A 40810-nucleotide genomic window follows, 5' to 3' on the forward strand; every position below is an offset into this window, starting at 1 on the left:
GCATGCCGACCGGGCTGGCGTTGACGATGCCGTCGGTGGTGGCCACGAGCTCGGGCAGGCGTTCCGGACCGGCGAAGGCGAGGCGTTCCGGGCCGGCGAAGGCGAGGCGTTCCGGGCCGGCGAAGGGCGCCGCCGCGAGGGACGAGAGCCGGTCAGGGTCCGGGTCGACGACGGTGAGCCGGCCGGCGCCCAGGCCGAGGAGAGCGTACGCACAGGCGGCCCCCGCTCCGCCCGCGCCCAGCTGCACGACGTGACCGGTCGCGGCGTCCGGCAACTGCGTGCGGAAGGACTCGGTGAACCCGTACGCGTCGGTGTTGTAGCCGTACCGCCGCCCGGCGCGGAAGACCACCGTGTTGACCGCGCCGATCGCCCGGGCCTGCGGGGACAGCTGATCGAGCAGCGGGATCACCTGCTGCTTGAACGGATGGGTGACGTTGACCCCGGCGAAGCCGCCGCGCTGGGCCTGATCCAGCGCGGCGCCGGGCGCCCGGTCCCGGTCGAACAGCGTGTAGCTCAGGTCGAGCCCCTGGTGAGCCGCCTCGGTCTGGTGCAGGGCCGGCGACAACGACGCCCCGATCCCCGCACCGATCAGGCCACACCTCACCATGAGATCTACCTCTCTCAATGTACGAACTGGTACGTTAGTTATCAGCTGTGGCGCAGGTCACTGTCAAGAGGCGTGGAGGGAACGATGCTCCTGAGCGTGGAGAGGCAACGTGACGCCGACCGGACGCGGGCGGACATCCTGGACGTGGCCACCGGCGAGTTCGCCGAGCGCGGCTACGGCGGCGCCCGGGTCGACGAGATCGCGGCGCGGACCCGCACGACCAAGCGGATGATCTACTACTACTTCGGCGGCAAGGAGCAGCTCTACCAGGCGGTGCTGGAGCGGGCGTACGCGCAGATCCGCGCCGCCGAACGCGCCGTCGACGTCGACCACCTCGACCCCGTCGCCGCCGTGCGCCGCATCGCCGAGGTGACCTTCGAGCACCACGAGGCCCATCCCGCCTTCGTCAAACTGGTCGGCGCGGAGAACGCCCAGCACGCCGCGCACGTGACCCGCCTCGCCGGGGCGAACAGCTCCGCCGTCGACCTGCTGCGCGGCGTCCTCGAGCGCGGCCGCCGCGAGGGGGTCTTCCGCTCCGGTGTGGACGCCCTCGACGTGCACATGCTGATCAGCTCGTTCTGCTTCTTCCGGGTCGCCAACCGGCACACCTTCGGCGCCCTGTTCGGCCGCGACCTGCTCGACCCGGCCCGCCGCGCGCACTACCGCGAGATGCTCGGGGACCTGCTCACCCGGTACCTGCGGCCATGACCCGCGGCATCGCGACGGTGTGCCTCTCCGGCACGCTCGACGACAAGCTCGCCGCCGCGGCGGCCGCCGGCTTCGACGGCATCGAGCTCTTCGAGAACGACCTCGTCGTGTCGCCCCGCTCGCCCGCCGAGATCCGCGCCCGCTGCGCCGATCTGGGCCTGACGATCGACCTCTACCAGCCGTTCCGCGACTTCGAGGCCGTACCACCCGCGCTCCTGCGCGCGAACCTGGCCCGCGCCGAGCGCAAGTTCGCCGTCATGGCCGGGCTCGGCGCGGACACCCTGCTCGTCTGCTCCTCGGTGTCCCCGGACACCCGCGCCGACGACGACCTGGCGGCCGAGCAGCTCGCCCTGCTGGCCGACCGGGCGGCGGAGCACGGGATCCGCGTCGCCTACGAGGCGCTCGCCTGGGGCCGGCACGTCTCCACGTGGGACCACTCGTGGCGCATCGTGCAGCGGGCCGGGCACCCCGCGCTCGGGCTCTGCCTCGACTCCTTCCACGTGCTCTCCCGCGACTCCGACCCGGCGGGCATCGCGGGCATCACGCCCGGCAAGATCTTCCACGTCCAGCTCGCCGACGCCCCGCGCCTGCGCATGGACGTGCTGCAGTGGAGCCGGCACCACCGGCTGTTCCCCGGGCAGGGCGCCTTCGACCTGCCCCGGTTCGTGGCCCTGGCCCGGGCGGCGGGCTACGGCGGGCCGCTGTCGCTCGAGGTGTTCAACGACGTGTTCCGGCAGGCGGACCCGTACCGGACCGCGGTCGACGCCATGCGCTCGCTGATCGCGCTGGAGGAGGAGCGGCTCCCGCCGGCCCCCGAGCTGGCCGGGCACGCCTTCACCGAGCTCGCCGTCGACCACCGCACCGGCCCCGAGCTGCGGGACACGCTGCGCCGCCTCGGCTTCGCGCACACCGGCCGGCACCGCACCAAACCGGTCGAGCTCTGGGAGCAACAGGCCTGCCGGATCGTGCTCAACAGCGCGGTCACCACGCCGGGTCCGGCTCGCGTCAGCGCGTTCGCGGTGACGTCGGCGGAGCCCCGCCATTCCCTCGTACGCGCGGAGGCCCTGCTCGCCCCGGCCCACCCGAACGTCCGCGGCCCCGGCGAGGCGGAACTGGCCGCGATCACGGCGCCCGACGGGGCGAGCGTTTTCGTGACCGGCCCCGGCGACGTGTGGCGCCGGGACTTCCTGGCGACCGGCGAGCCGGCGGCGCCCGGGGCGGGGCTGCTCGCCACCGATCACCTCGGGCTGTCGCAGCCGTTCGACCACTTCGACGAGGCGCGGCTGTTCTACCGCTCGGTGCTGGGCCTGTCCGACCTCACCTCTTTCCTCGGCGAGGAGTTCGCGGCCCCGTACGGGATGATGCGCACCCACGACGTCGCCAACGCCGCGCGTACGGTGCGCATCGCCCTCACCGTCGCCCTCCTGCACCGCGGCGGCTGGGCGCCCGCCGTCACCGACCCGCAGCACGTCGCCTTCCGCACCGCCGACATCAAGGCCACCGCCGCGGCGATCGGCGCCCCCGTCCTCCCGGTGCCGGACAACTACTACGCCGACCTCGACGCCCGCTTCGCCCTGCCCGCCGGGCAGCTGGCCACCCTGCGCCGGTACGGCCTGCTCTACGACCGCGACCCCCACGGCGGCGAACTGCTGCACCTCTACACCCCGGTCCTCGGCGGCCGCGTCTTCTTCGAGATCGTCGAGCGCCGCGGCGGCCACGACGGCTCGGGCGCCGCCAACGCCCCGGTCCGGATGGCCGCCCAGCGCCACCACCGGCTGCTGACTTCATCCCGGCAGGACGCCGGCTGAGCCCGGGCCGGCTGATCAGAACGTGCCGTGAACCGTGGCCTTCCTCGTGCCGGCGGTCGTGGTCACCTTCCAGGTGTCGCCGGAGGTCGGGCGGTCCTTCTCGTGGTTGTACTGCGACGCGAAGGTGTACTCGCCCGGGGAGACCGTGTAGCCGTCCTTGAGCAGGAAGTGGTAGACGATCGTGTCGCCCTGCTCGGTGTAGGTCTTGTCGGCCAGGTGGTCGTCCGGCAGGGTCGTCCAGATGCCCGGGGTGGTGGCGCCGCCGGTCCGCTTCACGGTGACCGTCACCTCGAGGGCGCTGACCTCCTTGGTCAGCGTCATGATCAGGTCGGCCTGCGACCACACCGGGTTGGGGTTCGGGTTGATGCCGGCCGCGACGGTCAGGTGGCCGTCCTTCTCGGTCGAGCTCGGCGTGCCCGTCCCGGTCGAGGCGGGGGTCTGCGGGCTGCGGCCGCTGCCCTTGGTGGAGGACTGCTTGGTCGAGGGGGCCGCCCGGGTCCCCGACGACACGCCCGGTTCCGGCTTCCGGTCCGGGGTCCGGCTCGCCGGCGCGGGCGTGACCGGCGCCGTGGCGGCGGTGGTCGGCGCGGCGACCTCGCCGTCCGGGGTGTTGTCGCTGGCCGCGAGGCGGATCCCGGCGAAGCTGGCCACGACCACCACGGCGACGCCGGCCGCGGCCGCCACCGGGTTCAGGCGGGGGCGGACGAGGCGGCGGTTCTCCGCCCGGCCGCGGATCATCCGGTCGAACATGGCGTCGCGGTCCGGCTGGTGCCGCTCCGCCTCCTGGCGCAACGCGGCCCGGAGGCGGCGCTCGTCGTGCTCACGCATGTCGGCCTCCCAAGCCCAGTTCGATCGGTGAGTCCTGCAGGAACGTGCTCAGTTGCGCGGCGCCGCGCGAGGTCTGGCTCTTCACGGCGCCGACCGAGATGCCCAGGATCTCGGCCACCTCGCGCTCCGGGACGTCGAAGGCGTAGCGCAGCACCACGCACTCCCGGCGCCGGACCGGCAGCTTGCTCAGCGCCGCCCGCACGTCCAGCACCGCCGGGGTGTCCGGCTCGCTCCGGTCCCGGCGCAGCAGCCCCAGGCGGAGCATCCCGTGCCGCTCCCGGGTCTGCTTCTTGATCCACTGCCGGGCCAGGTTGGTGACGATGCCCCGGGCGTACGCGAGCGGGCTGTCCGCCGCCCGCACCCGCGCCCAGTGCCGCCACACCTCGGTGAACGCGTCCGCGGCCAGGTCGTCGGCGATCCCGGACTCGCCCGTGACGAGGTACGCGAGCCGCGACAGGTCCGCGTGGTGGGAGTCGAAGAAGCGCCGGAAGGCACGTTCGGCGTCGAGATCGGTCACTCAGGCCTTCCTGGGTCTTGCCGGCCCGGTGCGGCGGGCGGGGCCGGGTCGTGCGGGTGGAGCGGGGGCCGGCTGCCCCGGCGCGTGGGGGCACTGGGGTCCGGGACAGCCGGAGTATGTCAGCCGATCGGGGTGCCGGTCCCACGCGGGGAGGCCGGGAGGTCCGGGACCGGCCTCTCCGCGCGCGACCAACCCTCTAGTGGCTCATGGGCGCGGAAAGGTTGCCCGGCCCGGAGAAAAAATCCGGCCGCCTCCCGGGTGCGGGAGACGGCCGGACATATGGTGCGTCAGGCGCGGCGCAGGACGGTCACGCCGCGGGGTTCGAGCAACTCGGCCGAGCCGTGGACGGCCTCGCCCTCGAGCCCGGTCAGCTCGACCGGCTCCGCGGTGCGGTTGACCACGAAGGCGTACTCGCCGCGGACGGCCAGCTCGACCTTGCCGCGCAGGCCGGCGGGCAGCTCGCTGCCGATCCCGGCCTGCTCGAGAAGGTCGCCGAGGACCGGCGCGATGCCGTCCGGGCCGAGCCGGGTCGACACGTACGCCGCCGAGCCCGTCCCGACGGCGCGCCGGGTGATCGCCGGCTCGCCGTCCTTGTACGTGGCGAGCACCTCGGCGTCCCCCGTGACCTGGATCTTGTCGGTCCAGAGCGTGCCCACGGTCCCGTTGGACAGGGGCGCGGTCTCGCCGTCGAGCAGCGGCGCGAACTCCTCGATCCGGATGCCGAGCAGGTCGCGCAGCGCCCCCGGGTAGCCCCCGAGGTAGACGTGATCGTCCTGGTCGACGATGCCCGAGAAGTACGTCGCCACGAGGTGGCCCCCGCCCGACACGTACGCGTCCAGCCGCTCACGCAGCTGCTGCGGCACCACGTGCAGGATCGGCGCCACGACGAGCCCGTAGCCGGACAGGTCGGCGGCGGCCGGAACGACGTCGGCCCGCACGCCCAGCTTCAGGAGCGCGGAGTACCAGTCGAGGGCCTCCTGCTTGTAGCGCAGGCGGTCCGTCGGATGCGAGTCCTGCTCCGACGCCCACCAGGAGTCCCAGTCGAAGAGGATCGCGACGCGAGCCGGCGTACGCCCGGTGCCTTGCAGGGGTGCGAGGCGCTTGAGCGTCTCCCCCAGCTCGGCCACCGACCGGAAGACGGCGCTGTCGGTCCCGGCGTGCGGCAGCATGCCGGAGTGGTACTTCTCGGCCCCGGCCCGCGACTGCCGCCACTGGAAGTAGCAGACCGCGTCCGCCCCGTGCGCGACGTGCGTGAGGGCGTCGCGGGACAGCTCGCCCGGCAGCTTGGCCAGGTTCACCGGCTGCCAGTTGACCGCGCTGGTCGAGTGCTCCATGAGGAACCACGGGTTCCCGCCGGCGATGTTGCCGGTCAGGTTGGCCGAGAACGACAGCTCGTCGAGTGTCTGCTCGCCGGGCAGCCGGTAGTGGTCGTTGCTGACGAAGTCCACGTCCTCCGCCCACGCGGCGTAGTCCATGGCCTTCGTCTCGCCCATCACCATGAAGTTCGTGGTGACCGGCACATCCGGCGTGATCTCGTGCAGGATGTCCCGCTCGGCGCGCAGGTACTCGCGCAGGGCGTCCGACGAGAAGCGCTTGAAGTCGAGCTGCTGCGTCGGGTTGGGGTGCGTCGCCGCGAGCCGGGGCGGGAGGATCTGCGCCCAGTCGCTGTAGTGCTGCGACCAGAACGACGTGCCCCACGCCTCGTTGAGCGCGTCGAGCGTGCCGTAGCGCTTCTCCAGCCACGTCCGGAAGGCCGCCGCCGCGTCGTCCGAGAAGTCGTAGACGTTGTGGCAGCCCAGCTCGTTGGAGACGTGCCAGGCGGTCACCGCGGGGTGGTGGCCGTAGCGCTCGGCCATGGCCCGGACCAGCCCGAGGGCGTACCGGCGGAAGATCGGCGAGGTGGGGCGCCACTGCTGACGCCCGCCCGGCCAGATGGTGCGGCCCTCGCGGTCGACCGGCAGGATCTCCGGGTGCTTGGTGGTCAGCCACGGCGGCGGGGAGGCCGTCGCCGTCGCCAGGTCCACCGCGATGCCCCCGGCGTGCAGCAGCTCGATGATCTCGTCGAGCCACGACCAGTCGTACCGGCCCTCGGTGGGCTCGAGCCGGGCCCACGAGAAGATGGCGAGCGACACCACGGTCACGCCGGCTTCCCGCATGGCGCGGATGTCCTCGTCCCACACCTCCCGCGGCCACTGCTCGGGGTTGTAGTCGGCGCCGTACTCCAGCCGGGGCGACTGCCCCGGCCGGGTCGGGCGCAACCAGCGCGCAGTCGTCACTTGACCGTGAACCCCTGGTCCTTGGCGTAGTTGAGGGTCTGGTCCTGCCACGCCTTGAGGCCGTCGGTCAGGGTCGTGTTCGACACGTACGCCTTGCCGACGGTGTCGTTGAAGACGCTGTTCGAGTAGACCTGCACCGGCAGGTAGGTCCAGCCGCTGACCACGCCCTGGGCCGACTTGGCGAAGACCTCGTTGGCCTTCTGGCCGCCGAAGTAGTCGAACTCGGTGTTGAGCCAGTTGGGGTCGTTCAGCGTGGCGCTGGTGGCCGGGAAGGCGCCGTTGTCCACGCGGATCTTGACGCCGTCGCCCTGGTTGGCGTACTTGAGGAAGCCGTAGGCCAGGGTCGACGCCGCGGCCTTCTCGGTGATGGCGAGCGAGGAGCCGCCGTTCTCGGCCGACGCCGTGCCGCCCGCGGTGTACTGGGGCAGCTCAGCCGCGCGCCACTTGCCGGAGCCGCTGGCCGCGCTGGTGACGAAGTTGGCGGGCATCCAGGCGCCGGTGGCCAGCGAGGCGATGCTGCCGTTGGCCAGGCCCTGGAACCACTGGTCGCTCCAGGAGGTGATCGGGGCGAGCAGCTTCTCGCTGATCAGCGTCTGCCAGACCTTGACGAACTCCTGGGTGCCGGCGTCGGCGAAGTTGATGCCCACGTTCTCGCCGTCGACGGTGTACGGCTTGCCGCCCGCCTGCCAGATCATGCTGGTGACGAAGCCGGCGTCGCCGGTGTCGTTGGCGATGTAGACCTTCGGGTCCGCCTTGTGGATGGTGCGGGCGGCCTCGAGGAACTCGGTCCAGGTCTTGGGGACCTCGACCTTGTACTTGTCGAAGACCTCCTTGTTGTAGAACAGGGCCATGGGGCCGGAGTCCATCGGCAGGCCGTAGATGCCGCCGCCGCTGTTCACCGAGTTCCACGGGCCGGTGTTGTACTGGTCCTTCAGCGACGCGGCGCCGAAGGCGTTGAGGTCCTTCAGGTTCTTCTGCAGGGCGAACTGCGGCAGCGCGTAGTACTCGATCTGCGCCACGTCCGGAATGCCCGAGCCGGCCTGGAAGGCGTTCTGCAGCGCGGTGTACTGGTCGGCGCTGGTGCCCACGTTGGCCAGGTTGACCTTGACCTTCGGGTACTTCTTCTGGAACTCCGCGACGACCTTGGTCAGCGTGGGCTCCCAGGCCCACACCGTCAGGTTGCCGCCGGCCTGCAGCGCGGCCTCGACGTCGGCGTCCGAGACGGACTGCGCCGCCGCGGTGCCGCCACCGGTCGAGCTGTCGTCGTCACTGCCACAGGCGGCGAGGCCGATGGTCACAGCGGAGGCGAGGGCCGCACCGAGCAGCCGACGCCGGGTAAGAGCGGACATCTTTGACCCTTCTTATACCTTTGAGGAGCGCTTCATTCCTTGACGGAGCCGGCGGCGAGGCCGGACTGCCAGTAACGCTGCAGGAGCAGGAACGCGGCGAGCAGCGGGATGATCGTGAGCAGCGACCCGGTGATGACCAGGTTGAAGATGGCCTCGCCGCCGGCGGTCGCGGCCTGGGCGTTCCAGGCGTTGAGGCCGAGGGTCAGCGGATACCAGTCGGGGTCGCGCAGCATGATCAGCGGCAGGAAGTAGTTGTTCCAGGTCGCGACCATGCTGAACAGCAGGACGGTGACGATGCCGGGGGCCAGCAGCGGGAGCACGATCCGGAAGAACGTGCGGAACTCGCCGGACCCGTCGACCCGGGCGGCCTCGAGGATCTCCGTGGGCACCGCCTCGGCGGCGAAGGTCCACATCAGGTAGAGCCCGAACGGGGTGATCAGCGACGGGATGATGACCGCCCACGGGGTGTTGGTCAGCCCCAGCTTGGCGAACATGAGGAAGGTCGGGACGGCGAGCGCCGTGCCGGGCACCGCGACCGCGCCGATGACGATCGCGAAGACCGCCTTCTTGCCGACGAAGTCGAACTTCGCCAGGCCGTAGCCGGCCAGGACGGCCAGGAACGTCGCGCCGCCGGCCCCGATGACCACGTACAGCAGGGTGTTGCCCAGCCAGCGGAGGAAGATCCCGTCGTTGTACGTCAACGTGTCCGCGATGTTGCTGAAGAAGGCGAACGGGCCGTCGTCGAACCAGAGGCCGAACGACGTGAACAGCCCGTCCTGGGTCTTCGTCGAGTTGATCAGGAGCCAGACGAGCGGCAGCAGGCTGTAGATCAGCACGATGCCGGTGAGCAGGGTGAGGACGATGCTCTTCTTCGTCCGCGGGTTCTTGCCGCGACGGGTGGGCGCCTCGTCCGTCTCCGGGGCCTGCGCCGCAGTGACCATGGTCGTCATCTCAGCGCTCCTTCGTGCCGCGCAGCTGGACGACGTAGGCGATCACCATCGTGATGATGCCCATGACGATCGCCACGGTCGCGGAGTAGTTGTACTGCTGACCCGAGAAGGACAGGTTGTACGCGTACAGGTTGGGGGTGAAGTCGGTGGTGATCGCGTTGGGCGCCAGCTGCTGCAGGATGCTGGGCTCGTTGAAGAGCTGGAAGCTGCCGATGATCGAGAAGATCGTGGCCACCACCAGGGCGCCCCGGATCGCGGGGAGCTTGATGGCGGTGATCTTCCGGAACTCCCCCGCGCCGTCGATCTCGGCCGACTCGTAGAGCGAGCCGGGGATCGTCCGCAGCGCGGAGTAGAAGATCAGCATGTTGTAGCCGGTGAACTCCCAGGTGTTGATGTTGCCGATCGACGCGAGGATCCAGCTCGGCGACAGCAGGTCCGGCAGGCTCCAGCCGAACTGGTCGTTGATGCTGGCCAGCAGGCCGAACTGCGACCCGTACATGAAGCCCCACATCAGGGCGGCGACCACGGCCGGGACGGCGTACGGCAGGAAGATCGTGACCCGGAAGAACGACGAGCCGTGCAGCCGGCCGGAGTCGATCGCCAGCGCCACGAGCAGCGCGATGAACAGCATGATCGGGACCTGGACGACCAGGAAGAGCGAGACCCGGCCCAGCGAGCTCCAGAAGCTCGGGTCGGTCAGCGCCTGCTGGTAGTTGTCCAGCCCGACGAACGAAGTGCCGCCGATCAGGCGGGTCTTGAACAGGCTCAGATAGATCGAGTACGCGATCGGTGCCAGGAAGACCAGCGCGAAGACGACCATGAAGGGGCCGACGAAGCGCCAGCCCGTCCAGGATCGGCGCCGGCGTACGGCTAGCTCGGCCATGGGGTGTCGTCCCTCTCTCTCACCAGCTATGTTTACGTAAACATCCTGGGCAAGGGCGCTGGTCAGGACGCTCTGTTACACACGGATGACGGATGTGATGTTTACGTTAACATCGTGGTGATAGTTGCACCACACTTCCATGATCGTCAAGAGGAGACACGCAGGTCATGCCGACGAATCGCCGCGCCGCACGCGGGGTGTCCATGGCCGACGTGGCGCGCCTGGCCGGGGTGTCGGCTCAGACCGTCTCCCGCGTCAGCAACGGCCACCCCTCGGTCGTCGAGTCCACCCGCCGCCAGGTGCTCGACGCCATGCAGGAGCTCGGCTACCGCCCCAACAGCGCGGCCCGGGCCCTCAAGCGCGGCGAGTTCCGCACCCTCGGCATCATCCTCTTCACCCTGGCCACCACCGGCAACAGCCGCACCGTGGAGGCCATCGCGACCCACGCCGCCCGCGAGGGCTACGCCATCACGCTCATCCCGGTCGCCGTCCCCACCCAGGACGGCGTGCTCGGCGCCTTCACCCGCCTCGGCGAGCTCGCGGTCGACGGCATCATCGTCATCATGGAGGTCCACCTCCTCGACGCCGCCGACCTCACCCTGCCCCCCAACGTCCCGGTCGTCGTGGTCGACTCCGACGCCGGCGACCGCTACCCCGTCGTCGACACCGACCAGGCCGACGGCGCCCGCCAGGCCACCCGCCACCTGCTCGACCTCGGCCACCCGACCGTCCACCACGTCGCCGGCCCGGTCGAGTCCTTCGCCGCCGGCCGCCGCCTGCAGGCCTGGAGCGACACGCTGCGCTCCTCCGGCCGGCCGGTGCCGGAGGTGCAACGCGGCGACTGGTCGGCCGAGAGCGGCTACCGCGCCGGCCTCGCCCTGGCCGCCGACCCCGGCTGCACCGCCGTCTTCGCCGCCAACGACCAGATGGCCCTCGGCGTCATGCGCGCCCTGCACGAGGCCGGCCGCGCCATCCCGGGCGACGTCAGCGTGGTCGGCTTCGACGACCTGCCCGACTCCCCCGCCTACCTGCCCCCGCTCACCACGGTCCACCAGGACTTCGCCGAGATGGGGCGGCGCTGCGTCGACACCTTGCTGCGCCAGCTGCGGCGCGAGCCGGGGCGGCCGGGCACCGACCTCGTGCCCACGCGCCTGGTCCTGCGCGACAGCACGGCTCCTCACGCCCGGGCCTGATCCGCTCGCGGCCGGCTTTCCCTCGCCTCGCACGGCCGTGCGCTCCTCGCGGCCGGCTTTCCCTCGCTCTCGCACGGCCGCGCGCTCCTCGCGGCCGGCTCCATCGACGGAGCCTTGTGCTCTGGACACGAGGGGCAGTGACTGTCTTCCATGGAGTGATGGACTCCGCAGACCTGACCCGCATGGACGCCATCGAGCGCAACTGGAACGCCCGCACCCCGATCCACGCCGCCAGCGAGTTCTACGCCGGCGCCTTCCGCGACCCCGACGCCTGGTTCGCCGATCATGAATGGGACGACATCGGCGACGTCAAGGACCGCGACGTGCTCCACCTCCAGTGTCACCTGGGCACGGACACCGCCGCCTTCGCCCGGCGCGGCGCCCGGGCGGTCGGGCTCGACCTCTCCGGCGCGGCCATCGCCGAGGCGCGCCGCCGCTACCCGGACATCGAGTTCGTGCACGCCAACGTGTACGACGCCGGGGCCGCCCTGGCCGGCCGCCGGTTCGACGTGGTCTACACCGGCCGGGGCGCGCTGCTCTACCTGCCCGATCTCACCCGCTGGGCCCAGATCGTGGCGAGCCTGCTCAAGCCCGGCGGCCGGCTGTCCGTGCTCGACTTCCATCCGCTGCTCATGGCGCTCGGCGTCATCCCCGAGGAGGGCGAACCCGACACCCTCACCCTCCGGTACGACTACCTGCCCGGCCGCGGTCCGGAAGAGCGTGACTGGGCGCACACGTACACCGACGGGCCGCTCCTCGCCGGCGACACCCGCAGCTACGAATGGCCGCACAGCCTCGGCGAGCTCGTGACCGCCGTCGCCGCCGCCGGCCTGCGTGTGACGACGCTGCGCGAGGACCCCAGCGGCCCGTACCCCCGCTTCGCCCGCATGGTTCCCGCCGACCGGCCCGGCTTCTTCCGCCTCCCGGACGACGACCCGCTGATCCCGCTGTTCTTCGCCCTCCGCGCCGTCAGCCCGTCGCCCGGCGCGGAGTGACGAGCAACGAGGTCGTAGCCGGATTCGAACCGGCGTGCACCGCTTTGCAGGCGGCTCCCTGACCACTCGGGCATACGACCGTGCGTGCCCCGGCGGGCCGGCGCGGCGGCCTCCCGCCCGGCGGACGCCTCGTGCCGTGCCCGGCCTGACGGGCGCGGCGCTCCGAGCCGTGCCGTGCTTGCGGGTGCGGCGTTCCGTGCCGTGCCCAGCTTGCGGGAGCGGCGTTCCGTGCCGTGCCCAGCTTGCGGGAGCGGCGTTCCGTGCCAAGCCTGGCCTGCGGGTGCGGCGCTTCGTGCCGTGCTTGTGGACGCGGCGCTTCGTGCCGTGCCCGCCGGGGCGTGCGTGGACCCGGCCGGAGTCGAACCGGCCACCTCCGCTGTGCGAGAGCGGCGCTCTACCGGATGAGCTACGAGCCCGGGTTGTTGCCACTTTCCGGCCGTCGTCGCCGCGGCGGGACGGTGACGGCGTGAAGCTGCGGGCGGAGGATTCGAACCCCCACTTCCCGGTCCAGAGCCGGGCGTGCTGCCGGGTTGCACCAGCCCGCATGGACGGCCGGCGAGGCTCTCACCTCGCCGGCCGATCAGCCACTCAGACGGCCGCCGCGATCACGGCCGGGCGCGCTCGCACGAGCTCTGGTCACCCTGGCGCTGCCGACAGCCGGCGGCGGTCCTGTGTGGTCCGGCCCAGCGCATGGCGGCCTCGCCGCGCGGCGCCGGACGCCGCTGTGCGAACGGGGCATGCCATGACATCTGCTTCTCCTGACGTGGCGATGGACCGAGGCGATGGACCGAGGCGATCGACCGAGGCGATCGACCGAGGCGATCGACCATGAAGATCGACCGTCGTGATCGACCGTGGCGATCGGTGCTGCGCTCAACGGTAGGGACCGTCCACGACCGGAGCAACGCCTTTTACCCCGCCCCGACGATCAGGGGCGCCGGGCGACGACGGTCGTGTTCACCGGGCCGGTACGAGCGGTCGCGTCGACGAAGCCGGCGGCCTCCAGCTCGGCGACCAGGCCGGCCGCCGTCCGCACCGGAACGTCCCACGCGCTCACCATCAGCGCGTTCAGGGCCGCGTCCGGCGCCGCCAGCTGGTCGCCGTCGACGATCAGGGCCGGGGCGGCGAGCCAGCCGCCGGGGCGCAGGCGGGCGTACGCGTTGGCCAGCGTGCGTTCCCGCCACCTGGCCGGATAGAAGAACTGGCTCCAGAAGGCGAGGTCGAACGGCTCGTCGTCGGTGAACTCGGCCGCGTCGCCGACCTCGAAGCGGACCCGATCGGACACGCCGAGCGCCTCGGACTGTGCCCGGGCGCGCGCCACGAGATCGGCGGCCAGATCGACGGCCACCGCGGTGAGCTTCGGATAGAGCTGCAGCAGAGACAGCAGCGCCCCGCTGAGACCACAACCCAGTTCGAGATAGCGGGCATCACCGTGCACCAGGTCGCGTACCTCGGGAATGGCCTCGATCGTCGCGGCCATGGCGCCGCGCCCGAAGTCCGTGGCCGGGTCGACTGTGACGGACGCGGCGAGGGCCGCGCGGTCGGCGTCGGTCACCTCCCAGTAGCTGCCGCTGCCGGCCGCGGAGAAGTGGCTCTCCACCAGCCTCTCGCGCACCGCAACCCCCTGCAGCGCCCGCAACGCGAAGCTGTCGGCACCGGCGGTGAACAGCCCGGCGTAGTCGTCACTGACCCGGTACGCGTCGTCACCCGCGGCGGTGAGAACACCGGCGGCCACCAGCGCCGTGCACAGGGCGGGAACGTGCGGCAGCCCGGTCTGCGCCGTCAGCTCGGCGGCGGTGACGGACGTGCGACAGCGGGCCAGAAAGCCCGAAGCCAGGGCGCCGCGAATCAGGGCCGCCTGCTCGGCGGCCAGCCCCAGCCCGCCGATCGCGGTGAGGGCCGGAGTGGGATCTGCGTCGGACATGTCAAGCCTCCTCGGTGGGTGGTCGCCGCCGGACTTACCCCCGAAGATCAAACCGCAAAGAAATTTCGTCGGCAGTGTCGATCCGGAAGGAGGGCCGTTCGACCTGAGAGTGTGAGGGCCGGCGGACGGCCCGGTGAGGGAGAGCGGAACCATGGCGAAGTACATGCTGATCATGCGGAACACCGACGCGTCGCTGAAGGCGATGATGGAGACGCCGTTCGAGGAGATGCTGGAGAAGGTCGGGCGGTTCAACGACGAGCTCATCAAGGCGGGGGTGCTGATCGCCGCGGAGGGGCTGGAGGACCCGGCCGAGGGCGTCGTCGTGGACTACAGCGGGGAGACGCCGGTGGTCACCGACGGGCCCTACGGGGAGACCAAGGAGCTGTTCGGCGGCTTCTACATCCTCGAGGTGGCGTCGCGGGACGAGGCCGTGGAGTGGGCGAAGAAGATGCCCGCGATCCCCGGGTCGAAGTCGGAGATCCGGCGGGTGCCGGGCATCGACGAGTTCCCGCAGGACAACGAGTACGTCAAGAGCGAGCGGGCCTGGCGCGAGCGCACCGGCCAGCTGTGAGCCCGCAGCCCCTCGAGGCGGTCTGGCGGATCGAGTCGGCGCGGATCGTCGCGGCGCTCGCCCGCTGGACCGGGGACTTCGCGCTGGCCGAGGACGTCGCGCAGGAGGCGCTGGCCGAGGCGCTCGTCTCGTGGGAGCGCGACGGCACGCCCGCGAACCCGGCCGGGTGGCTGCTGGCGACCGCGCGGCGCCGGGCGATCGACGCCTTCCGGCGCCGGGAGACCCTGGAGCGCAAGTACGCCCTGCTGGCGCGCGAGCCGGAGATCACCGACGAGTACGCGGACTACGGCGACGACGTGCTCGCGCTCATGTTCATCGCGTGCCATCCGGTGCTCGCGCCCGAGGCGAAGGTCGCGCTGACTTTGCGTACGGTCGGCGGCCTCACCAGCGAGGAGATCGCCCGCGCGTTCCTCGTGCCGGTGCCGACCGTGCAGGCCCGGATCACGCGCGCGAAGAAGACGATCGCCGCGGCGGGCGTTCGGTTCGAGCTGCCGCCGGAGGAGCAGCGCAAGGAGCGGCTCGGGGCGGTGCTCAGTGTGCTCTACGTCATCTTCACCGAGGGGTCGACGGCGACGACGGGTGACCGGCTCGTGCGCACCGATCTGGCGGCCGAGGCGATCCGGCTGACCCGGGTTCTCGCCGCGCTGGTGCCGGACGAGCCGGAGGTTTCCGGGTTGCTGGCCCTGTGCGAGCTGACCGCGGCGCGCTTCCCGGCCCGCACCGGCCCGGACGGCGAGGCCGTGCTGCTCGAGGATCAGGACCGCCGATTGTGGGACCGGGCGGCGATCCGGCGCGGGCTGGCTGCCCTGGCCCGGCCCACCACCGGCCCGTACGGGCTCCAGGCCGCGATCGCCGCCTGCCACGCCCGCGCCGCCTCCGTGGCGGAGACGGACTGGGAGCGGATCGTGCTGCTCTACGAGGCCCTGGGCCGGGTGGCGCCCTCGCCGATCGTCGAGCTGAACCGGGCCGTGGCCGTCGCCATGGCCCACGGTCCGGCGGCCGCGCTGCTCCTCGTGGACAAGCTCGGGGAGAAGCTGGCCGGCTCCCATCTCGTGCCGACCGTGCGCGGCGAGCTGCTCACCCGGCTCGGCCGGCCCGCGGAGGCCCGGGCGGAGCTGGAGACCGCCGCCGCCCTGTGCCGCAACGAGCGGGAGCGTGCAGTGCTGCTCCGGAAGGCAGCAGCACTGCACTGAGACCCGTCAGAGCGCGAGACGCTGACCCGGGAAGATCAGGTTCGGGTCGTTCAGGATGCCGGTGTTCAGGCTGTAGAGCGCCCGCCACCCGCCCTTCACGTGCTGCGCGGCCGCGATCTTGGCCAGCGTGTCGCCGGACTTCACGACGTAGTGCTTGCCGGTCGCCTGAGCGCTGACCGTGGTGCGCGAGGTCGTCTTCTTGGAGGAGGAGGACTTCGTGGAAGAAGACTTGGAGGACGAGTGCGACGACGTCGACTTCTTGGCGGACGACTTCTTCGACGACGAGGACGACGACTTGGAGGACGACGCGCCCGACGTGTTCTTGCCGGAGTAGGACTTCGACGAGCCGGCCTTCTTGCCGCAGACCGGCCAGGCGCCGATGCCCTGCCCGTCGAGCACCTTCTCCGCGATGCGGATCTGCTCCGAGCGGCTGGCCTTGTTGGCCGTCGACGCGTACTTGCCGCCGCCGTACGCCTTCCACGTGCTGCGGCTGAACTGCAGGCCACCGTAGTAGCCGTTGCCCGTGTTGATGGCCCAGTTGCCACCGGACTCGCACTGCGCGACGGCGTCCCAGTTGACGCTGGACTTCGCCTGCGCGGCCCCGCCGGAGCCGAGCAGGACGGCACCGCCGGCGGCACCGGCGACCATCAGGCCGAGGGCGCGCAGGGACGAGCTCTTGCGGATGTGCTTAGCCATGAAATACGAACCTCCACGCCTGCGAGGTCAGCTGTCGGGTTCGGGCCGAGGAGCCCGGCCACCGGGCAGGGTCACACCGAACGTGACGCCTGAGGGGTGGCTTCACCCCGAGGCGCGCTGCGATCCAGCGCGCCGGAGGAACGTGTGGGTCCCCCGCTCCTTGCCATATCGGTTGAGGTCCCGGCCCGGTCGGCGGCAAGGACTCGGCGTTACCGACCGCGGGGCCCGCGTCAGCGGACCGGCCGACGTTAACCACCGGCCAAGGGCCCGGAGCAAACTTTCAGGGCCGAAGGTGAGCTTGTTTACATTGTGCGGAGGGGCCCGCGAAACGCCCGGGGCCGGACAAAAAGCCCTGGCTGACGAGCGAAAATCAAGGAGCGGACCAGCGCGGACACGCCCCTAGCAGAAGCGGCCGGGTCGCGGGGCGCCGCCGGCGGGTTCCTCACCACACCGCCGACGACGCCGCGCCACCCGGCCGCTCGTCACCGAAGCCGCGGCACGCGCGCTCTCCCGGCGTACGGGAAAATCAAGCGGGCAGCGTCGGCAGCAGCGCGACCCGCAGCCCGAGCCGCAGCGCCGCGAGCGTCAGCGCGGTCGAGTCGGCCCCCGTGTCCAGGTCCGACGCGTGCGCCGGCTCGCGCAGCCCGAAGGCGTACCAGCCGCCGTCGGTCGTCGCCCCGATCACGACGTCGAAGTTGCGCAGCAGGTCATAGGCGTCCCGGACCAGCTGGGGGGTCAGATCCGGGGTCTCCATGGTGATCATGAGGTGGTCGGTGCGGCGGGGCACGGCGGCCGGCGCGGCGCAACGGAAGTACCGGGTCATGCCTCCCTGTGTCCACAGGGGCCGGAAAGGTTGCCCGCGATTACGCGGAAATCCATTCTGTGGCAACCGTCACATCATCCAGCACCGCCGGGAGCGGCGACACCCCCAGACCGGGACCCGGCGGTACGGCCAGAGCACCGTCCTCCAGCACGAACGGCTCGGTGAGATCGGTCGCGAAGTAGCGCCCCGACGCCGAGGTGTCCCCGGGCAGCGTGAACCCGGGAAGTGCGGCGAGCGCCACATTCGCCGCCCGGCCCAGCCCGGTCTCCAGCATGCCGCCGCACCACACCGGGACGCCGTGCGCCGCGCACAGGTCGTGGATGCGCCGCGCCTCCAGATAGCCGCCGACCCGGCCCGGCTTGATGTTGACCACCGAGCAGGCGCCGAGCGTGAGCGCCGCGGCGGCCGTACGGGCGGAAGTGATCGACTCGTCCAGGCAGACCGGCGTGCTGATCTGCTTCGCGAGGGTGGCGTGGCCCAGCACGTCCTCCTCGTCCAGCGGCTGCTCGATCAGCAGCAGATCGAAGGGGTCGAGGCGGGCGAGGTGCCGGGCGTCGGCCAGCGTGTACGCGGTGTTGGCGTCCACCTGCAGCAGCACGTCGTCGCCGAAGCGCTCGCGGACCGCCCGGACCGGCTCGACGTCCCAGCCCGGCTCGATCTTGAGCTTGATCCGCACGTAGCCCTCGGCCAGATAGCCGGCCACGGCGTCGAGCAGCTGCGGGATCGAGTCCATGATGCCGACCGACACGCCGCACGGCACGCGGTCGCGGACGGCGCCGAACTCCCGCGCGAAGGACCGGCCCGCGGCCCGCAGCTCGGCGTCGAGGACGGCGGTCTCCAGGGCGGCCTTGGCCATCCGGTGCCCCTTGATCGGGGCGAGGACCCCGGCGACCTGGTACGCGTCCAGGTGCGGCGCCGCGGCCAGCCTCGGTACGAGGAAGCGGCGCAGCACGTCGGCGGCCGCGTCCGTGTACTCGGGCGAGTAGAGCGGCTCGGCCATCGCCACGCACTCGCCCCAGCCCTCGGCGTCGCCGGTGTCGGCCCGGACGAGCAGCACGTCCCGGGTCGTCTCGGTGCCGAACGACGTCCGGAACGGCGCGACCAGCGGCATGGCGACGCGCCGCAACTCGACTCCACGGATCTTCACAGGCGGCCTCCCGGGCCTCGGTCGGTGGTGAGCACGTACCAGCCGGCGCGGTCGAAGCCGGTGAAGCGCGCGCCGGACGCCAGCAGCCCGGTCAGCACCTCACGCAGAGCACTGCGCCAGCGGGCCGCAGCGGCGGGATCGGCGACGCGCAGCCGCTCGATGTCGGGCGGCACGGCGACGAGCAACTTCTCCCCGTGTACGGGACCCCGCCGCCCGTTCTCGTCGAGCACGACCGTGCCCCCGGCCGGGTCGCACTCGAGCGGCTCGCCCCCGGCCACCTCCCAGCGCACCAGCAGCCGGTCGGAGGGATCGGCCCCGTTGAGGGTGTCGTGCATCGGACCGTAGAAGTCGGGCAGGTACTCGACCGGCACGGCACCCAGCTTCGCGAGGTTGAAGTAGGCGTTGCGAGCCACGAGCGGGTCGAAGGTCCACGTGATCGCCGTGGCGCCGCGCGACCGGGCCCAGCGGCGCTGGTGCTGCTTGAGGGCGTAGCCGACGCCCCGGCCGGCCGCCCCGGGCACCACCCCGGCGACATGGCTGTGCAGCTCGCGGACGTCCGGCGGGCCGAAGAAGCCGAAGCAGCCGCCGACCAGCTCGTCGCCCGCGTAGGCGGCGGCCACGTAGTTGCCGGCCTTGGCCAGCGCGCGCAGCATCTCGCCGCCGACCATCGGCCGGCCGGGACTCCAGATGCCGCCGAGCAGCGCGTCGAGCGCCGCCAGCTCCTCGGGCTGCGACACCACACGCACGTCCACGCCGGGCTCCATGCCGTCACTCTAACCACGTAAAGTGCCCCGCGTGAGTCGTCCATTGCTGGCCACCGATCCCCGGCGCCTGGGCGGGTACGAGCTGCTCTCGCGGCTCGGCGAGGGCGGCATGGGCGCCGTGTTCCTCGGCCGGGACGCCACCGGCCGGCTCGCCGCGGTCAAGGTCATCCGGGCCGAGTACGCCGCCGATCCCGAGTTCCGGGGCCGGTTCCGCAGCGAGGTCAACCGGGCCCGGCAGGTGCCGCCCTTCTGCACCGCCGAGGTGCTCGACGCCGACCCCGAGCACGAGACGCCGTACCTGGTCGTCGAGTACGTGGACGGACCGACCCTCACCCAGGTCGTCGGCGAGCAGGGCCCGTTGCGCGGCGGCGCCCTGCACAGCGTCGCCGTCGGGGTGGCCACCGCGATCGCCGCGATCCACGGCGCCGGCGTCATCCACCGCGACCTCAAGCCCGGCAACGTGCTGTTCTCGCTGGGCAGCCCGAAGGTCATCGACTTCGGCATCGCCCGGGCGGTCGAGGTCACCAGCGTGCACACCAGGACCGATCAGATGGTGGGCACGGTCGCGTACATGGCGCCGGAGCGCTTCGAGAACGACAGCAACCTGACCGGCCCGGCCGCCGACGTGTTCGCGTGGGGCGCCGTGGTCACGTACGCGGGAACCGGCCGCACCCCCTTCGCCGGCGACTCCCCCGCGGTCACCGCCGCCAAGATCCTCACCCAGCCGCCCGAGCTGTCCGGGCTGCCGGACCCGTTGCGCGGCATCGTGGCGCGCACGCTCGCCAAGGATCCGCGCGAACGGCCCACGGCCCACGAGCTGCTCGACCTGCTGCTGTCGTCGGGCGCCGAGGAAGAGACATTGGTACGGCAGCCGGAGCTGCGACGGGCGGCGGAGGCCGTACAGAAAGCGGGGCGCCCGGGTCGGCGCCGCCTGCTCGTCGCGGCAGCGGCCGCCGCCACCGCCGTGGCCGCGCTGATCGGCACCGGGCTGGGCCTGCACTACGCGAACGCGAGCAACGAGTCCGGCGCCGACGTGCTGACCGTGGCCGCGCCCGCCAGCCGTCAGGTGCGCGGCCTGTCCGTCGTCGACCCGCTCACCCGCCCCGGCCAGTGGCGCGAGGCGCGGCGCGACGGCCTGACGTGCCTGTTCGGCGACGACGGCCTGGAGATGACCGTCGACGCCTTCTCGCAGGACGAGTGCCCGGGGCCGGACGACACCTTCGAGGGCGACCAGACCATCGCCGCCGACATCGCCGTCCTCAACCCGGGCAGCTGCGCCACCGTGCGCTACCGCTGGGTCCGCGAGACCGGTTACCTGCTGTCGGTGTGCCGCGACAGGGTGCAGCTCGACTTCTTCAACGACGAGTCGCCGAGCACCTTGACCACGGTGCCCACGTCGGCCTTCGAGCGCGGCGCCGCCACCCGGGTGCGTCTGGAGCTGCGCGGCGCGGTCGCCACCGTCCTGATCGGGGACAAGGCCCTCTTCCAGGCGCCCCCGATCCCCGCCGGTCTCACCTCCGGCCGGGTCACGCTCGGCGTGACCAGCGAGTCCGAGACCGAGCCGGGCCAGGTCCGCTTCGCCGATGTGGAGATCTTGTCAGTATGAGAATCCTGCTCGCTCTGGCCGTCGTCGTCGGCGCGCTGACGGCGTGTTCCACCACGTCCCCGTCGGCCGCGCCGGCGTCGTCAGCGCCCGCGTCGCCGATCCCCACCTTTGCGGACGTGTCACGCGGCGACAGCAAGTCGGTCGTCAAGCTGATCTCGTTCGACCCGCAGGCCCGCTCCGCCGTCGCCGAGCCGACCATCTTCATGCAGGGCCCCGATTTCTGCGAGGCGTTCCAGCTGCCGGCTTCGGACCCGCGCTGCGAACGCGACTGGAGCACCGAGGACAGCAACACCCGCGTGACCGTCCCGATCGCGGCGGACGCCGAGCTGTTCACCATCCACGGTGGTGACCCTGAGTGCTTCAGCGGGGACTCTCTGGTCGTCGGCACGTGCGAGCTGACCCCGGCCAAGTTCGCCACGTTGTCCCAGGAGAGCGGCGAGATGCTGGTCCAACTGACCGTCGTGGACGGTACCGCCCGGAAAATCGCCGAAGTGTACACCCCGTAATGATCTTTTCTTGATCGATGCGCGTATGGTGCCGTACCGGAGAAACCTGGCTCGGCTGAAGGTGGAGCGATGACGGACAAGCGGGACTTGAGCGACCCCCCGGCGGATCCCGCCCTGGTCCGGCCGTACATCGCCCCCGTCTCCCCCGCCGTGCCGCCGCGCCTGGGCGAGAAGTGGCCCGCGCGCACCCCCGTCGGCGAGCCCACCGGCGAGCTGCCCGTCCAGCCCGCCCCCGCGCCCGCCGCCCGGCCCACCTCCTTCGGCCGCCAGCGCCTGCTCGTCCTCTCCGGCGTGACGGTGCTCGCCCTGGGCGTCCTCGGCACCGTCCTCGTCACGAGCAGCGGCGGCGACGACGAGGACACGGCGACCGTCCAGCCCACCTTCCCGCTGGCGTCGGCCACGGCCGACCTGGGCGCCGGCCCGTCCGGCCCCGCCCGCCAGTCGGCCGCCCCGGAGCAGGGCGTCTCCGGCTCCGCGCGCATCAGTCGCGGCCCCGGCCCCTCCGGCAGCGCCATCATCAGTACGGGCCCCAGCGGCGCCCCGGCCTCCCAGGCGCCCGCCGCCCCGGGCGCCCCCGCCGTCCCGCCCGGAACCACCTCCGCCCCCGCCGCCGGCCCCACGACTCCCGGCTCGACCCTGAGCCCGGCGCCGGGCACCGCGGTCACCGGCAAGGTCAAAGCCGCGTCGTCGGGCCGCTGCCTCGCCCTCGGCGGCCTCCTGGGCGTCGACGGCACGCCGATCGTGACCAACGGCTGCTCGAACATCAGCTACCAGTCGTTCACCTTCAACACCGACGGCACCCTGAGCGTCGCCGGCCACTGCGCCGAAGCCACCCCCTCCGGCGAGGTCAAATCCACCACCTGCGACGACGCCGCCACCTCCCAGTGGCGCGCCGGCCCCGCGGGCACCCTGGTCAACCTCGCCACCGGCGGCTGCCTCACCGACGGCGGAGGAACCGGCAAGACCGCCCGCGTCGAAGCCTGCACCGGCGCCGCCGCCCAGGGCTGGACCCTGCCCTAGGGAGCTCAGGCGGCGAGCAGCCGGGTGGTCCAGTCCGCCAGGGCCGAGACGGCGGTGCGGGACAGCGCCGCTCGCGGCACCATGCCGGTGAAGCCGTGGAAGCCGCCGGCCCAGACGTGCAGTTCGGCGTGGACACCGGCCGCCCACATCGTGCCGGCGAAGGCGACCGTCTCGTCGCGGAACACCTCGGCGCTCCCGCAGTCGATGCAGGTCGCGGGGAGGCCGGTCAGGTCGGTGGCGCGGGCCGGTGCGGCGTAGACACTCACGTCGTCCCCTCCGCGCCGGTCGCGGCCTCCGCCCCGCTGCTCGCGCGGGCCCGGGAGCTGGGCGCCGGCCTGCAGCGCACCCTGGCCGAGGAGCTCGACCGCGACCCCGGTTACGACGGCGACGGCACGCTGCTCGCCGCGTTCTTCGTCACCGGCTATGCCACCGTGCTGGTCGGCAACGCGAGCCGCCTCATCGCCGGGCACGCCCCGGAGACCGTGGCCCGGGATGCCCGCGCACGGGTCGAGCAGCTGTTCGACGCGCTCGCCCACGGGGTGCGCTGAACGCTCGCCGCCGGGCGAGCCGGCCGGCGCTCGTCCACGAAGCGCGCTGAGCGCTCACCATCGGGCGAGCCGGCCGGGTCAGGCGGTGCGGCCGTTGGCGTAGACGACGCGGAAGCCCAGGTGGTCGGCCAGGGCGGTCCAGCGGGACGAGCGGACCAGCCGCTCCACGCTGTCGATGCGGCCGCCGTTGACCAGGGCGTTGAGGACGACGGTCTCGAAGGCGGCGGACTCGACCCAGTCGACGGCCTTGGTGAAGCCGCACAGCATGGCGGCCTTGGTCTCGTGGAGGAACTCCTTGAGGACGCGGTCGGAGGCGCGGAGGATCGAGCAGCTGCCGAAGTAGAGGGTGCGGCCGGCGCAGCGGCCCGACATCCAGGCGGCGATCTCGTCCAGCTCGACCGTGTTCTTCTCGGTGAGGCAGAGCTGGGTGGGCTGGCCGTGGAGGGCGAAGAAGCCGACCTTGTAGTCCTGGTACTTCCGGGAGAGCCAGGTGTCCAGGTAGTAGTGCAGCTCCTCGACCGTGGCCGTGTCGCGGTGGATGAAGCGGATGCTGCCCAGCCGCTCGAGCAGCTCCAGGGTCGGCAGGACCGAGGTGCGCTCGATCAGGTCCTCCTCCCACTGCCCCTCGACGCAGAAGACTCCCCCCGGTTTCCGCACGGCCCCTCCCCCGATGACTGATCCACGACGACGCTAACCCACCCGCCGGGCCATTGCCGGGATGAGCGCGGGGGGAGGAACGTCACAGCAACCCGGATCGCCGCCAGAGGGCCAGGCCGGGGCCGCCGATCAGGTCGAGGTCGCGCAGGAACGTGACGACTTTCTCGCCGGCCCAGCGCAGCGTCGCCCGGTAGTGCGGGTTGGCCCAGGCCACTCGGGCACCGGCCCGGGGATCGATGCCGACCGAGCGGTAGACGTCCGGGGACACCAGGCGCCGCCCGGTCAGGTACGCCGCCCGGGCGATGATGATCCGGTCGTACGCGAGCCGGTGCCGCCCCGCCGCGCGGACGGCCGTGGCCAGCTCGTCGCGGGCGTAGCGGACGTGCCGGGCCTCCTCGATCACGTGGATGCGCGACACCATCCGGACCAGGGGCTGGACGGTCTCGTCGGCGGCCGCCTCGCGCTGGAGGGCGTCCAGGATCTCCTCGGCGATGAGGATGGCCGCGTACATGCGGGGCCCGGTCGCCGTGGCCGCGATGAACTGGCCGAGGCCCTGGTCGAAGGGGCCGGGCCGGTAGACCGGGCAGTCCAGCTTGGCGATCATCCGGCCGAACATGACCGAGTGGCGGCACTCGTCGGCGATCTCGGTCAGCGCGTACTGGGCGCGGGGGTCGGTCGGGTCCTGCTTGTAGTACTCGCGGACGAGCAGCTGCATGAGGATCGTCTCGAACCAGACGCCGAGACTGGCGATGCTCGCGACCTCGTGCCGGGTCAGCGTCTGCCGCTGATCGGCCGACAGCGTGTCCCACAACGGCGTGCCCCACAGCGAAGAGCGCTTCTCGGGCACGAACCACAAAGAAGAAGACAGCGGGGCGTCCCAGTCGATCTCGACATCGGGGTCGTACGAGTTGCGGGCGGAGGAGACGAGCAGCCGATCGGACAGCGAAGTCACGGAAGCCTCCGAGAACATTGACGTTACCGGAAGTAACAGGTACTTCTCGTACTATGAACGGCGACACCGACCCCGTCAAGAAAGCGGACGGCCGCAGCCAACGCTGGTCCGGTCATCGGGAGCAGCGGCGCGAGGAGCTGGTCGACGCGGTCATCGCCGCGATCCGCGAGCTCGGCCCCGAGCCGGGCATCGACGCCGTCGCCGCGCACGCCGGGGTCAGCAAGCCGGTGCTCTACCGCTACTTCACCGACAAGTCGGGGCTGTGGGAGGCGGTGGGACGCCGGGCCGCGACCGCGCTGGTCGAGGCGATCGCCCCGGCGGTGGCGGCCGTCCGCGAGGAGCGCCAGGTGGTGACGGCGGCGGTCGACGCGTACCTGGCCTTCATCGAGGCCGACCCGCACCTCTACCGGTTCGTGACGAAGCAGAACACGAACGACGTGGTCGGCGACGCGATCGACACCGTCGCCGGGGCGCTCGCGCGGATCGTCGGCGACCGGCTGCGCGCGCTCGGACTGGATTCCGGGGCGGCGCTGCCGTGGGCGTACGGCATCGTCGGGTTCGTCCAGACGGTGGGTGACTGGTGGCTGCGGCAGCGCCAGCCGATCAGCCGGGCCGCCCTGACGGAGTATCTGGCGGCGTTCCTGTGGAGCGGGGTCGCCGGCGTGGCACCGAGGGAGGAACCATGACGGACTACCGGGGACCGGCCACGATCGACGGCATCACCGTCGAGGTGCACCTGTCCGCCCGCTTCGAGCCGATCGAGGGGCAGTGTCGCTGGGCGGGCCGCGCCGCACCCAACGAGGCGCTCACCCGGAAGCAGAGAAGCGGACAGAACGCTCAGTTGGCCATCGGACAGAACGCCGCCGAGATCAAACTGAGCGAACCCGATCCCTGGGGCCGGGTCAGGATCAGCGGCCAAGGCCACCCGCCCTGGCCCGCAGCTCCCGGGGACTGACCCCGAACCACCGCCGCACCGCCCGGCTCAGCGCACTCTGCTCCGCCAGCCCCACCATCGCGGTGACCTGCGAGAACGGCAGATCGGTGGCGGTGACGAGCCGGTGCGCGGCGGCCCGGCGTACCCCGTCGAGCACCGCCTCGAAGGTCGTGCCCTCGGCAGCGAGCCGGCGCTGCAGGGTCCGCGGGTGCAGCCGCAGGCGGCGCGCCACGGCGGCCACGTCGGCGGGCGCGGTGCCGAGCGCCTGCCCCAGCACCACCCGGACCCGGTCGGCGACGCTGCGCTGCGGCTCGGGGAAATGCCCGGCCAGGTACTCGACGGCGAGGTCGCGCAGCACCTGGCTGCCGCCGGGCACGGGCATGGACCCCAGGCCGGCGGGGACGCGCAGCAGGGCGTCGGCCCGGCCGAAGCGGACCTCACACCCGAAGAACCCGGTGTACGCCACCACGGGCGCCAGCGCGTCGTGGGTCAGATGCACCGAGCGCAACCCGTACGGCCCGCCGTGCAGCAACGTGATGATCCGGTGCAGCAGCCCGAGCCCGAGATCCACCACCTGCGGCGGCAGGGGCACGGCGTCGGTGCCCGCGTAGCGCAGCCCCGCCACGCCCGGGTGCCCGGCCGGGTCCGGCACCTGCCCGACCGTGAGCGCCGGACTGTGCACGAAGAGGAAACGCCGGCTGATCTCCAGCGCCTCGCCGAAGGTCGCCGCGTTCTCGATGGCCAGCGCGAGCGGCCCCAGCACGGACGCGTTCTGCGTCCCGGCCAGCCGGAGCCCCAGGTCGGGGCAGCCCTGCTCGGCGGCGGCGGTCTCCAGGACCATGGCCGCCGTCCGCGCCGGGATGAGGGCGTCGTCGGAGTTCAGGTCCCCGGCCGACACCCCGAACCGGTCCAGGAACCCGCCGGGCAGCAACGCCGGCAGCCCGCGAAGTCCCGCCGCCCGCACCATGGCCTCCATGTCACCCGAGGGTAAATTCTTGTCGCGTCAGGACAAGTGCAACCGGGTGACGTGGCGAACACTGTCGGTATGGCCGACCACTTCGACGTGCTCATCATCGGCGCGGGGCTGTCCGGCATCGGCGCGGCGTGGCGCTTGCAGCAGCTGCGGCCCGGGACCACGTACGCGATCCTGGAGTCCCGGGACACGCTCGGCGGCACGTGGGACCTGTTCCGCTACCCCGGCGTGCGCTCCGACTCGGACATGTTCACGCTCAGCTACCCGTTCCGGCCGTGGAGCGGCGACCAGTCCCTCGCGTCCGGGCCGGCCATCCTCGCGTACCTGCGGGACACCGCCCGCGAGGGAGGCATCCTGCCGCACATCCGCTTCGGCACGCGGGTCGAGTCGGCGAGCTGGTCGGCGCCACGCTGGACGGTCCGCACCACCAAGGGCACCTTCACCTGCGATTTCCTGTACGCCTGCGCGGGCTACTACGACTACGCCCGCGGTTACCAGCCCGACTTCGCCGGGGCCGGCGACTTCCGCGGCCAGCTGGTGCACCCGCAGTTCTGGCCGGGTGACCTCGACCCGACCGGCAAGCGCATCGTCGTGATCGGCTCCGGGGCCACCGCCGTGACCCTGGTGCCCGCGCTCGCCCCGGAGGCGGCGCACGTGACGATGTTGCAGCGCTCTCCGACGTACATGACGGTGCTGCCGGAGCGCGACCCGCTCGCCGCGCGCCTGACCCGCTTGCCGCCCGCCCTCCGCCACCGCCTGGTGCGGGCCAAGAACTTGCTGGTCACACAGGCGTTCTACCAGGCCGCGCGGCGCCGGCCGGAGCGGGTGAAGCGCTTCCTGCGGCGCTTCCCGGCGCACTACTTCCCCGATCCCGCGTACGTCGACGAGCACTTCACCCCCGCGTACGACCCCTGGGACCAGCGGCTCTGCGTCGTCCCGCGGGGCGACCTCTTCAAGGCCGTGCGCCGCGGCGACGCGTCGGTGGTGACCGCGCACATCGACCGGTTCGTGCCCGAGGGCATCCGCCTCACCGACGGCCGGGTGCTCGAGGCGGACGTGGTGGTCAGCGCGACCGGCCTCGAGCTGCAGGCGATCGGCGGCGTCCGGCTGACCGTCGACGGGCAGGAGGTCAAGCCCGGCGACACGGTCTCCTATCGGGGCCTGATGCTCAGCGGGGTTCCGAACTTCGCGTACTGCATCGGCTACACGAACGCCTCGTGGACCTTGCGCGCGGATCTGTCGCATCGATACTTGTGCCGGTTGCTGACCTACATGGACAAGCACGGCTACGCCGTCGCCGAGCCCGCCGAGTGGACCGGCGCCCGGCTGCCGCTGCTCGGGCTGACCTCGGGCTACGTCCGGCGGGCCCTGGACCGTTTCCCGAGCCAGGGCGACCGTGACCCGTGGTCGGTCCGGCAGAACTACCTGGTCGACCTGGTCCGGTTCGGCCGGGGCGACGTGACGCGCGACATGCACTTTCAGGAGGCCGCATGAGCAAGCTGGAACCCTACCGATTCGCCGGGCGCACGGCGGTCGTCACCGGCGCGGCGAGCGGCATCGGCGCCCGGCTCGCGCACGGGCTCGCGCGCCGGGGCAGCGACCTGGTGCTGCTCGACCGCGACGCCGCGCGCCTCGACGAGGTGGCCGCCGCGGTGCGCGAGGAACACCCCGGCCGTACGGTCGAGGTGCTCGTCGCCGATCTCGCCGAGCGTGACGAGGTCCTCGCCGCCGCCGCGCGCGTCCGGGAGCGTCACTCGAACATCGGCCTCCTCGTCAACAACGCCGGCGTGGCCTTGGGCGGCCGCTTCGACCAGGTCAGCCTCGAGCAGTTCGAGCACGTCATGGCGGTCAACTTCACCGCGCCGCTGCTGCTCACCCATCACCTGCTCGGCGCGCTGTCCCCCGGCGGCCACCTGGTCAACGTGTCGAGCCTGTTCGGTCTGGTCGCGCCGCCCGGCCAGTCGGCGTACGCGGCGAGCAAGTTCGCGCTGCGCGGTTTGAGCGAATCGCTGCGCTGGGAGCTGCTCGAGAACGGCATCGGCGTCACCACCGTGCATCCGGGCGGTGTGCGAACGCGCATCGCGCTGAGCGCCCAGGTCGGCGCCGGTGTGCCGGCGGGCGACATCGAGCGGCACCGCAAGCTCTTCGCGGCGCTGCTCAGCTATCCCGCCGACAAGGCCGCCGAGGACATCCTGCGCGCCGTCCGCCGCCGCCAGGCCCGCCTGCTCATCGCCACCAGCGCCAAGGTGCCCGACGCCTTCGCGCGCCTCTTCCCCGCCTCGCACATGGGCCTGGTCGCGCGGCTCACCCGGGCCCGGACCAAATGATCAAGACATTGACGGTACGCGGGGCCGCCGTGCGCGTCCGCGACGAGGGCGACCCGGCGAACCCGCCGGTCCTGCTCCTGCACGGCATCGCGCGCAGCCTCGAGGACTGGGCGCCGGTCCAGGAGCGACTGCCGGCTCATTTCCGCACGATCGCCGCCGACCTCCCCGGCTACGGCCTGTCCGACCGGCTCCCCGGACCGGCCGACCTGCACTCCCTGGCCGACGGGGTGCTCGCGACCCTCGACGTGCTCGGCGAGACCCGCCCGCTGCACGTGATGGGCAACTCGCTCGGCGGCGCCGTGGCCATGCGCCTGCTCTGCGACGCGCCCGCCCGGATCGCCACGCTCACCCTGGTCGCGAGCGCCGGCTTCGGCCACGAGGTGATCATCAACCTGCGCGCCCTGGCCGTCCCGCTGCTCGGCCGGCGCCTGCTCCGCCGCTTCGACGAGCGCGCGGCCCGGCGCGTCGAGCGCAGCCTCTTCCACGACCGCGCCCATGCGACGCCCGAGCGGGTGGCCTTCGCCGTGCAGGCGTTCGGCCGGGCCGACTTCGTGGCGGTCTTCCTGGAGACGGCCAAGGCGCTGGGGACCGTACGCGGGGTCCGCCCGGCCTGGCGCCGCGACCTGCTCGCCGCCGTGGCCGCCCACCCCCGCCCGACGCTGCTGCTCTGGGGCGAGCGCGACCTGATCCTGCCGTCGGCGCACCTGGCCGCGGCCCGGACGGCCTTCCCGGACGCGCGGTGGCACCTCTTCCCCGAGACCGGTCACATGCCGCAGATCGAGCGCGCGGACGACTTCGCCCGGATCACGACGGACTTCCTGACGACGTCGTCGTGAAGGAGCGCACGTAGGCCAGCGCGGCGTTCATCGAGGCGCGCAGGGGCTCGGCCGTACGCAGGGTCTGGCTCATCACATTGCCCCCCTGCAGGGCCGTGAGCAGCGCCAGGGCCAGCTCGTCGAGATCGGCGCCGGGGCTCAGCTCGCCGCGGTCCCGCATCGCCTGCAGCCCCTCGCGCAGCAGTGAGCGCCAGCGCAGGAAGCCGAGCGAGACGTCCGCGCGGGCCTGCTCGTCGGCCGGCACCAGCTCGCCCGCCAGCGACGTCAACGTGCACTCGCCCCGGCCGCCGTTGTGCTCCTGGTTCTCGACCGCGGCGTCGGCCCAGGCCCGCAACGCGTCGAAGCTGTCGAGGGCGCCCATGATCGGCTGCCCGGGCACCGGCGGCGCCTCGGCCCGGCTGGTGACGACGGCGCGGATGAGGGCCTGCTTGCTGTCGAAGTAGTGATAGAGCTGCGACCCGCTGATCCCGGCCGCCTTGCGCACGTCCTCGGTGCTGGTGCCGGCCACGCCGTGGCGGGCGATGAGGTCGGCCGCCGCCTCGACGATGCGATCCCGGGTCGCCTGCCCCTTGCGTGTCAGTGCCACGGGCCCAGCCTAGCGGAATGGGTTGCGCAACCCAAATTTCGGAGCTAAGAATGGGTTAACCAACCCAGAATTGAGGACGACATGAGTGACCTGACGGGCAGGACCGCCCTGGTGACCGGGGCCACGGCGGGCATCGGCCGGGCCGTCGCGGAGCGCCTCTCCGCGGCCGGGGCCGACGTCCTGGTGCACGGCCGGGACGCCGGGCGCGGCGCCGAGCTGGTCGCCGCCATCACCGCCCGGGGCGGCCGGGCCCGCTTCGCCGCCGCCGACCTCACCGACGCCGCCGACGTCGACCGCCTGGCCACGGCCGCGGGCGACGTGGACATCCTGGTCAACAACGCCGGGATCTACGAGCTCGCCCCCACCCCGGCGACCACGGCAGCCGACTTCGACCGCCACCTCGCCGTCAACACCCGCGCCCCCTTCCAGCTCGTCGCCGCCCTCGCCCCCGCCATGGTCAAGCGCGGCGGCGGCACCATCGTCAACATCAGCTCGACCGCCGCCGGCCTGGTCGCCCCGATCGGCGCGGCCTACGGCGCCTCCAAGGCCGCCCTGGAGACCCTGACCCGCTACTGGGCCACCGAGTTCGGCCCCGCCGGCCTCCGCGTCAACGGCATCGCCGCCGGCCCGGTCCGCACCCGCGGCACCGAGCCCATGCTGGCCGCGGTGGGCGACGCGATCAACCAGGTCACCGCCCGGGGCCGCATCGGCGACCCGGCCGAGATCGCCGACGTCGTCCTCTTCCTGGCCGGCCCCACCAGCACGTACGTCAACGGCACCGTGATCGCCGTCCACGGCGGCGAGCGCAGCCTCCTGCCGGGCTGAGTGCCGGCGGGCGGGTGTCCGGCGCGTCCGGCTCGCTCCCGCGACCCTGGCGACGGTACTGATCGCTGCCGGCGTGGCGATGCGGCAACGGCGTGGGTGCAGGCCCGGACGGCGAGGCCCGGCTGTGGACGCAAGGTCTTCGGCGTCGCGGCCGGCCAGCTCCCGCAGCGTCGCGACCGGGACCGGGCGCCGCACGGCCGGGGAACCAGCCGGCGTGCTCGGCCCCGAGGAGCAGGGCCGCATCGCCACCGCGGTGATCACCGTGACCGCTCAGGAGAGCCGCTGCACCCGGCGGCCGTCTTGACGAGGAGCCAGCGGCGGCGGCTGATGCCCTGGGTCCAGACGAGGCGGTGGGTGCCCTGCTCGACCTCGCGCGCCACGAGGGGCGCACCCCAGAACAGACCCACCAGCGGGGGTACGGCCAGCAGCAGGATGCTGACGAAGACGAGCGACCCGTACGTGCCGGCGAACTCGTCGGCGACCCGCGCGCACGCGTCGTTCCACGTGGCCGCGCACGGCGCCAGCCCGAGCCGGTCAAAGGCGCCGCGCATGGCGAGCCCGCTCGGGATCATCAGGGCCGCCAGGACGCCGAGGGCGGCGAGCGTGATCCAGGTCTGCCGCCGGTGCTGCCGCCAGGTGAGCCAGATCATGCGGCCACTCCCCAGTCCTCGTGCGTTGCCCGGCTGCCGCCGTCGGTCAGATAGGCCAGGATGAGGTCCTCGCGATCTCCATGTCCCGTCCCCTCAGGATTCGCGCAGCGCGCCGGCCTGGCGCGTCATGCGCATCGTGGTCTCGACCAGGGCGAGGACGTCCTCGTCGTCCAGGCCCGCGTCCCGCGCCGCGCCCAGCCACGCGGCCAGCCCGTCGCGCAGCTCCTGCCGCCCGGCCAGCCGGTCGCCGAGCGTGGCGCGCACGAAGGTGCCGACGCCCGGCCGGCCCTCGGCGAGCCCCTCGAGCTCCAGCTCCCGATAGGCCTTGAGCACGGTGTTGGGGTTGATGGCCAGCGACCGGGCCACCTCGCGCACCCGGGGCAGCTGGTCGCCGGGCGTCAGCAGCCCGACCCGCAACGCCTGCTTGACCTGCCGCACCAGCTGCGCGTACGTCGTCAGCCGGGACCGGCCGTCCAGCACGAACTCGATCACCATTGCCTCCTTGTACTACGGCAGTAGAACAATGGTCGCTCGATGTCCACTGTGGGCGACCGCTACACTCCCGCGATGACCTCCAGCCTGGCCGCATGCATCGACGATCTTCTGTCCGCGCCCGACGTGGACGCGTTCAGTGCCGCGCTGGCCGGGGCGGCCGCGGCGGGCGAGACGGCCGGGCCGGAGGAGGTGCGCGACGCGCTCGCGCGGCTGGAGCGGCCCCTGCGCGAGCTGGCCTTCGCGTTCGGCAGCGAGGTGGCCCTGCTGGCCGGCAGCCTGGCCGAGCGCAGCGCCGAGCCGGCCGCCCTGCTGCCGGTGCTCGCCGATCGTGCGGCCGAGGCGATGGAGACGGCGGCGGCGTTCGCGGAGATGTACCGGGCGGAGGTCGGGGAGCCGCCGGCGCCGCAGGAGCAGGAGCACGTCTCGGAGGTGCTGCAGCGGGCCGGCGAGCTGGCGGCCGCGCGGGGGATCACGCCGGAGCAGGCCGAGCTGTACGTCCAGGCGTGGTACTCCACCGACGACTGGGTGCAGCCGGTTCTTTATCTCGCGCAGCGCGCCGACGTGCGGGCGGCCCTGCCGCACCGGGACCGGCTCGCGGCGGCGATCGAGCCCCTGGCCGACACGTTCGGGGCGGCGGCGTGGCTGGGCGGGCTGCTCGACGTGCTGGACGAGGAGCCGCTGATCGTGCTGGACCGGGGCTTCGCCGGGACCGGCCGGGGCTGGCGGGTCACGATCGGCGGGATCGGCGACAACTTCCAGCTGCACACGCTGCTGGCGGACGCGCTGATCGGGCCGTTGCCGGGGCGCCGGCCGACCGAGGCGGAGGTCGCGGCGGCGCGGGACGGGGACCCCGAGCCGCCGGGCGGGATCCGGGGCACGTTCAACCTCGCGGACGCGTACGGCGGGTGGATCTGGAACGAGGGCAAGCCGGCCGACATCCCGCGCCTCGACGGGGTGCGCGTGGTGGTGCTGGACGCGGAGCCCTACGAGCGGTCGTGGAACGCGGGACGGCTCTACCCCGCGATGGTGCCGGCGCTGCACGCGACGCCCCTCGGCGACGACGAGGCGGCGACCTGGCTGGCGAGCGTCAAGCCCGCGGAACGCTAGGAGCAGGTCAGCGTGCCGGCTGCCACGTCGATGCGGGCTCGCGTACCCAGGGGAAGGGTGAGCTGCCCGATGCCGTGACCGACCCGCAGGCCGCCGAGCACCGGGACGCCCAGGTCACCGACCCGGTCCTGCACCGCCTGCGCCGCCGTCCACTGCCCGGCGGTGACCGGCGCGTTGGTGAACTGGCCGATCGCGATGCCCGCGACGTGCCGCAGCACCCCGGCTCGGCGCAGGTGGGTGAGCATGCGGTCGTAGCTGTACGGCGCCTCGTCCGTGTCCTCGAACAGCAGGATCGCCCCGCGCAGATCGGGGAAGTCGGGCGTGCCCAGCGACGCCTGCAGCATGGTGAGGTTGCCGCCGAGCAGCGGGCCCGTCGCCGTCCCGGGCACCGCCACGGCCGCGCTCCGCTCCGCCGGGTCCCGGGTCAGCACCACCGGCGCCCGGGTCATCACCGCCGACCGCAGCGACTCGATCTCCACCGGCCCGGTCCGCGTGTCCGTCCACGCCATCATCGGCCCGTAGAAGCTCACCAGCCGCGCCGCGCGCCACAGCCGCCCGATCAGCACCGTGAGATCGCTGAAACCCACGAAGATCTTCGGATCCCGGCGTACGGCCGCCAGGTCCAGCCCGTCGATGATGCGCTGGGTCCCGTAGCCGCCCCGGGCCGCGAACACCCCGCGCACGCCCCGCTCCCGGAACGCGGCGTTGAGGTCGGCGAGCCGCGCCTCGTCGGTGCCCGCGAAGTAGCCGTAGCGGTCGTGGACGTGCTCGCCCAGCTCCACGACCAGTCCGAAACCCCGCAGGATCTGCACGCCCCGGGCCAGGCGGGCCGGATCGGGAATCCCCGCGGGCGCGACGATCCGCACCCGGTCCCCGGGCCGCAGCACCGGCGGCCGGACGGCCCTCAGGCTCGCGGCGGAGGCCGGCTCCCCCGCCATCACCGTGGCCGCAGCGGCGGCCGCCCCGATCACCGTACGTCGCGTGAGAGTCACTCACGCAGACTCCCCGGCCCCGGCCCGGCGGTCAAGGGCTATCTGTCCACATGGGAGAGATGATCCCGCCACAGCTCCTCGAGGTCCCGGTCGTGCGGCGGACGGACCTGGACCCCGGAGCCCTGCAGGTGATTCCACGCGACGCCGGGCACCTCGGTCCGGAGCAGCTCGACGGGCAGCCGCTCGGCCACGTCCACTACCTCGTCGAGCTCGATGTCGGCGTAGGTCGTCACCCGGCCCGACCCGTCCCAGTGCTCGTCCGCGTAGATCTCGCTGGTGAACCGGCCGGCGGCCACGAGCCCCCGCTGCCGGTGCTGCCGCAGCAGGAACGCCCGGTCGCCGGGCGCGATCCCCGTCCGGCGGATGCCGACACCCCAGCGCCCGCGCAGCACCGCCACGAGGCCGGACTCGGCCAGGCCCCGGCCGCCGGGGTTCCAGGTGAGCAGGAACGTCGCCATGGCACCCATTCTTGCGGCGCGCTTGAGCCGGGCCTGAGCCGGGCGGCCGACAGTGAGGGGGCAACGATCCGAGATCAGCGAGGAGCCCTGTCGTGCCGCACTCCGACTCCCCCGTCTACGGCCTGTCCCGCCCGACGATCGACGAGACCCGGGCCGCCCTGGCCGCCGTCTCCGGCCACGGCGGGACCGCGTCGTGGCAGCAGCTGCTCTCGGCCAGCGGCCTCACCGGCACCGAGACCGACGTGGCCTCGCTCGAGCGGCTGCTCGCCACGATGACAGCCACCGGCGGCGTGACGGCCCAGTGCGCGCGGGCGCAGACGATCCGGCTGGTGTGCCACACCCGGCTGAGCGCCGTGCGGGAGATGGTCAGCGCCTGAAACCGCTGAGCGCCGCGTGGGGCTCGGTCAGCGCCTGAAGCCGCTGACCACGTCGGTCAGCTCGGCGGCCAGGCGGGTCAGGTCGGTGGCGGCCCGTTGGGTGGCCCGGGCGCCCTCGGAGGTGGCCGTGGCGACCTCGGCCACCCCGGAGACCGTACGGGCGACGTCCCCGCTGCTCGTGGCCGCCTCCGCGACCGACCGGCTCATCTCACCCGTGGTCGCCGTCTGCTCCTCGACCGCCGAGGCGATCGTGGTCGTGTAGTCGCCGATCTGCTGGATGACCGTGAAGATCTCCCCGATCGCCTCGGCCGCCGAGCCGCTGGAGCCCTGGATGGCCGCGATCCGGGCGGTGATCTGCTCGGTGGCCTGGGAGGTCTGCTGGGCCAGCTCCTTGACCTCGCCGGCCACGACGGCGAAGCCCTTGCCCAGCTCGCCGGCGCGGGCCGCCTCGATGGTCGCGTTGAGGGCCAGCAGGTTGGTCTGCTCGGCGATGCTGGTGATCAGCTTGACCACGTCGCCGATCTCGGCGCTGGCCGACCCCAGCTCGGCGACCTGGCCGTTGGTGCGCTCGGCGACGCTCATGCCCGAGCCGGCGACCTCGGCCGCCTGGGAGGCGTTCGTGGCGATCTCGGTGATCGACGCGGTCATCTGCTCGGCGCCGGCCGCGATCGCCTGCACGCCCGCGTTGACCTCCTCGGTGGCCGCGGTCGCCGCGGTGGCCTTCTCCGCCACGTCCGCGGCGCCGGTCTGCAGCTGCGCGCTGACGGCGGACAGCTCCTCCGAGGCCCGCGCCAGCGTCTCCGCCGAGCCGCCGATGACGCCGACCGTGGCCCGCAGCTGGGTCATGGCCGCGTCCAGGGACCGGCCCATCTGGCCCAGCTCGTCGCGCGCGGTGAGCCCGCTGCTGCGGGTGAGGTCGCCGGCCGCCAGCCCGTCGCAGACCTGCTTGACCCGGCGCAGCGACCCGACGATGGACCGGGCCACCACGAGCCCGAGGCCCAGGGCGAGCAGCGCGCCGGCCACCAGCAGCACGATCGACAGCAGCCGGCTGGAGGTGTAACTGCTCTCGGCACTCGCCGCCGACTCCGCCGCGTCCGCGTGCTCGGCCTCGCGGAGCCGCTCGACATCCGCGTTCACCTGCTGGATGACCGGGGTGACCTCGGCGTCCCGGGTCTCCTGCCAGGCCGCCATGTCGTTGCGCCGGCCGTTCGGGATCTGCTTGGCCAGCGCGACCTCCCGGTACTGCTGCCAGCCCTGCTGCACGGCGTCGATGACCGACCGCTCCCCGGCGGGCCCGCTGCTCCGGTAGGCGGCGATCGCGGTGTCGACGGCGGTCAGGTCGTCGCCGAACGCGTTCTCGTACTTGGTGTTCGTCGCCTCGTCCCGCGAGATGGCCTGGTTGGCCAGGTCGAGCCGGGCCTGGGCCATGGCGGCCTGGATGTCGCCGATCGCACCCACGCTGGAGACGTTGCTCGCATAGATGCTCTGGGCGGCGTCGCTCGCCCGGCTCAGGGCGAGCAGCCCGACGATCCCCACCACGACCGCCAGCGCGACCGCGGTGCTGACGGTGATGAGGATCTTCGCGTTCACGCCGAGGTCGGCCGGTGAGCGCCGGGATCGGGAAGGTTGGGTCGACACACCCGGAGGATATGACGGCGCCGCGCCGCTTTATCCCCTTTCGGGGGAAGAAGCCAGGTGCTCGTCCACGGCGGCGGCGAGCATGGGCCACAGCGGCAGCCGGGGCACCAGCGTCGCCTGGAACGCGTGGTAGAGGTCGGCCTTGCCGGGCCACACCGTGTCGGTCGGCGCGTTCGCCGGGTCGAGCTGGTGGAACCATGAGCCGTTCTCGTGGTCGAGCAGGTGCGCCGCGGCGTAGTCCCACCAGGTGCGGTAGCGGTCGGCGTACGCCCGGTCGCGGGTGTGGGCGTGCAGGGCGGCCGCGGCGGCGATGCCCTCGGCGGCGACCCAGTGCATGCGGTCGCGCACGACCGGGCGGCCGGTCCAGTCGGTGGTGTAGACGAAGCCGGGGGCGCCGTCGACCGCCCAGCCGTCGGTCACGGCCCGGTCGAAGAGGGCGCGGGCGGCGTCGATCAGCCAGGCCGAGGCGGTGACGCCGGGGGCGTACGCGGCGTGCATCAGCAGGCGGGACCACTCCAGCCCGTGGCCGATCGTGGCGCCGTAGGGCTTGAACTGATCGGCCGGCTTGTCGCTGTTGTAGTCGGGCCGCGGCCGCCACTGCGCGTCGTAGTGCTCGGGGATGCGCCACTCGTGCGCCTCGGCCGTCGTGGTGACGAACCGGCAGATGCGCAGCGCCCGCTCGATCCAGGCCCGGTTGCCGGTGACGCTGGCCACGGACAGCATCGCCTCGACGCTGTGCATGTTGGCGTTGATGCCCCGGTAGTCGTCGAGCGTGGTGAACGCGGTGTCCCACGTGTCGACGCACATGCCCGCCTGCTCGTCCCAGAAGCGGGCGAGGAACGTCTCCTCGGCCCCGGCGAGCAGCTCGGCGGCGCCCGGCAGCCCGGCCCGCACCGCGGTCGAGGCGGCCAGCAGCACGAACGCGTGGTCGTAGCAGCTCTTGCCCTCCTGCCCGAGCTCGGAGAACCAGCCGCCGTGCGTGGTGTCGCGCAGCCGCCCGGTCAGCCCCGCGAGCGCCTGCTGCGCCACGAGCCCCGCGCCGGGGACGCCGAGGAGCGCGCCGATGCCGTACACGTGGGTCATGCGGGCGCTGATCAGGGCCGTGAGCGGCCGTCCGGGCACCGGGTCGCCGCGCCCGTCGAGCCAGCGCGCCCCGCCCTCGGGGTCGGCGGTGCGCCGGCCGAAGGCCAGCAGGTCGCGGCTGTGCTGGTCGAGCCAGCGGTGATGAGCGGGACTGGTCGGCCACACGGACATGTCGATCACTTTAGGCAGCCGCCCCCGGCCGCCGTGCGCCGGGTGTTGAAGACTGAGGCCATGACCGACTCCTATCCCGCCCTTCTCGCCCGGACGCAGGGCTTCTCGCTCGGCCGGCCGCGCCGGTTCACCGTCTCGCCCGACGGGACGCGGGTGCTGTTCCTCCGTTCGGGTGGCGGGCAGGACCCGGTGCAGGACCTCTGGGTGTACGCCGTGGGCTCCGGCCAGGAGCGCGTGCTCGTGCGCGCCGCCGATCTCGGCGCCGAGGGCGCGGTGTCCGAGCGCGAGAAGGCACGGCGGGAGCGGGCGCGCGACACGTCGTCCGGGATCGGCTCGTACGCGACCGACGCGGACGTGCGTACGGCGGTCTTCGTGGTGTCGGGTCGTCTGTATGCCGCCGACGTGGCCACCGGTGACGTCACCGCGCTCGCGGCGAAGGAACCCGCGGCGGAGGCCCGCGTCGACCCGTCCGGCTCCACCATCGCGTACGTGTGCGAGGACGAGCTGCGCGTGATCGGCCGCGACGGCCGGGACGACCGCCCGCTCGCCGCCCCGGACGGGCCCGAGGTGACCTGGGGCCTGCCGGAGCACGAGGCGTCGGAGTCGATGGACCGCTTCGAGGGCTACTGGTGGGCGCCCGGCGGCGAGTACCTGATCGCCGCGCGGGTCGACAACTCACCCGTCGACGTCTGGTACGTCTCGGACCCCACCCGGCCGGAGCAGCCGCCGGCCGCGTTGCGCTATCCGGCGGCGGGCCGGCCCAACGCCGACGTCAGCCTGCACGTGCTCGGCCTGGACGGCACGCGCACGCCGGTCGTCTGGGACAGGACCGCCTTCGAGTACGTCACCCGCGTCGTCTGGGACCACGCGGGCCTCCACGTCGTCGTGCAGAACCGGCGCCAGACGATCATGCGCGTCCTGACCGTGGATCCGGCGACCGGGGCGACCGCGGTCCGGCAGGAGAACACGGATCCGCAGTGGACGACGATCGTGACGGGCGTGCCCGCGCACACGGCGTCCGGGGCGCTGGTCTGGACCGTCGACGAGGGCGACACGCGGCATCTGACCGTGGACGGTGCGGCTGTCACCCCGGCGGGGCTGCAGGTGGAGGAGGTGCTCTCGGTCGACGGGGACACTGTGCTGTTCGCCGCCCGGTCCACACCGGCCTCCCTCGACCTGTGGACGTGGTCCTCCTCCGGCCTGGACCGCGTGACTTCCTCTCCGGGTGTGCACTCCGGCCGGCGGGCGGGCGGGACGACGGTGGTGGTCGCCTCCACGCTGGCCGAGCACTCGGTGACGGTCGACGGCCGGGCGCTTTCCGATTTTTCGTATATTTCGCCCGTACGGCCGGTGGTGGAGCTGGCGGCGCTCGGGGCGCGCTCGTTGCAGACGGCCGTCCTGTTCCCCACCGGGTGGGAGCCCGGAACCGGTCCTCTGCCGGTCATCATGGACCCGTACGGCGGGTCGGCCGCCCAGCGCGCCGTCGCCGCCCGCGACCGGTACTGGGTGTCGCAGTGGTTCGCCGACCAGGGCTTCGCCGTCGTGGTCGCCGACGGCCGGGGCACGCCGGGGCGGGGCCCCCGCTGGGAACGCGCCCGGGGCGGCGACCACGCCGGCCCCCGCCTGCAGGACCAGGTCGACGCCCTGCACGCCGCCGCCGATCGCCACCCCGACCTGGACCTCGGCCGCGTCGCCATCCGGGGCTGGTCGGCCGGCGGCTACCTCGCGGCGCTGGCCGTGCTCCGCCGCCCGGACGTCTTCCACGCCGCCGTCGCCGGGGCCCCCGTGACCGACCAGCTGCTCTACAGCTCGCACTGGCAGGAGCGCACGCTGGGCCTGCCCGCCGAGAACCCCACCGGGTACGCCGAGGGGTCCCTCATCGCCGATGCCCCGCACCTCCGGCGCCCGCTGCTCCTGATCCACGGCCTGCTCGACGACAACGTCCTGCCGGTGCACACGATGAAGCTCTCCGCGGCCCTGCTGGCGGCCGGCAAGCCCCACACCGTCCTGCCGCTGCCCGGCGCCACCCACATGGGCGGCGCCGTGCCCAACCTGCTCGAGTTCCAGCTCGACTTCGTGCGGCGCGCGCTCGGCTTGATCCACTAAGGTCCATATGCATGGCACTCGACAAACACGGGGGATCCCGGCTGCGCCTTCTGGCGGCGGCCGCGACAGCAGTGGCACTGGCGCTGGCGCCCGGGACGGCCGCCCACGCCGACCCGGCCACCGGCACCATCAGCGGCACCCTCACGACCGCCCACGGCGACCCGCTGCCGGGCGTACGGGTCTTCGCGCGCACGCTGTCCGGGCAGTCGGCGGGTGACTACCTGCAGCGCACCGACGCGAACGGCCGTTACACGATCGGTGGCGTACCGGCCGGGACATACAGGGTGCAGTTCATCGTCGAGGACGCGGGCGTGCCGCGGTGGGAGCAGTGGGCCCACCAGGTGACCACTGCGTCCGCGGCGAAGAAGTTCACGGTCGCCGCGGGGCAGCAGCTCGTTGTGGACGAGACTCGGTTCGCGCTCGGGTCGCTCGCCCTCACCTTCCTCGACGAGGCCGGCGAACCGATTCTCGCCTTCTGCGGCGAGGTGATCAGCGACCAGTACCTCCAGCAAGGATGCACGGAGACCGGGACGCTCATTGCCGACGACGTGCCGGCCGGCCTGGCGGCGGTCTATCTCACCCGGAACGACGGTCCGGCGGGGGTGGGCATCGGGCTGCCCGAGGTTGTGGCGGACACGGTGACCGAGTTCGCTGCGCCGTTGTTCTGACGGCGTTCTCGCCCCTTTTCGCGCCGCTCTTTCCCGCGCCGCCACTTGGCGCGCCGTCCTTCC

The 40810-nt window shown here is 72.8% G+C and carries 42 protein-coding genes, 3 tRNA genes and 1 riboswitch (1 of these 46 only partly in view); of the genes, 19 read left to right on the forward strand and 26 right to left on the reverse strand.

From position 1 onward, the window contains the following. A protein-coding gene (locus RAN62_RS37880; RefSeq protein WP_305789702.1) for a shikimate dehydrogenase crosses the window boundary here: on the reverse strand, nucleotides 1-607 show its 5' portion. 272 nt of this gene lie to the left of the window's left edge; only the first 607 of its 879 coding nucleotides appear in the window; its start codon is at nucleotides 605-607; its stop codon lies off the left edge, out of view. A gap of 96 nt (nucleotides 608-703) precedes the next feature. Between RAN62_RS37880 and RAN62_RS37885 the strand changes: the two genes are divergently transcribed. After that, complete coding sequence (locus RAN62_RS37885; RefSeq protein ID WP_305789703.1) at nucleotides 704-1315, forward strand: TetR/AcrR family transcriptional regulator; 612 nt, start codon at nucleotides 704-706, stop codon at nucleotides 1313-1315. Further along, nucleotides 1312-3123 (forward strand): bifunctional sugar phosphate isomerase/epimerase/4-hydroxyphenylpyruvate dioxygenase family protein, encoded by a 1812-nt coding sequence (locus RAN62_RS37890; protein ID WP_305789704.1) that lies wholly within the window; start codon nucleotides 1312-1314, stop codon nucleotides 3121-3123. The genes RAN62_RS37885 and RAN62_RS37890 overlap by 4 nt, the downstream gene beginning before the upstream one ends. 15 nt (nucleotides 3124-3138) lie before the next feature. Here RAN62_RS37890 and RAN62_RS37895 read toward each other — a convergent pair whose 3' ends face one another. From RAN62_RS37895 to RAN62_RS37920, 6 genes are all read right to left on the reverse strand, one after another. After that, on the reverse strand, nucleotides 3139-3951 hold the full coding sequence (locus RAN62_RS37895) for a hypothetical protein (protein ID WP_305789705.1): 813 nt from the start codon (nucleotides 3949-3951) through the stop codon (nucleotides 3139-3141). Beyond that, nucleotides 3944-4468: a SigE family RNA polymerase sigma factor gene (locus RAN62_RS37900; RefSeq protein WP_305789706.1), complete on the reverse strand. Its 525-nt coding sequence runs from the start codon at nucleotides 4466-4468 to the stop codon at nucleotides 3944-3946. Before RAN62_RS37900 ends, RAN62_RS37895 begins: the two co-directional genes overlap by 8 nt. 287 nt (nucleotides 4469-4755) lie before the next feature. Further along, a complete protein-coding gene (locus tag RAN62_RS37905; RefSeq protein ID WP_305789707.1) occupies nucleotides 4756-6744 on the reverse strand; it encodes a beta-galactosidase in 1989 nt (662 codons plus the stop codon). After that, nucleotides 6741-8093 carry an ABC transporter substrate-binding protein gene (locus RAN62_RS37910; protein ID WP_305789708.1) on the reverse strand — a complete coding sequence of 451 codons (1353 nt, stop codon included), beginning with the start codon at nucleotides 8091-8093 and terminating at the stop codon, nucleotides 6741-6743. Before RAN62_RS37910 ends, RAN62_RS37905 begins: the two co-directional genes overlap by 4 nt. A gap of 32 nt (nucleotides 8094-8125) precedes the next feature. Beyond that, entirely contained in the window at nucleotides 8126-9043 is a 918-nt protein-coding gene (locus tag RAN62_RS37915) for a carbohydrate ABC transporter permease (protein ID WP_369077242.1), read from the reverse strand. 1 nt (nucleotide 9044) lies between these two features. Next, nucleotides 9045-9926: a carbohydrate ABC transporter permease gene (locus RAN62_RS37920; protein WP_305789709.1), complete on the reverse strand. Its 882-nt coding sequence runs from the start codon at nucleotides 9924-9926 to the stop codon at nucleotides 9045-9047. A gap of 167 nt (nucleotides 9927-10093) precedes the next feature. Between RAN62_RS37920 and RAN62_RS37925 the strand changes: the two genes are divergently transcribed. After that, the gene (locus RAN62_RS37925) at nucleotides 10094-11119 is read left to right on the forward strand and encodes a LacI family DNA-binding transcriptional regulator (RefSeq protein ID WP_305789710.1); all 1026 of its coding nucleotides are present in this window, start codon (nucleotides 10094-10096) and stop codon (nucleotides 11117-11119) included. 158 nt (nucleotides 11120-11277) lie between these two features. Further along, on the forward strand, nucleotides 11278-12114 hold the full coding sequence (locus RAN62_RS37930; protein WP_305789711.1) for a class I SAM-dependent methyltransferase: 837 nt from the start codon (nucleotides 11278-11280) through the stop codon (nucleotides 12112-12114). Nucleotides 12115-12123: 9 nt separating this feature from the next. Here RAN62_RS37930 and RAN62_RS37935 read toward each other — a convergent pair. The 4 genes from RAN62_RS37935 to RAN62_RS37950 all read right to left on the reverse strand — a co-directional run bounded on the left by RAN62_RS37935 (nucleotide 12124) and on the right by RAN62_RS37950 (nucleotide 14038). Next, nucleotides 12124-12194 (reverse strand) — tRNA-Cys (locus tag RAN62_RS37935). A gap of 263 nt (nucleotides 12195-12457) precedes the next feature. Beyond that, a tRNA-Ala gene (locus RAN62_RS37940) sits at nucleotides 12458-12530 on the reverse strand. A 56-nt stretch (nucleotides 12531-12586) separates the two neighbouring features. Further along, nucleotides 12587-12659 (reverse strand) — tRNA-Gln (locus RAN62_RS37945). 383 nt (nucleotides 12660-13042) lie between these two features. After that, a complete protein-coding gene (locus RAN62_RS37950) occupies nucleotides 13043-14038 on the reverse strand; it encodes a class I SAM-dependent methyltransferase (protein ID WP_305789712.1) in 996 nt (331 codons plus the stop codon). Between the two features lie 151 nt (nucleotides 14039-14189). Between RAN62_RS37950 and RAN62_RS37955 the strand changes: the two genes are divergently transcribed. Both RAN62_RS37955 and RAN62_RS37960 read left to right on the forward strand, forming a co-directional pair. Then, nucleotides 14190-14609: a YciI family protein gene (locus RAN62_RS37955; protein WP_305789713.1), complete on the forward strand. Its 420-nt coding sequence runs from the start codon at nucleotides 14190-14192 to the stop codon at nucleotides 14607-14609. Further along, nucleotides 14606-15802, forward strand: coding sequence for an RNA polymerase sigma factor (locus RAN62_RS37960; protein WP_305789714.1), 1197 nt, complete (start codon nucleotides 14606-14608; stop codon nucleotides 15800-15802). The genes RAN62_RS37955 and RAN62_RS37960 overlap by 4 nt, the downstream gene beginning before the upstream one ends. Before the next feature lie 6 nt (nucleotides 15803-15808). Here the strand turns inward: RAN62_RS37960 and RAN62_RS37965 are convergent, their stop codons facing one another. The 4 genes from RAN62_RS37965 to RAN62_RS37980 all read right to left on the reverse strand — a co-directional run bounded on the left by RAN62_RS37965 (nucleotide 15809) and on the right by RAN62_RS37980 (nucleotide 19232). Then, nucleotides 15809-16498 (reverse strand): LysM peptidoglycan-binding domain-containing protein, encoded by a 690-nt coding sequence (locus tag RAN62_RS37965; protein WP_305789715.1) that lies wholly within the window; start codon nucleotides 16496-16498, stop codon nucleotides 15809-15811. A gap of 1 nt (nucleotide 16499) precedes the next feature. Then, nucleotides 16500-16688, reverse strand: a riboswitch (cyclic di-AMP (ydaO/yuaA leader). Nucleotides 16689-17024: 336 nt separating this feature from the next. After that, the gene (locus tag RAN62_RS37970; protein ID WP_305789716.1) at nucleotides 17025-17321 is read right to left on the reverse strand and encodes a DUF2064 domain-containing protein; all 297 of its coding nucleotides are present in this window, start codon (nucleotides 17319-17321) and stop codon (nucleotides 17025-17027) included. 40 nt (nucleotides 17322-17361) lie between these two features. After that, nucleotides 17362-18468 carry an o-succinylbenzoate synthase gene (gene menC, locus RAN62_RS37975; protein ID WP_305789717.1) on the reverse strand — a complete coding sequence of 369 codons (1107 nt, stop codon included), beginning with the start codon at nucleotides 18466-18468 and terminating at the stop codon, nucleotides 17362-17364. Continuing rightward, nucleotides 18465-19232: a GNAT family N-acetyltransferase gene (locus tag RAN62_RS37980; protein WP_305789718.1), complete on the reverse strand. Its 768-nt coding sequence runs from the start codon at nucleotides 19230-19232 to the stop codon at nucleotides 18465-18467. Before RAN62_RS37980 ends, menC begins: the two co-directional genes overlap by 4 nt. A 31-nt stretch (nucleotides 19233-19263) precedes the next feature. On the opposite strand from RAN62_RS37980, the gene RAN62_RS37985 reads away from it, so the two are divergent. The 3 genes from RAN62_RS37985 to RAN62_RS37995 all read left to right on the forward strand — a co-directional run bounded on the left by RAN62_RS37985 (nucleotide 19264) and on the right by RAN62_RS37995 (nucleotide 22364). Beyond that, nucleotides 19264-20838: a serine/threonine-protein kinase gene (locus RAN62_RS37985; protein WP_305789719.1), complete on the forward strand. Its 1575-nt coding sequence runs from the start codon at nucleotides 19264-19266 to the stop codon at nucleotides 20836-20838. Next, nucleotides 20835-21344 carry a hypothetical protein gene (locus tag RAN62_RS37990; protein WP_305789720.1) on the forward strand — a complete coding sequence of 170 codons (510 nt, stop codon included), beginning with the start codon at nucleotides 20835-20837 and terminating at the stop codon, nucleotides 21342-21344. The genes RAN62_RS37985 and RAN62_RS37990 overlap by 4 nt, the downstream gene beginning before the upstream one ends. A 69-nt stretch (nucleotides 21345-21413) precedes the next feature. Next, the gene (locus RAN62_RS37995; RefSeq protein ID WP_305789721.1) at nucleotides 21414-22364 is read left to right on the forward strand and encodes a ricin-type beta-trefoil lectin domain protein; all 951 of its coding nucleotides are present in this window, start codon (nucleotides 21414-21416) and stop codon (nucleotides 22362-22364) included. Nucleotides 22365-22369: 5 nt separating this feature from the next. On the opposite strand, the gene RAN62_RS38000 is transcribed toward RAN62_RS37995, so the two are convergent. The 3 genes from RAN62_RS38000 to RAN62_RS38010 all read right to left on the reverse strand — a co-directional run bounded on the left by RAN62_RS38000 (nucleotide 22370) and on the right by RAN62_RS38010 (nucleotide 24521). After that, the gene (locus RAN62_RS38000; protein ID WP_305789722.1) at nucleotides 22370-22900 is read right to left on the reverse strand and encodes an alpha/beta hydrolase; all 531 of its coding nucleotides are present in this window, start codon (nucleotides 22898-22900) and stop codon (nucleotides 22370-22372) included. Nucleotides 22901-22990: 90 nt separating this feature from the next. Continuing rightward, nucleotides 22991-23569: a DUF6642 family protein gene (locus tag RAN62_RS38005; protein WP_305789723.1), complete on the reverse strand. Its 579-nt coding sequence runs from the start codon at nucleotides 23567-23569 to the stop codon at nucleotides 22991-22993. Between the two features lie 82 nt (nucleotides 23570-23651). After that, nucleotides 23652-24521, reverse strand: coding sequence for an AurF N-oxygenase family protein (locus tag RAN62_RS38010; RefSeq protein WP_305789724.1), 870 nt, complete (start codon nucleotides 24519-24521; stop codon nucleotides 23652-23654). 53 nt (nucleotides 24522-24574) lie between these two features. Here RAN62_RS38010 and RAN62_RS38015 point away from each other — a divergent pair, with 53 nt between their 5' ends. Both RAN62_RS38015 and RAN62_RS38020 read left to right on the forward strand, forming a co-directional pair. Next, nucleotides 24575-25207 carry a TetR family transcriptional regulator gene (locus RAN62_RS38015; RefSeq protein ID WP_305789725.1) on the forward strand — a complete coding sequence of 211 codons (633 nt, stop codon included), beginning with the start codon at nucleotides 24575-24577 and terminating at the stop codon, nucleotides 25205-25207. Continuing rightward, complete coding sequence (locus tag RAN62_RS38020; RefSeq protein ID WP_305789726.1) at nucleotides 25204-25476, forward strand: DUF4873 domain-containing protein; 273 nt, start codon at nucleotides 25204-25206, stop codon at nucleotides 25474-25476. Before RAN62_RS38015 ends, RAN62_RS38020 begins: the two co-directional genes overlap by 4 nt. Here RAN62_RS38020 and RAN62_RS38025 read toward each other — a convergent pair. Next, on the reverse strand, nucleotides 25430-26431 hold the full coding sequence (locus RAN62_RS38025) for an AraC family transcriptional regulator (protein WP_305789727.1): 1002 nt from the start codon (nucleotides 26429-26431) through the stop codon (nucleotides 25430-25432). The two genes, RAN62_RS38020 and RAN62_RS38025, sit on opposite strands and share 47 nt — an antisense overlap. Before the next feature lie 69 nt (nucleotides 26432-26500). Between RAN62_RS38025 and RAN62_RS38030 the strand changes: the two genes are divergently transcribed. Genes RAN62_RS38030 through RAN62_RS38040 form a run of 3 tightly spaced genes read left to right on the forward strand, consistent with a single transcriptional unit; the run spans nucleotide 26501 to nucleotide 29591 of the window. After that, complete coding sequence (locus RAN62_RS38030) at nucleotides 26501-27922, forward strand: flavin-containing monooxygenase (RefSeq protein WP_305789728.1); 1422 nt, start codon at nucleotides 26501-26503, stop codon at nucleotides 27920-27922. A gap of 5 nt (nucleotides 27923-27927) precedes the next feature. Beyond that, nucleotides 27928-28755, forward strand: coding sequence for an SDR family NAD(P)-dependent oxidoreductase (locus RAN62_RS38035; RefSeq protein WP_305789741.1), 828 nt, complete (start codon nucleotides 27928-27930; stop codon nucleotides 28753-28755). Continuing rightward, nucleotides 28752-29591 (forward strand): alpha/beta fold hydrolase, encoded by an 840-nt coding sequence (locus tag RAN62_RS38040; protein ID WP_305789729.1) that lies wholly within the window; start codon nucleotides 28752-28754, stop codon nucleotides 29589-29591. The genes RAN62_RS38035 and RAN62_RS38040 overlap by 4 nt, the downstream gene beginning before the upstream one ends. On the opposite strand, the gene RAN62_RS38045 is transcribed toward RAN62_RS38040, so the two are convergent. Next, nucleotides 29560-30177, reverse strand: coding sequence for a TetR/AcrR family transcriptional regulator (locus RAN62_RS38045; protein WP_305789730.1), 618 nt, complete (start codon nucleotides 30175-30177; stop codon nucleotides 29560-29562). The two genes, RAN62_RS38040 and RAN62_RS38045, sit on opposite strands and share 32 nt — an antisense overlap. Nucleotides 30178-30258: 81 nt before the next feature. Between RAN62_RS38045 and RAN62_RS38050 the strand changes: the two genes are divergently transcribed. Next, a complete protein-coding gene (locus RAN62_RS38050; RefSeq protein WP_305789731.1) occupies nucleotides 30259-31002 on the forward strand; it encodes an SDR family NAD(P)-dependent oxidoreductase in 744 nt (247 codons plus the stop codon). A 257-nt stretch (nucleotides 31003-31259) separates the two neighbouring features. On the opposite strand, the gene RAN62_RS38055 is transcribed toward RAN62_RS38050, so the two are convergent. Continuing rightward, entirely contained in the window at nucleotides 31260-31652 is a 393-nt protein-coding gene (locus tag RAN62_RS38055; RefSeq protein WP_305789732.1) for an ABC-2 membrane transporter-related protein, read from the reverse strand. A 93-nt stretch (nucleotides 31653-31745) separates the two neighbouring features. Next, nucleotides 31746-32144 (reverse strand): GntR family transcriptional regulator, encoded by a 399-nt coding sequence (locus RAN62_RS38060; protein WP_305789742.1) that lies wholly within the window; start codon nucleotides 32142-32144, stop codon nucleotides 31746-31748. Nucleotides 32145-32219: 75 nt separating this feature from the next. On the opposite strand from RAN62_RS38060, the gene RAN62_RS38065 reads away from it, so the two are divergent. Continuing rightward, the gene (locus RAN62_RS38065) at nucleotides 32220-33254 is read left to right on the forward strand and encodes a hypothetical protein (RefSeq protein WP_305789733.1); all 1035 of its coding nucleotides are present in this window, start codon (nucleotides 32220-32222) and stop codon (nucleotides 33252-33254) included. On the opposite strand, the gene RAN62_RS38070 is transcribed toward RAN62_RS38065, so the two are convergent. Further along, a complete protein-coding gene (locus RAN62_RS38070; protein ID WP_305789743.1) occupies nucleotides 33251-34192 on the reverse strand; it encodes a S66 peptidase family protein in 942 nt (313 codons plus the stop codon). The genes RAN62_RS38065 and RAN62_RS38070 overlap by 4 nt on opposite strands. Nucleotides 34193-34284: 92 nt before the next feature. Then, nucleotides 34285-34704 (reverse strand): hypothetical protein, encoded by a 420-nt coding sequence (locus tag RAN62_RS38075; protein WP_305789734.1) that lies wholly within the window; start codon nucleotides 34702-34704, stop codon nucleotides 34285-34287. A gap of 92 nt (nucleotides 34705-34796) precedes the next feature. On the opposite strand from RAN62_RS38075, the gene RAN62_RS38080 reads away from it, so the two are divergent. Beyond that, a complete protein-coding gene (locus RAN62_RS38080) occupies nucleotides 34797-35081 on the forward strand; it encodes a hypothetical protein (RefSeq protein WP_305789735.1) in 285 nt (94 codons plus the stop codon). Between the two features lie 27 nt (nucleotides 35082-35108). Here RAN62_RS38080 and RAN62_RS38085 read toward each other — a convergent pair whose 3' ends face one another. Beyond that, the gene (locus tag RAN62_RS38085; RefSeq protein WP_305789736.1) at nucleotides 35109-36719 is read right to left on the reverse strand and encodes a methyl-accepting chemotaxis protein; all 1611 of its coding nucleotides are present in this window, start codon (nucleotides 36717-36719) and stop codon (nucleotides 35109-35111) included. Nucleotides 36720-36749: 30 nt separating this feature from the next. Beyond that, nucleotides 36750-37973: an AGE family epimerase/isomerase gene (locus tag RAN62_RS38090; RefSeq protein WP_305789737.1), complete on the reverse strand. Its 1224-nt coding sequence runs from the start codon at nucleotides 37971-37973 to the stop codon at nucleotides 36750-36752. A gap of 60 nt (nucleotides 37974-38033) precedes the next feature. Between RAN62_RS38090 and RAN62_RS38095 the strand changes: the two genes are divergently transcribed. Then, a complete protein-coding gene (locus tag RAN62_RS38095; protein ID WP_305789738.1) occupies nucleotides 38034-40079 on the forward strand; it encodes a S9 family peptidase in 2046 nt (681 codons plus the stop codon). Nucleotides 40080-40090: 11 nt separating this feature from the next. Next, nucleotides 40091-40747 carry a carboxypeptidase-like regulatory domain-containing protein gene (locus tag RAN62_RS38100; protein WP_305789739.1) on the forward strand — a complete coding sequence of 219 codons (657 nt, stop codon included), beginning with the start codon at nucleotides 40091-40093 and terminating at the stop codon, nucleotides 40745-40747. The last annotated feature ends 63 nt before the right edge of the window (nucleotides 40748-40810 follow it).

This window comes from Symbioplanes lichenis, assembly GCF_030709675.1.
In the GTDB taxonomy this organism is placed as follows: domain Bacteria; phylum Actinomycetota; class Actinomycetes; order Mycobacteriales; family Micromonosporaceae; genus Actinoplanes; species Actinoplanes lichenis.

Bases quoted from the DNA above. Each gene is read 5' to 3' on its own strand.
- RAN62_RS37980 (WP_305789718.1), bottom strand. From the start codon at position 19,232: ATGGAGCCCGGCGTGGACGTGCGTGTGGTGTCGCAGCCCGAGGAGCTG.
- RAN62_RS38070 (WP_305789743.1), bottom strand. From the start codon at position 34,192: ATGGCGGGGGAGCCGGCCTCCGCCGCGAGCCTGAGGGCCGTCCGGCCG.
- RAN62_RS38055 (WP_305789732.1), bottom strand. From the start codon at position 31,652: ATGATCTGGCTCACCTGGCGGCAGCACCGGCGGCAGACCTGGATCACG.
- RAN62_RS37925 (WP_305789710.1), top strand. From the start codon at position 10,094: ATGCCGACGAATCGCCGCGCCGCACGCGGGGTGTCCATGGCCGACGTG.
- RAN62_RS38065 (WP_305789733.1), top strand. From the start codon at position 32,220: ATGACCTCCAGCCTGGCCGCATGCATCGACGATCTTCTGTCCGCGCCC.
- RAN62_RS38020 (WP_305789726.1), top strand. From the start codon at position 25,204: ATGACGGACTACCGGGGACCGGCCACGATCGACGGCATCACCGTCGAG.
- RAN62_RS38100 (WP_305789739.1), top strand. From the start codon at position 40,091: ATGGCACTCGACAAACACGGGGGATCCCGGCTGCGCCTTCTGGCGGCG.
- RAN62_RS38075 (WP_305789734.1), bottom strand. From the start codon at position 34,704: ATGGCGACGTTCCTGCTCACCTGGAACCCCGGCGGCCGGGGCCTGGCC.
- RAN62_RS38025 (WP_305789727.1), bottom strand. From the start codon at position 26,431: ATGGAGGCCATGGTGCGGGCGGCGGGACTTCGCGGGCTGCCGGCGTTG.
- RAN62_RS38015 (WP_305789725.1), top strand. From the start codon at position 24,575: ATGAACGGCGACACCGACCCCGTCAAGAAAGCGGACGGCCGCAGCCAA.
- RAN62_RS37990 (WP_305789720.1), top strand. From the start codon at position 20,835: ATGAGAATCCTGCTCGCTCTGGCCGTCGTCGTCGGCGCGCTGACGGCG.
- RAN62_RS37920 (WP_305789709.1), bottom strand. From the start codon at position 9,926: ATGGCCGAGCTAGCCGTACGCCGGCGCCGATCCTGGACGGGCTGGCGC.
- RAN62_RS37930 (WP_305789711.1), top strand. From the start codon at position 11,278: ATGGACTCCGCAGACCTGACCCGCATGGACGCCATCGAGCGCAACTGG.
- RAN62_RS38040 (WP_305789729.1), top strand. From the start codon at position 28,752: ATGATCAAGACATTGACGGTACGCGGGGCCGCCGTGCGCGTCCGCGAC.
- RAN62_RS37955 (WP_305789713.1), top strand. From the start codon at position 14,190: ATGGCGAAGTACATGCTGATCATGCGGAACACCGACGCGTCGCTGAAG.
- RAN62_RS38030 (WP_305789728.1), top strand. From the start codon at position 26,501: ATGGCCGACCACTTCGACGTGCTCATCATCGGCGCGGGGCTGTCCGGC.
- RAN62_RS37895 (WP_305789705.1), bottom strand. From the start codon at position 3,951: ATGCGTGAGCACGACGAGCGCCGCCTCCGGGCCGCGTTGCGCCAGGAG.
- RAN62_RS38090 (WP_305789737.1), bottom strand. From the start codon at position 37,973: ATGTCCGTGTGGCCGACCAGTCCCGCTCATCACCGCTGGCTCGACCAG.
- RAN62_RS37965 (WP_305789715.1), bottom strand. From the start codon at position 16,498: ATGGCTAAGCACATCCGCAAGAGCTCGTCCCTGCGCGCCCTCGGCCTG.
- RAN62_RS38095 (WP_305789738.1), top strand. From the start codon at position 38,034: ATGACCGACTCCTATCCCGCCCTTCTCGCCCGGACGCAGGGCTTCTCG.
- RAN62_RS37915 (WP_369077242.1), bottom strand. From the start codon at position 9,043: ATGACGACCATGGTCACTGCGGCGCAGGCCCCGGAGACGGACGAGGCG.
- RAN62_RS37890 (WP_305789704.1), top strand. From the start codon at position 1,312: ATGACCCGCGGCATCGCGACGGTGTGCCTCTCCGGCACGCTCGACGAC.
- RAN62_RS37995 (WP_305789721.1), top strand. From the start codon at position 21,414: ATGACGGACAAGCGGGACTTGAGCGACCCCCCGGCGGATCCCGCCCTG.
- RAN62_RS37950 (WP_305789712.1), bottom strand. From the start codon at position 14,038: ATGTCCGACGCAGATCCCACTCCGGCCCTCACCGCGATCGGCGGGCTG.
- RAN62_RS38050 (WP_305789731.1), top strand. From the start codon at position 30,259: ATGAGTGACCTGACGGGCAGGACCGCCCTGGTGACCGGGGCCACGGCG.
- RAN62_RS37970 (WP_305789716.1), bottom strand. From the start codon at position 17,321: ATGACCCGGTACTTCCGTTGCGCCGCGCCGGCCGCCGTGCCCCGCCGC.
- RAN62_RS37910 (WP_305789708.1), bottom strand. From the start codon at position 8,093: ATGTCCGCTCTTACCCGGCGTCGGCTGCTCGGTGCGGCCCTCGCCTCC.